We start from the raw sequence: 55332 nt of genomic DNA on the forward strand, positions 1-55332 counted from the left end.
CTCCGCCGGCCCCGAGCGAACGCCCCTCAGGTTCAATCAATTTCAACTGCTTACAGCCACCCGCGCACAGGTCTCATCAATTTACCCGTCGAACCAGTGGCGGCGGAGAAAATAGGCGCCGATCGCCAGCGCCATCACCACGCACATCGCGACCACGCCGTCGAACGCCCAGGGCTCATGGGCATAGGGGATGCCGTCGACATTCATCCCGAGCAGGCCGGTCAGGAACGTCAGCGGCAGGAAGATCATCGCCACGATCGCGATCACCAGCGAGCGCTGGTCGAGCAGTTCGCCGCGCAGATCGGTCAGCGTCTCGTGCGTCAGCGCGGCGCGTTCGCGGATGCTTTCCAGCTCCTCCGCCATCCGCGCGGCACGGTCGCCGGCGGCCGCCAGGTGCAGCCGGTCGTCCTCGCGCAGCCAGTCGCCGGGTAGCGCCGCCAGCTTCTCGATCGCGGCGCGCTGCGGCGTGAGAAAGCGGCGATAGCCGATCGCCTGCACCCGCACCTTGTTGACCATCCGCCGCAGTTCGAAGGCGCGGTGGCCCGAAATCTGCTCCTCGCAATCGTCCAGCGAGTCGCCGAGTTCGGCCACCATCGGGTCCAGTTCCTCGGTAATCGCCAGCGCGATCGCTGCGATCAGGTCGCCGGGATCGAGGATGCGGCCTGCCTCCACCTGCTCGCGCACGGTCTTCAGCGCGTTGAGCGGCTTGCGCGTGACGGAGAAGACGCAGCCGCCCAGCGCGTACATGCGGATCGACGCCAGCGGGTCGGATGCCGTCATCGCTTCCGACGACAGCCCGCGCAGGTTGATCACGGCGCCTTCGCCGACGGCGTCGCAGCGCGGCCGCGTCTCGGTCGCGGTCAGCGAATCGATGACATAGGGCGACAGCTTCGCCTCGCCGCCCAGCCATAGCTGGGCGCGCTCGTCATTGGTGGTCAGGTGGATCCAGGTGAGGCCGCCCTGCGCATCGAGCGCCGCGCGCATCGTCGGCTGCTCGACCTTGCCGTCCTTCACGACATAGGCGAAGCCGCTCATGCGCGCATTTCCAGCCATAGCGAAAGGCCGGGGCCTGGATCGGCCGGCGGCGTGGCACAGGGGATTCGCGCGGCATCGGCGCGGGCACGGTTGAGGATCGCTTCGGGCACGTCCTCCAGATGGAAGACCCGGTCCGCCTGTGCAAGCAGCCGTGCCTGGCGGAGCGTGAGTTCTTCGGGATCGGGGGAGGCAATGCGCAGCGCCACCAGCGCGCTCGTCGGGGCATCGCCTGGCGCCAGCCAGCCCGCAACATCGCCGCCGCCCGCCAGTAGATCGAGCGGCCCGCCTTCGCCCAGTGCTTCGGCGAGTGCCCGCCGCCGGGCGGCAGGGTCCGGCCAGCGCGCCTTCATCGCCGCCCGTGCCGCACCCAGCGCATGGGCCAGCGTGCCCAGCCCCTGTGGCAGCAAGGCCTCCAGCCGCTGGCGCAGCGCCGCGGCCAGACCGGCCGACACGCCACCGGTGCCGATCGCCACCAGTACCGGGTCGCGGTCCACGATGGCGGGCAGGGTGAAATCGCACAGATCAGGGCGATCGACGCAATTGACCAGCACGCCGCGCGCCCGAAGCCGCGCCACCACCGCTTCGGGCGCTTCGGTAGCGACGATCGCGAGCGCGGCCTCCGCCGCTTCGCCAACCACCATGGCGCCAGCGCGGTCGAGCAGCCGGCGTTTCGCCGCAGCCGGCTCGCCTTCGCCGACCAGGATAACCGGCCGCCCCGCCAGCCGGACGAACAGCGGCAGGGCGGTCAGGCTCATTGCAGCCAGTCCGGCACTTGCTCGGCGGCCATGATCTCTTCGGCGCGGATACGCCCGGCGACCACGGCATAGCGGTCGCCCGACACCAGCACCTCGGGCACGAGCGGGCGGCTGTTGTAAGTGCTCGCCATGGTCGCGCCATAGGCGCCGGCCGTTTCCAGCACGGCGAGGTCGCCGGATGCGACCTTGTCGATCTCGCGCGCCTTCACGAACACGTCGGTGCTTTCGCACACCGGCCCGGCGACATTGGCGGTGAAGCGCTCGCCGCTCGGCTTCACTGCGGCAAAGCCGTGATAGGCATCGTACAGCGCCACCCGGGCAAGGTCGTTCATCGCCGCATCGACGATCACCCAGGGATGGGTGACGCCCGGCTTGACCCACAGCACTTCGGTGACGAGCACGCCGGCATTGCCGGAAATGGTGCGGCCCGGCTCGAACATCAGCTCGACGTTCCAGCCCTGCGTCACCCGCGCGACTATCGCCGCATAGGCTTCGGGCGTCGGCGGCACTTCGCCCGGGCGATAGGCGACGCCCAGCCCGCCGCCCAGATCGACATGCGTGATGGTGTGGCCGGCGGCCCGCAGCTCGGCCAGCAGCTTGCCGACGCGCTCGAACGCCGCCTCCAGCGGGGCGAGGCCGAGCAGCTGGCTGCCGATATGCACCGCAATGCCGTGCAGGTTCAGCCCCGGCAGCTTGCCCAGCCGGTCGAAGATCGCCGGTGCCTCGCCGATCGGAAGGCCGAACTTGTTCTCGGCCTTGCCGGTCGAGATCTTCTCATGCGTGCCGGCGTCGACATCGGGATTGACGCGCAGTGCGGCGCGGGCGGAAAGGCCGCGCTCGGCCGCCAGCGCGGCGAGCACCACGCCTTCTTCCTCCAGCTCGAGGTTGAACTGGCCGATCCCGGCCTCCAGCCCCTTCACCAGCTCGGCGCGCGTCTTGCCGACGCCGGAAAAGACGATGTCCTTCGCCGCCACGCCGGCGGCCAGCGCACGCGCCATTTCGCCGCCGGAGACGACATCGGCGCCATAGCCTTCATTGGCGAGCAGCTTGAGCACCGCCAGGTTCGGATTGGCCTTGATCGCAAAGGCCAGATGCACCCGGCCCAGCGGCTTCAGCGCATCGCGAAAGGCGCGGGCATTGGCCCGGAACCGCTCGGCGGAATAGACATAGACGGGCGTGCCCACTTCGGCAGCGATGCGGGCAAGCGGAATAGCTTCGACGTGCAATTGGCCGTCGATCATCGAAAAATCGGTCATGAACCTCGGTGCGGCCCTGGGCCGTCAGATCAGTTGGGAGGTAGGTCGAACTCGTCGCTCCGCCGCGCTTCCGAACTCTGGATCAGATCGTCGCTGCGGGCGGGGCGGGTTTGCGCCGGCGCTTTGAGAAGGGCGGAAGGCGAGGGCGTCGCCGCGGCGCCATAGGGCGCAACCGGCAACGAGGCCCCCGGCGCGGGGGCAAGGCCCTCGCGCGCGCCGCAGCCGCACAGTCCGAGCGCAAGGCCCGTGGCGAACAGCAGTCGCTTCCTCATGCTTCCTCCTCGCGGCCCTTGCGAGCCGCCGCTATGGCCGCGCGAACCCGCGCGGGCGCCGTGCCGCCGAAGCTGGTGCGGCTGTTCACCGACGCATCGACGCTGAGCACGTCATATACGCGATCATCGATGCGCGCGTCGATTTCCTTTAGCGCATCGATCGATAGCTGATCGAGCCGCACGCCGTCGGCCTCCGCCCGCGCCACCGCGCGGCCGGTGATGTGGTGCGCCTCGCGGAACGGGATGCCGCCTTCGCGCACCAGCCAGTCGGCCAGGTCGGTGGCGGTCGAATAGCCTGCCTCGGCGGCGGCGCGCATCCGCTCGAGCCGGAAGGTGGCGCTTTCGACCATGCCGGTCATCGCCGCGATGCTCAGGCCGAGCAGGTCGTGCGCCTCGAACACCGGCGGCTTGTCGTCCTGCATGTCCTTCGAATAGGCGAGCGGCAGCCCCTTCATCGTCATCATCAGGCTGAACAGCGCGCCGCTGATCCGCCCGGCATGGCCACGCACCAGCTCGGCCGCGTCGGGATTGCGCTTCTGCGGCATGATCGAGCTGCCGGTCGACCACTGGTCGGACAGCGCGACGAAGCCGAAGGGCTGGCTGGCCCAGATCACGAACTCTTCCGCCAGCCGGCTGAGGTGCAGGCTGCACTGCGCGGCGGCGGTCAGATAATCGAGCGCGAAGTCGCGGTCCGATACCGAATCGAGCGAGTTGCGCGTCGGCCCGTCAAAGCCCAGCGCCTTCGCGGTCGCCTCGCGGTCGAGGTTGAACCCCGTCCCTGCCAGCGCCGCCGAGCCGAGCGGGCAGAGGTTCATCCGCGCCCGCGCATCCTTCAGCCGCGAGCGATCGCGCGCGAACATCTCGAAATAGGCCATCAGGTGATGGCCCAAAGTCACCGGCTGCGCGACCTGAAGGTGGGTGAAGCCCGGCATCACGCTGTCGGCATGCTGCTCGGCCCGCGCCAGCAGCGCATCCTGCAGTGCGCCCAGTGCCGCATCGGCCTGGTCGATCGCGTCGCGCACCCACAGGCGGAAATCGGTCGCCACCTGGTCGTTGCGCGAGCGCGCAGTGTGCAGCCGACCGGCGACCGGCCCGATCTTCTCGGCCAGCCGGCTTTCGGACAGCATGTGAATGTCTTCGAGCGCCAGATCCTCGGGCACGCCGTTCGCGGCAAAGTCCTCGGCGACCTGGTCGAGTCCCGCCCCGATCGTCGCGGCATCTTCCGCGCCAACAATGCCCTGCTGCCCCAGCATCGCGACATGCGCCTTCGATCCGCGCAGATCCTGGCGCCACATCCGCTTGTCGAAGGGAATAGAGGCGTTTATCTCCCGCATCACCGCGGACGGGCCTTCGGCAAAGCGCCCACCCCACATGCTATTGGAGCTATGCTTGCGCTCGGTGATCGGTCTTCTCCTTCTGGGCGCCCTTGCAGTTGCGGGGTGCGATAAGCAATCCCAGCCGCCACAGCAAGCGAACGCAAGCGCGGCGCCGGCGATCCCGGCTGCCGGAGCGCCCGATCGCAGCCACAAGGGCGAAGCGGCGCCCACGCTGGCGTTCACCGACATGGCGGGCAAGAAGACGACGCTGGCCGATTTTCGTGGCAAGCCGGTGCTGGTCAATCTGTGGGCGACCTGGTGTGCGCCGTGCATCAAGGAAATGCCGACGCTCGACGCGCTCGCGGCAAAGGCTGGCGACCGCCTGACCGTGATTCCGCTCAGCCAGGACCAGAAGGGCAAGGCCGTGGTCGCGCCCTTCTTCGCCCAGCATGGCTACAAGGCGCTGAAGCCCTGGCTTGATACCGATTCCACATTCTCGCTCCAGCTCGGCGTGAACCTGCCGACGACGATCCTGTTCGATTCGGCCGGCAAGGAAGTGTGGCGCCTTTCGGGTGAGTTTGACTGGGCCGGGGACAAGGCCGCCGCGCTGATCGCCGAAGCGAAATAGCCGCGCCGGACTACGCCATTCCTGCCAGCACCTCGCGCAGCCAGGCCTCGGTTGCGCCCGGATGCGTCACCGGCAGCATATGGCCGCCTTCGATCAGGGTAAGCTGTGCGCCGGGAATCTGCGCGGCCGTGCGCTCGCCATGGACGGCGGGATCGAGCACGGCATCCTGCCGGCCATAGAGAATCGCCACCGGCAGCGTGATTTCGCCATAGTGCGGCACCATCGCCGCGACGGCGGCACGGGCCATGCCCAGTTCGAAGCTGCCCATTTCATAGGATTTGGATCGGGCCGCGAGCGCGCCGCCGCCGGCCGTGGCGAAATCTGCCGGCACCGGATCGGGGGCGAACACGGCGGCGGCATTGCTGCGGCCCCGCGCTACCGCCATCGGCACGGCAATGGTCCAGGCGATCGGCCGGCGCAGCGGTAGCGGTGCCATCAGCCCGGCGAACACCGCCGGCGGGCGATCGACCGGCTGGGTCAAGGGCGCGATCAGCGCCAGCGCACCGGGCAGGTCCGGCCGCTCTAACGCCATCGCCAGGGCCAGCGCGCCGCCCATCGAATGCCCGACAACCAGCGGCTTTTCGAGCCCGAGCTGCTCGATCAGCGCCGCGATCATCCGTGCCTGCCCGGCAAGGTCGGGGCGAGCACCGGTCAGATGCGAATGCCCCCAGCCCGGCCGGTCGACCAGAACCACGCGATGGTCGCGCGCCAGATGCGCCGCCAGCGAATGGCTGAAGTTGCGCACCTGGCCCATCAGCCCGTGGATCATCACGATGGGCGGCGTGTCGGGGGGCGGCGTGTCGGGTGTTTCCTCCGGCCCCAGCTCGACAAAGTGCAGCCGCGCGCCTTCGACATCGGCAAAGCGGCCGTCGGGCGGCACCATCTCCTCGGCCTTGCGCCCCACCCAGGCCGACCAGCCGGCGAGCCCGAGAACGCCTATCCCCGCAAGTCCGAACGGTATCAGCATCCGAATATCTCCTCCCCCATCGAACGCCTCCCGGCATGTTTCGATGCCTAGCGGATATAGCCGTTCTTGCGCAGAAAGTCCTTCAGGTCCGGCACGAACGGCGCCTTGTTCCACGTCGAATGCGGATCATAATGCGCCAGCATATCCTTCCATGCCCGCCCGAACTGGCCGACACGGGCCGCATCGGCGACATAGCCGGCGCAGGCGCCGTTGCGTTCGACATCCGGCGAGGCGGGCGCCGTGCACGCCGCCCGCGCTTCCGCCATCTTCATTTCGAATAGCGGGCGCAGGCCCGGCATTGCCGATACGTCGATGCTCTTGCCGTCCCGGATGTTCAGCACCAGCGGCGGCGGCATGCTGCCGGCATAGCTGGAGAAGCGATAGAGAAACGTGTCATCGGTCAGCACGAAATCGGCGATCCCGTCGCCGGAGATGTCGATCGGGAATTCGTCGATCGTCGCATCGAACAGGCCGGTCGTCTTGCCGTTGCCGATCGGTCGCCGCAGCCGCACCACCTGATAATGGTCTCCCGTGGGCACGGCGACATCGATCACGCTGCAGCAATGTGCGCCCCCGGTGAAGGTCTCCAGCAGGACCGCCGGCTGCTTCACCCGCTCGTCGACGCGGCCGATGCCGAAGCGATAGCTGATGCCCGGCAGGCCGCGAAGGGTAACCGGCTGCATCCCCGGCTGGGTGATGGTGACGACGGCGACCCGGTCCTGCGGGCTCGGCGCATCGGACGGCGCGATCGTCAGGCGCAGACTGTCATAGGTGTAGGTGACGCTGCCCTTGTCGGGTTGCCAGTCGAGCAGACTGCGCCAGGGCAGCGACGGCAGGCTGGGCTGGGCAGGCTGGGAGGAAGCAGGCGAGACGAAGGACAGCGCTGCAGCGAGCGCCGTTACAAGCAACGATACGCGCATGAGGACAGAGGCTCCGATTCGAGGAACGCCGCCAATATATCGGGCTCCCAACCCTCCGTCTATCGACGGATATGCACAGTTCGTCGCAATTTCATCCCGCGACGGACTCCTCGCCTTCCTCGCGTTCCTGCGCCTGCCGCGCCCACATTTCGGCATAGACGCCGCCTTCGCGCAGCAGCTCGGCATGGGTGCCCTGCTCGACGACGCGGCCCGCCTCCAGCACCACGATGCGGTCGGCATGGACCACGGTCGACAGGCGATGCGCGATGACGATGGTGGTGCGGCCCTGCTCGATCGCTTCCAGCGTCGCCTGAATGTCGGCCTCGGTGCGGCTGTCGAGCGCGCTGGTGGCTTCGTCGAGGATCAGGATCGGCGGGTTCTTCACCAGCGTGCGGGCGATCGCGACGCGCTGCTTCTCGCCGCCCGACAGCTTCAGCCCCCGCTCGCCGACGCGGGTGTTCAGCCCCTGGGGCAGTGCCTGGATGAAGCCGGCGATGGCCGCACCGCGCGCGGCATCGGCGATTTCCTCCGGCGTCGCACCTTCGCGGCCATAGGCGATGTTGTAGCCGATCGTTTCGTTGAACAGCACCGTATCCTGGGGCACGATGCCGATCGCGGCGCGCAGGCTCGCCTGGGTCACGCCGCGTATGTCCTGCCCGTCGATGGTGATGCGGCCGCCGGTCACGTCGTAGAAGCGGTACATCAGCCGGGCGAGCGTCGACTTGCCCGCACCCGACGGCCCGACCACCGCGACCGTGGCGCCCGCGGGAATATCGAGATCGATGCCCTTCAGGATCTGCCGGTCGGGATCATAGCCGAACTGCACGCCCTCGAACCGGACATGGCCGCGCGCGATCGCCAGCGGCGGCGCGTCGGCTGCGTCCTTCACTTCGGCATTGGTGTCGAGCAGGTCGAACATCGCCCCCATGTCGATCACGCCCTGCCGGATCGTGCGATAGACCCAGCCGAGCATGTCTAGCGGGCGGAACAACTGGCTGAGCAGGGTAGAGACCAGCACCACGGCGCCCGGCGTGAATTGGCCCGTCGACCAGCCGAACACCACCAGCGCCATGCCGGCTGCCAGCATCAGATTGGTGATCATCGCCTGGCCGATATTGAGCCAGGCGAGCGAATTCTCGCTGGTGACGGCCGCGTTCATATAGGCGGTCATTGCCTTGTCGTAGCGCGCGCTCTCCCGGGCTTCGGCGTTGAAATATTTGACCGTTTCGAAGTTGAGCAGCGAATCGACCGCGTGCGCGACCGCGCCGGTATCAAGGTCGTTCATCTGTTCGCGCAGCTTTGATCGCCAGTCGGTCACCCAGCGGGTGAAGGCGATATAGACGATCACCATCGCCAGCGTGCCGCCCACCAGCCAGCCGCCGAACTTCGTGCCGAAAATGCTCAGCACGATGGCCAGCTCAAGGATGGTCGGCGCAATGTTGAACAGCAGGAAATAGAGCATCGTGTCGATGCTCTTGGTGCCTCGTTCGACCACCTTGGTGACGGCGCCGGTGCGCCGCTCCAGATGGAAGCGCAGGCTCAGCTGGTGGAGGTGGCGGAACACGTCGGAGGCGAGCCGGCGGGTCGCATCCTGCCCCACCCGCTCGAACACGGCGTTGCGGACGTTTTCGAACAGCACCGTTCCCAGCCGGGCGGCGGCGTAGCCGGTGGTCATCGCCACGACCAGCCACACGCCGCTGCGCGGGCCGGATGCCATCGCGTCCACCGCCCCCTGCAGGCCGAACGCGCCATAGATCTGCACCAGCTTGGATACGAGCACGAGCAGCAGCGCGAGCACGATACGTACCCGCAACCCCGGCGCATGGCGCGGCCAGAGATAGGGAAGGAAGCGGCGCATGGTGGCGAGCATCGGGCGCTCGGCCGCAGCAGACGGGGTTTCGGGAGGCATGGTCCCCATCTGGGGCGCAGGCGGCCGCGATGCAACGCCCGATGCGTGTCAGCGTGGGCGAGTCCACAGCCCCGGCGGACGCGGGCCGGGCTGGCGCCGGGCAGCGGCCAGCGCGGCGGCGAATATCGCGTGGAGCTTTTCGCCCGCCGAGGTCGTAACCCGCGTGTCCCAGGCGGTGGCCCCGCGCGCGGCGACCTTGCGGCCGATCCCGCCATAAATATCCGCCGCCGCCAGCACGGCCCAGGCGGAGCGATAGGACAAGGACGCCGCCGCGCCGCGCGCGCTTTCCTCATATCCCTGCGCGCGGTCGGTCAGCCGGCGTGCCAGCACTGCGAGCGCGGCGCGGTCGGCAAGCGGTGCTTCGGCGGTAAGCCTCAGTTCGGCGAGCCAGTCGGCGGGCAGGTAGCAGCGCCCGGCCTCGGCATCCTCGCCCAGATCGCGGGCGATGTTGGCGAGCTGGAACGCCAGTCCCAGATCGCACGCGCGGTCGAGCACGGCCTCGTCCTCGGGCGCGACGCCCATCACCACTGCCATCATGCAGCCGACCACGCCGGCGACATGGTAGCAATAGCGCAGCAGATCATCCTCGCTCTGCGGCCGCCAGCCGGCAGCGTCGAGCGCGAACCCCTCGATCAGATCCCAGGCAAAGCGGTGCGGCATCGCCGTTTCCTGCACAACGATGCGCAGCGCATCGAACGCCGCCTCGCCCACCCACGCACCGTCGAGCGCGGCCGCCGTGCGCTCGCGGATCACCGCCAGCCGCGCCTGCGGATCGGCGACGCGGGTCATGCCATGGCCATGGTCCTGCCCGTCGGCCAGGTCGTCGCAGCGCCGGCACCAGGCATAGAGCAGCCAGGCGCGCTCGCGTGTCGCCCGGTCGAACAATTTGCTCGCCGCCGCAAAGCTGCGCGAGCCGCGCGCAATCGACTCGCCGGCCGTGGCGACGATCGCATCGCGACCCGGAAAGCGCATCCTAGAGCTGCTCGCGTCGCAGCTGGACGATCGAGACGGTCGGCTGCGCGGCCGCCATTTTGGCGAGCAACCCGTCGATCGTATTGTCGACGATCAGCAGATCCTGATGCTGCGGCCGGACAAAGCCCACCATGCCCATATGCTGCCAGAATTCGACCAGCTTGTCATAATAGCCGGCGACGTTGAGCAGGCCGATCGGATCGCTGTGATAGCCGAGCTGTGCCCAGCTCATCGCCTCCCACAATTCGTCCATCGTGCCGGTGCCGCCGGGCAGGTTGACGAAGCCGTCGGCCAGTTCGGTGAAACGCGCCTTGCGCTCGTGCATCGTCTCGACGACTTCCAGGCTGGTCAGCCCGCGATGCGCCACTTCGGCGTTCACGAGGAGGGTTGGGATCACGCCGATCACTTCGCCGCCGGCCGCCAGCGCCGCATCGGCCACCGCGCCCATCAGCCCCAGCCGGCCGCCGCCATAGACCAGGCCGATGCCGCGCTCGGCAAGCGTACGGCCCAAGGCCCGGGCGCTTTCGATATAGACCGGATCGGCCGGGCTGGCCGAACCGCAATAGACGGCGATACGCTTCATGGGATGCTCCTGATGGCGCGGCCTGTTAGCGTGTTTTGCCGGGAATGGTGAGGGGCTTTACGCGCCAATCTCCCCCAGCATCAGTTCGGCCGTCGCCTTGGCGCTGCCGACCACGCCGGGAATGCCCGCGCCGGGATGTGTGCCGGCGCCGACGAAATAGAGGTTGGAAATCGCATCGTCGCGATTGTGCACGCGGAACCAGGCGCTCTGCGTCAGGATCGGTTCCAGGCTGAAGCCGGAGCCGAGATGCGCGTGCAGGTCGTCGCGGAAGTCGGTCGGCGCGTAATGGAACTTGGTGACGATCCGCTCCGCCAGGTCGGGGATCAGCCGGCGTTGCACTTCGGCGAGGATGCGCTGCTCGAGCATCGGCCCCACCTCGCGCCAGTCGGCCGGGAATTTGCCCAGATGCGGCACCGGCGCCAGCGCATAGAAGGTCGAATGGCCTTCGGGCGCCATGCTCGCATCCGATGCGCTCGGATGGTGGAGGTAGAGCGAGAAATCCTCGCTCAACACCCCGTGCGTGTAGATGTCGTCGAGCAGCCCTTTGTAGCGCGGCCCGAACAAAATCATGTGGTGCGGAATGTCGGGGAAGGTGCCGCGCAGCCCGAAATGGACGACAAACAGCGACGGCGAATAGCGCTTGTTGAGCAGGCGCGCCGAGGTGCGCCGGGCGCTTCGCGAGCCGCGCAACAGGTCGCGATAGCTGTGGACGATATCGGCATTGCTCGCCACGGCATCGACTTCGAGTTCAAATCCGCTCGCGGTGCGCAGGCCCGTCACCCGGTCGCCCAGCGTCAGGATCTCGTCGACCGGATCGCCCAGCCGTACCACGCCGCCCAGCCGCTCGAAATGGCGGACCATGCCGGCGACCAGCCGGTTGGTGCCGCCTTCGGCCCACCATACGCCGCCGTCGCGCTCCAGCTTGTGGATCAGCGCATAGATGCTGCTGGTCGCCATCGGATTGCCGCCCACCAGCAGCGTGTGGAACGACAGCGCCTCGCGCAGCTTCTCGTTTTTCACGAAGCTGGAGACCATCGAATAGACCGACCGCCACGCCTGATGCTGCATCAGGGCCGGCGCCGCCTTCAGCATCGATTTGAAGTCGAGGAACGCCTTGGCACCCAGCTTCACATAGCCTTCGCGATAGACGCTTTCGGAATAGCTGAGGAAGCGGCGATAGCCGGCAATGTCGTGCGCATCGAGCTTGGCGATCTCGCCCGCCAGCACGCCGTCTTCGTTGGTATAGTCGAACGTCGTGCCGTCGGGCCAGTGCAGCCGGTAGAAGGGCAGCACCGGCTTCAGCGTCACGTCTTCGGAAATGTCATGGCCCGACAGGCGCCACAGCTCGCCCAGCGCCGCAGGGTCGGTGATGACGGTGGGGCCGCCATCGAAGGTGAATCCGTCGCGCTCCCAATAATAGGCCCGGCCGCCCGGCCGGTCGCGCGCTTCGATCAGCGTGGTGTCGATGCCCGCCGATTGCAGGCGGATGGCCAGCGCCAGCCCGCCAAAGCCGGCGCCGATGACGGCAGCGCGCTTCATTATCGACCCCCGATCGCGGCAAGCGCGCGGCCGATCGGCACCGGCGGCTTGCCGGTGAGCACGCGGGCGCGGTCCATCCAGGTCGATTGGCCGGCATAGAAGCGCTGGATCAACCCTGCGTCCAGCCGATAGAAACGTTCCAGCACGCGATAGCGCTCCCCCGGTTCGGCCGCTTTGAACAGCATCGCGGCCAGCATGCGATAGAAGCCGCGCTTGCGCCATAGCGTGCGCGCATGGCCATACAGCATTTGGTGCAGCCCCGCGCCGGAAAGGTCGCGCGTCTCCGCCACCAGTGCGGCCGTGCGCACCGCATCGGGAAAGCTGTAGCCGGTCATCGGGTGGAACAGCCCCGCCTTCATGCCCGCCTTGGCGACCCCGGCACCGCCCGCGTTCCAATAGGCGGCGATGTCGCCGCCCATCGCGACCGGCAGGCTGCCGGCTTCCTCGCGCATGACCTGGTCGACCTCCCAGCCCTGCGCGGCGACATAGGCTTCGATGCGGTCGCCGGTGGCGTCCAGGTCGATCTCCGGCGTGTCGCTGTAATAGGTATCCTCGACGAACATCCGGGTCGCGGCAAAGGGCAGGCAATAGACGAAGCGATAGCCGTCGATCTGTTCGACGGTCGCGTCCATGATGACCGGCCGGTCGATGCCGTGGATATCGGCCAGCGCCAGCTCTGCGCCGTGGAATTTCTGCCAGCCGAGTTGCAGCGCGCTGGTATCGCCCATGCCGCGGCAGTCGATCACGCCTTCGGCCTCGACCAGATCGCCGTCCGCCAGCGCGACGGCGGTGGGCGTCACGTCGGCGGCCCGACGGCCCAGCAGCAGCGCGCGCGGGCCGAGCGCGGCGCGCACCACCTGGTCGAGCCGGTCGGATTCGACGGAATAATAAGGCGCCCGCAGCGTCCGGTGGAGCTCGGGAAAGGCGACATCATAGTTGCGCCAGCCATGGCTGATCAGCGGCGCGGCCAGCCAGCGATGCTGTGGCGCGACGTCGCTGCCGAAGAAGGACCAGAGGTGATTGCCGCCGATCGTGCCCGATCCCTCGATCAGGCGGATGTCACAATTGGGCTTTTTCTGACGGAGCGCGAGGGCGATGAGCCCGCCTGCTAGGCCGCCGCCGACAATGGCGACGTCGCAACTGATGGTGGACGGCATCGCGGCGGCCTAGCCCATGCGCGCCGCCGGGGGAACCCCAAGCTTGGTCTGCAGCGGTGAAGCGGGGCCAGGCGTGGCCGGAAAGACCGGCCACGCCGCGCACCTCAGAAGTCCAGCTTTGCCGAAACCGAAACGGTGCGGCCGTTGATCGAGCGCGCCCAGCCGATGCCATTGGCCGGCACTTCGCTCTGGTTCACTTCAAAGAAGCCCATGGTATTGAACAGGTTGCTGGCGTTCAGCATCAGCGTCACGCGATCGACCGGCCGCACCAGTGCAAAGGCGTTGACGACGGTGAAGCCCGGCATCTTCAGCAGATTGCTGTCCTGGGCATAGCTGTCGGTGATGGTCACCACATTGGCGCCGACCGTCACCACGCGCAGGTCGATCTGCGGCGTCGCTTCCAGCGTCCAGGCGGGCTGGTGGCGCGGCTGCTTGCCGGTCAGTGTCGGGTCCAGCTTGTCCTCGGTGATCTTCGCCTTGGTATAGGTCGCGCCGGCGGTGATGCTGAACGGCCCGCGACGGAAGCTGCCTTCCATTTCCAAGCCATAGGCGCGGTAGCGGCGAATGGTCTGGTTGGCCGACCCGTTCAGGACATTATGGTCCTCCGCATGGGCCAGGAACGCCGTGACATTGAGCGTCGCGCCCGATTTGCGGAACTTGAAGCCGCCTTCCAGCTGGCGGACATCGTCATATTTGTCGTCGCCATTGGCCACATCGCCGGTCGTCGTGCTCACCGCCGGGGTGAACAGGATCTTGTCGGCATTGGCCCGCGCACCGCGGCTGTAGCGGGCAAACAGCGAGAAGGGCTCGGCGACGCGATAATTGATGCCGCTCGAATAGCTGAGATAGCCGTAATTATAGTCGACCGGCGCTGGCGCATCGAGCGGCAGATAGGCAACCCGCTTCTCCGGCGCGGAAATCACGCCGTCGCCATTGATGTCATAGCTGATGATGCCGTTGCGGCCACCGCCCAGATCTGCGCCATAGAGCTTGCCGCGCACCCGCCCGCGATCATAGCGCAGGCTGCCGCCGATCGCGAGCTTGCCGATATGGTAGTTTGCCGAGCCATAGGGCGCGACAATGTCGTACGATACATCGAAGATGCGGCGGAATTTGCTGCCGTTGCGGCTGAAGGTGTAATAGCCGCCCAGCGTCTGGGCCACGCCGCCGGCGCTGCGTATATCCACCATCGCCGTGCCGGCATCGCCTGCGACATCGGTGTCGATGCCGGCGTGGAGCCACTGGGTGTAAAGCTTCTGATTGGCCTTGTAGAGGCCGGCGGTAAGCGTCAGGTCGCCGCCGCCCGTCTTGATCACGCGGGTTGCGCGGAAGTCGTTGGTGAAATTGTCGAGCGATCGCGCCCGCGTTTCGGCCATGTAGGAAAAGGCAAGCAGCCCATTGCCGTTGGCATTGGCCGGCACCGGCTGGCCGGCATTGGGGCCGGTTGCATAGGTCGCCACTGCGCCCGTCCCGGCCTGCGAGGCGGCCAGCGCCGCCACGGTATTCACCGCAGAGGGGAAGACGCGCAGGAAGTCACCTGAATTGGCCGAATAGCGGGCCTTGTCGCTGATCGTGAAGCCGGCGACGTCGAACTGGGCCTCGAATCCAACCGACTTGCTGACCGGGTGCATCCCGCGTGCGAGCGGAAAGCGCTGCAGCTTGTTGTCGCCGTCCAGCGTCACCACCGGGCCGATATTGGGCGACAGAGTCGAATCCTTGCGGACGTCGAACCCGGCATAGTTGCTATAGACCGGATTGTCGTTGGTGCCGGTGATGCGGACGAAATAGGGTGCGAAGGTCGGCGAACGGTCGTCGAGCCACTTGCCGCTTACCCGGACATAACCGTTCGAGAATTGCCGGGTGACGTTGAAGCGCAGCTGGCCGCCCTTGTAGCCCGTGAATCCGATGTCGCGCGGGCCTTCGCCCGAACGGTAATAGCCGCCGACATGAAAGCGCCAGCCGCCGCCCAGGCGGTTGCCATAATCGAAATCGACGCGCTTCTCGCCATAATCGAGGCCGGTGCTGAATTGCACCGCGCCGCCCGGCGTGTCGCCGGTCTTGGAAATCAGGTTGATGACGCCGCCGGGTGCATTCGACGAGAAGGTCGATCCCGATCCGCCGCGAATCGATTCGATCGCCGCGACGTTGAAGTCGGCGCGCATATAGACATCGGCAGCAATGTTGAAGAAATCGCCGAATTCCAGGACGGGCAACCCGTCTTCCTGCATCTGCATATATTTGGAACCGCCCGCCGCCAGCGGCAGGCCGCGCACGGTGTAGTTCGCATTGCCCTCGCCGATGCCGCTTTCGACGCGCAGGCCCGGCATGGTGCGCAGCACGTCGCCCAGCGGACGCGGACCCAGTTCCTGAAACTCGCTGGCCTTGAGCGCGCTGGTCGAGGTCGCACTGTCGAGCCGGTCGCGACCCTTGGCTACGCCGGTCGAAAAGACTTCCTTTTCGGGTGCAGGCTGCGCACTGCGTGGCTTGGCGCTCGATGAGTCGCTATCTGCAGACTGTGCCAGCGCAGGCTGCGCAGCGATACCCGCGGTGCAGGCGAGTAAAAGGTACCGGAAGGTCACGAGACAACTCCTGCCGAGACTGGTTTTTATCCAGATTATTATAGATTGCAGGCAGGGGTGGCGGGGTATGGACTATTACTTACGCTGAAGCTGCGCTTGGTGCGTAATAGCTTTCTTCATAATTCAGGATGACCGCTGATTATATTGCGATGCGTCTTCGGCGTGCTTGACTGTGGCGGTTTGTCTGTCAGCCGCGCGTAATCAGGCGGCTTTCGTCGCGCTCGATCACCGGTACTTCCCAGGGGTGGGCTGACAGGATCGCGGCAATGGCGGTATCGGTTGCCGCAGCGCCGGCTTCCGCGGGAATGTGCAGGGTCAGGATCACCGTTGGCGACATCGTCTCGCACGCGGCGCTGCCCAGTGTCGGGCGCGCGTCGGGACCGGGGGTGAACATCTCCCAGCCCGGCGACAGTTCGACGACACCGCGATAGGCGCCGAAATCGCCGACCGGATTGTCGGCGCGGACGATTGCCAGCATCGCCGCCAGCACCGGATCGCCGGCCGGGGCGGGTTCGCCCGCAGCCAGTCGCGCGAGCGTCGATGCGCTGACCGGGCAATGGACGCGCAGCCGCGTTACGCTTCGTTCGCCATGCCCTGCCATATCCGCCCCCAACTTCCCTGGAATCTTGCGTATCGAATTGCGGACAGGATGGGGAAAGACTAGCCCGATGTCGATGACCGCCGCTTTCGCCCTAACTGCCTCCGCGATCGCCATGACGCTGATCGTGGGCGTGCGCTATCTCGCCGCTTCGGCGGGGTTCGCGCTGGCGACGCGGTTGCGCCATCCCGGTCTCTATGCCGGGCTGGACCGCCAGATTCGCATGGAGATCGGCTGGAGCCTGGCCTCGGCGGCGATCTATGGCATTCCCGCCGGAATCGTCGCCTGGGGCTGGCAGAATCTGGGCTGGACACGGATCTACGCCGACATCCATGCCTGGCCGCTCTGGTACTGGCCGCTCTCGGTGCTGCTCTACCTGCTCGCGCACGACACCTGGTTCTACTGGACGCATCGCTGGATGCACATTCCTGCGCTGTTCCGTCGCTATCACGCGGTCCACCATGCCAGCCGCCCGCCGACCGCCTGGGCAGCGATGAGCTTCCATTGGGGCGAGGCGCTGTCCGGCGCACTGGTGATTCCGCTGCTGATCTTCGTAATTCCGATTCATGTCGCCGCACTTGGCTTGGTGCTGACCGTGATGACGGTTATGGGAGTGACCAACCATATGGGCTGGGAAATCTTTCCAGCCTGGGTTTGGCGGGGGCCATTGGGAGCGTGGGTGATTACGGCCAGTCATCACCAGCGCCATCATGAGCGATATGGGTGCAATTATGGGCTTTATTTCCGCTTCTGGGATCGGCTTTGCGGGACCGACCAGGGGCTGGGCAGTTTCGATCGCCGGCCGGTGCGCGGCCGGGGCAGTGTTGCTCACGCTGCTGCCGGGAGCGATGCCGCTCGCCAGCCTGGAGATTGATTTCACCCAGATGCGCTCGGCCAAAGGGCTGCTGCAGATCTGCATCGCGCCGGCGGCCGAGGAATTTCCGGATTGCCGCAAGGGGCGCGGCGCGATCAAGCGCTCGATTCCGGCATCCGAGGGGCGGCTGCGGATCGGCGATCTGGCGCCCGGCGACTATGCGGTGGCGGTGATCCACGACGCCAACGGCAATGGCAAGCTCGACACCTTCATGGGCATTCCCCGCGAAGGCTTCGGCTTCTCGCGCAACCCGACGATCGGCTTCGGCCCGCCGCGCTTCTCGGCGGCGCGGTTCGCGGTGCCGCCGGCGGGCGAGCGACAGGAAGTGCGCATTCGCTACCTGCTCTAGAGGAACTGCCACCGGCGGCCAGCGTTGCCCGGGATATTCCTTTCCCGGAGACCTGAATGTCCTTTGTTCGCACCTGTTTGGCCGGCGCATTTGCGTTCGCGCCGTTGCTTGCCATGCCCGCTTATGCCCAGCAATCTGCCGATGCGCCCGATCTCGATCTCGATCGCGATTCGGTGTCGGTCGGGATCGGCGCGGCGGTGGTGCCCAGCTATGACGGGTCGGACCACAGCGTTGTCACCGGCGTGCCGGCGGTGCGCGGCCATGTCTCCGGCATTAACTTCACGCTGCTCGGCAGCCGCGCGTCGGCGGACCTGATCCCCACATCGGGTGGGCCCGGCTGGGACTTTCAGCTGGGGCCGGTCGCCAATCTCAACCTCAACCGCACTGCCCGGATCGACAATGTGCGCGTGCGCGCGCTGGGGAAGATCAAGGCGGCGGCGGAGCTGGGCGGCTATGTCGGCATCGGCAAGCAGGGGGTGCTCACCAGCGATTATGACAAGCTGAGCGTCAGCGTTTCCTATGTCCATGACGTCGGCACGGTTCACAAAAGCTATATGATCACCCCTGCGATCGAATATGGCACGCCGCTCAGCCGCAAGGCCTATGTCGGCCTCAACCTGTCGGCCGATTATGTCGGCGACGGCTATGCCAACACCTATTTCAGCGTGACGCCTTCGGGCAGCGCTGCCAGCGGCCTGCCGGTCTATCGCGCGGGCAAGGGGTGGAAGGACTGGAGCATTGCCGGCTACACTGCCGTGTCGCTCACCGGCGATCTGACGCGTGGCCTGTCGGCCGTGGCGGGCGTGGGGTATAGCCGGCTGCTCAACGATGCCGCGGAATCGCCGATCGTGCGGATCGCCGGCTCGCGTAACCAGTTCTATGGGGCAGTTGGGCTCGCCTATACCTTCTGAGGCCTATAGCTTCTGAGGATTGCCCCTTCGCCTGCTTGCGCCTACACAGGCGCTTTCCCCGGGGGACCGCTGACACGGCGGTTGAGAGGGGGGCCGCAGCCCCCGACCCGCTGAACCTGATCCGGTTGATACCGGCGTAGGGAGGGAGCGGTCTTTACCCAAGGCTCGTTCTCCCCTGCGCAAGCGCAAGGAATGGACGAACCATGGCCGACATCCCCGCCAAGACCGAAATCGGCGTTACTACCGGCCCGATCCGGGGCAGCCGCAAGATTCATGTCGGCAAGCACCGCGTGGCGATGCGCGAAATCCAGCTCGAGCCGTCCTCGGGCGAGCCGCCGGTGCGCGTCTACGACACGTCCGGCCCCTATACCGACCCGCAAGCGCATATCGACATCATGGCCGGCCTGCCGGCGCTGCGCCGCGACTGGATTCTGGGGCGCGGCGATGTCGAGGCCTATGACGCGCGGCAGGTGAAGCCGGAAGACAATGGCCTGAAGGGGCCGGATCGCTCGGCCGGCGTGCCGCAGTTCCCCAATGTGGTGAAGCGCCCGTTGCGCGCCAAGCCGGGCATGAACGTCTCCCAGATGCACTATGCCAAGCGCGGCATCATCACGCCCGAGATGGAATATGTCGCCGAGCGCGAAAATCTCGGCCGCGAGCGGCTGGCGGAATATGTCCGCGACGGGCAGGACTGGGGCGCCTCGATCCCCGATTACGTGACGCCGGAATTCGTCCGCGACGAAGTGGCGCGGGGCCGGGCGATCATCCCGAACAATATCAACCACCCGGAAAGTGAGCCGATGGCGATCGGCCGCAACTTCCTCGTCAAGATCAACGCCAATATCGGCAATTCGGCGGTCGCCAGCGACGTGGCTGCGGAAGTCGACAAGATGGTCTGGGCGATCCGCTGGGGCGCGGACACGGTGATGGACCTCTCCACCGGCCGCAACATCCACGACACGCGCGAATGGATCCTGCGCAACTCGCCGGTGCCGATCGGCACGGTGCCGATCTATCAGGCGCTGGAAAAGGTCGGCGGCATTGCCGAGGAACTGACCTGGGAAATCTTCCGCGACACGCTGATCGAGCAGGCCGAGCAGGGCGTCGACTATTTCACCATCCATGCCGGTGTCCGGCTGCCCTATATCCCGATGACTGCCAAGCGCGTCACCGGTATCGTCAGCCGCGGCGGCTCGATCATGGCGAAATGGTGCCTCGCGCATCACCGTGAATCGTTCCTCTACGAGCGGTTCGACGAGATCACCGAGATCATGAAGGCGTATGACATCGCCTATTCGCTGGGCGATGGTCTCCGCCCCGGCTCGATCGCCGATGCGAACGATGAGGCGCAGTTCGCCGAGCTCTACACGCTGGGCGAGCTGACCAAGCGCGCCTGGGAGCAGGATGTGCAGGTGATGATCGAAGGCCCCGGCCATGTGCCGATGCACAAGATCAAGCAGAACATGGACAAGCAGCTCGAGGCGTGCGGCGAGGCGCCCTTCTACACGCTCGGGCCGCTGACCACCGACATCGCGCCGGGCTATGACCACATCACCAGCGGCATCGGCGCGGCGATGATCGGCTGGTACGGCACGGCGATGCTCTGCTACGTCACGCCGAAGGAGCATCTGGGCCTGCCCGACCGCGACGACGTGAAGGTCGGCGTCGTCACCTACAAGCTGGCGGCGCATGCGGCGGACCTCGCCAAGGGCCACCCGGCGGCCAAGGTGCGCGACGACGCGCTGAGCCGCGCGCGCTTCGAGTTCCGCTGGCGCGACCAGTTCAACCTGTCGCTCGATCCCGACACCGCCGAGCAGTATCACGACCAGACGCTGCCGGCCGAGGGCGCCAAGACCGCGCATTTCTGCTCGATGTGCGGCCCGAAATTCTGCTCGATGAAGATCACGCAGGAAGTCCGCGACTTCGCCGCAAAGCAGAATGCGTCGGCCGATACCTTCCTGGCGGCGACGCCGGCGGCACCGGCTGAGGCGGAGGCAGGCATGGCGGAGATGAGCAAGGTGTTCCGCGAAACCGGCAGCGAGCTGTATATGGGTGCCGGCGGCCGCGAGCACGATTGAAGATCGACGGCCGGGCGCGCGTGCGCTCGCCCGGCTACCGATAAATCGCCCGGCGATGGCCGACGCGGACGACGAGGATGACCAGGCGCGCATCCTCGATTCGCGCGATTACACGGTAGTCGCCGATCCGCCAGCGCCAATAGCCGCTGTGATCGCCGGTCAGAGGTGCGCCGATCGACCGGGGATCTTCCAAGGTTGCGATCCGCTCCTCCAGAGTGCGGAGTATGCGTCCGGCTTCTTGCCTGCCGAGCTTGCGCAATTCCTTTGCCGCCTCCGGCGCGAACTCAATCGTCCAGGCCAAGCTCGGCCTTCAGGTCCGCAAGCGGGATCGCGTCTTCGGAACGGAAGTCCTTCATCCGCTCCTCGGCGAGGTAAAAGTCCTCAAGGTCGTCGAGATGGGCGAGAATCGCTTCTCGGGCGTAGAAGGTTTTGGTCCGCCCCGTCCGCGCCGCCAGCGCTTCCAGTCGCTTTTCCGTATCTGCGTCGATCCGCACCGCGAGCATGGCAATCTCCTTGCTATACAAATATAGCAGGAGTAGGCTTGAGACTCAATAATGATAGCGGCAGCTCAGCACTTCCAGCGCCTGCGCCTCGCCTGAACCGCTGACCCGATACACCAGCCGGTGCTCGCCGCTGATCCGGCGCGACCACCAGCCGGAGAGATTGCGCCGCAGCGGCTCCGGCTTCCCGGTGCCGGTAAACGGATGGCGTCGGCATTCCTCGATCAACGCGTTGATGCGCTCCGCGATCTTCGGGTCTTCGCGCTGCCAATCGACATACTCCGCCCAGGCATCGCGGTCGAATGCTACCTTCACGGCTGGATCAGCTCGTGCTCCTCGCCTTCACCGGCATCGAACCGTGCGATCCGCTCCATCAGCCGCCGCGCATTTTCCGGCGAGGACAGCAGGTGCATCGTCTCCAGCATGCCTTCCCATTCGCTTTCGGAGACCAGCACCACGCCTTCCCCCTTGGGGCGGACGATCTGAATCGGCGCCTTGTCGGCGACGACACGGTCGAGCACGGCCTTAAGATTGGCGCGGGTTTCCGAGACGGTCAGGGTCTGCATGGCGAATCTTGTACGTCATTTTGTACAAAATTTCAATCTCACCCAATCGCCGGCAACGCCCAGTCGATCGGCTTCTGGCCGATACTTTCCAGAAACGCGTTGGCCTTGCTGAAATGCCGGCAGCCGAAGAACCCCGAATGCGCCGATAGCGGCGAGGGGTGGGGGGCCTTCAGCACCAGATGCCGGCCGCCCTTGTCGATCGAGTCGACGAACGCCGCCTTTTTCTGCGCATGGCTGCCCCACAGCAGGAACACCACCGGCTCGGCGCGGGCGTTGACCAGCCGGATGACCGCGTCGGTAAACCGCTCCCAGCCGCGGCCCTGGTGCGCCGCCGCGCGGCCCATCTCCACCGTCAGCACGGCGTTGAGCAACAGCACGCCCTGTTCCGCCCAATGCTCCAGAAAGCCGTGCTGCGCGCGCGGAATGCCGAGGTCCGCCTCCATTTCCTTGTAGATATTGACGAGGCTCGGGGGCACGCGCACGCCGGGGCGGACCGAGAAGCACAGGCCATGCGCCTGGCCCTCGCCGTGATAGGGATCTTGCCCCAGGATCACGACGCGCACCTGCTCCAAGGGCGTCAGGTCGAGCGCGCGGAACCATTCGCTGCCCGCCGGGAAGATGCGCTTCCCCGCCGCCTTTTCGGCGCGCAGATAGTCGCGAAGCGCCGCCATATAGGGCTGGGCGAATTCCTGTTCGAGCGGTGCGAGCCAGCTCGGGTGCAGCTTGATCGTCGACATCGCCTCTGCTCTCCGGTGCGTCGTCGCGCCTGTCAATCGTGCCCGATTCTGCGCAGCGTCTCGGGATCGCGCGCGCCGCCATAGAAGGCGTCGAGACAGGCGGCGAAGACGCTGTCGGCATCGTCCGCTGCCGCTTCGAACAGCGTCATCGACGAGCGGAGCTTGATGGCGTCGATTGCGCCCAAAATCTCGTCGGCCGAACGCCGGCCCGCATGCTCGAGCATGGCGGCGGTGGTTTCCTGCAGCCGTGGTCCCAGCAGCGGGTGGCGGAGATAGGCCCGCGCCTCGCCGAGGTCGGCGATCGCGTAATGCTGCGACATCGCGCTGTGACCGAGCCCGGCAATCTGCGGAAAGACATACCAGATCCAGTGGCTCGTCTTGCGGCCGCGCTGCAGTGCCGCGAGCGCCCGGGCAAAATCGCGGTCCTGCGCTTCAACGAACCGGTCGAGCGAGGGCATGTGCGACTCTCCTTGCGTCAGGCCCGGACGACGGTGACCAGATAGTTGAGCGCTTCCTGCTCGCTCACCACGAAGCCGCGCGCGGGCGACAGGCTCAGCCCCTTGCGGTCGATCACCTTCAGTCCCGCCTCGCTCAGCAGCGCTTCCAGCTCCTCGGGCGTCAGGAAACGGCTCCAGTCGTGCGTGCCCTTGGGGATCGCGCCGGTGCCTTCGGCCAGCGTGATCATCGCGAGGCGCGACAGCGGCGTGCGGTTGGGGGTCGACAGGATCATCAGCCCGCCCTCGGCCAGCGCGCCGGCGAGGCCGCGCACGAACGCCGCCGGGTCGCTGACATGCTCGATCACTTCCATCGAGGTGACCAGGTCGAACTGCCGTCCGGACAGATCCTCGATACCCCCGGCGACATAGTCGATCGCCAGCCCCGACTGCGCGGCATGGGCGGCGGCCGCGCCGATATTTTCGGGTGCGGCGTCGAGCCCCGTCACCGCTGCCCCCAGCCGCGCCAGCGGTTCGCAGAGCAGTCCGGCGCCGCAGCCGACATCGATCGCGGTCTTGCCGGCCAGCGGCGTGAAACCGCTCGAGTCGCCGCCCCAATGCGCGTCCACGGCAGCGCGGATATACCCCAGCCGCGCAGGATTCAGTCTGTGCAGCATGGCGGAGGAGCCCTTCGGATTCCACCAATCGGCCGCCAGACGACCGAAATGTTCAGCTTCACGGGGGTCAATCGTAGCTTTTGTTGCGTTCGGCATCCGCCGCTCCTATCAGGCTCGCCCATCTCTCCCAAGGGCAGGAAACAAGCAACCAGCCATGGCGCGTATCGTAATGAAGTTCGGCGGCACTTCGATGGCCGGTATCGAGCGTATCCGCAGCGTTGCCGCGCGCGTCAAACGCGAATGGGAAGCGGGCAATCAGGTCGCCGTGGTCGTCTCGGCGATGGCGGGTGAGACCGACCGGCTGGTCGGTTTCTGCCGCGAGGCCAGCTCGCTCTATGATCCCAAGGAATATGACGTCGTCGTCTCCGCCGGCGAACAGATTACCAGCGGCCTGCTGGCGATCGCGCTGCAGGCGATCGGCGTGCCGGCGCGTTCGTGGCTCGGCTGGCAGTTGCCGATCGATACCTCGGATGCCTTCGCCAAGGCACGGATCGGCGAGATCGGCACCGATGCGCTGCTCGCCAGCATGAATGCGGGCGAAGTCGCGGTGGTGCCGGGCTTTCAGGGCGTGCACGAAGGCCGGGTGACGACGCTCGGCCGCGGCGGCTCGGACACTTCGGCGGTGGCCGTCGCGGCGGCGGTGAAGGCCGATCGCTGCGACATCTACACCGATGTCGACGGGGTCTATACCACCGATCCGCGCATCGTGCCCCGCGCGCGCAAGCTGAAGCGCGTGACCTATGAGGAAATGCTCGAACTCGCCAGCGTCGGCGCCAAGGTGCTTCAGACCCGCTCGGTCGGCCTGGCGATGAAGGAAGGGGTTCGGGTGCAGGTGCTGTCGTCGTTCACAGGCGACGATGCGCCGATGGCAGATACATTGCCCGGGACGATGATCGTGGGCGAAGAGGAGATTCAGGACGTGGAACGCCAGCTCATCACCGGCATCGCGCACGACAAGAACGAGGCCAAGATCACCCTTACCGCGGTGCCGGACAAGCCCGGCGCGGTGGCATCGATCTTCACCCCGCTTGCCGATGCCAGCATCAATGTCGACATGATCATCCAGAACATCGCGCACCAGAGCGCCGGCAGCACCAGTGCGACCGACGTGACCTTCACGGTGCCGGCGGCCGATCTGGCCCGCTCGCTGGAGATCCTGGCGCAGGCGAAGGACTCGATCGGCTTCCGCGACATCAGCCACGACACCCGCATTGCCAAGGTCTCGGTGGTCGGCGTCGGCATGCGCAGCCATGCCGGCGTGGCGGCGACGATGTTCCAGACGCTGGGCGCGCGCGGCATCAACATCCAGGCGATCACCACGTCGGAGATCAAGGTCTCGGTGCTGATCGAAGAGGATTACACCGAACTCGCGGTGCGCGTGCTGCACACCGCCTATGGCCTCGACGCGGACGACGTCGCCGCCTGATCGACGGGTGCCGGCGGGACGCGAGCCTCTTGCTTCGGCGCCACTGCCGGGGCTAGGCGGGCGCCCATGAACGCATCTTCCTCGATCGGCGCCGAGCGCCTGGCCCGCCGCATGGCGCGCGGTTGCGAATTTCTGGGCAGCGAAGTCGCCATTCTGGGTGGCGCGATGTCCTGGGTGTCCGAGCGCAACCTGGTCGCCGCGATTTCGAACGCGGGCGGTTTCGGCGTCATCGCCTGCGGCGCGATGAGCCCGGAACTGCTCGACGCCGAAATCGCGGCGACCAAGGCGCTGACGAGCAAGCCGTTCGGCGTCAACCTCATCACCATGCACCCGCAGCTGTTCGAGCTGATCGAGGTGTGCGGGCGTCACGGCGTCGGCCATGTCGTGCTGGCGGGCGGCCTGCCGCCGGCGGGGTCGCTCGATGCCATCAAGGGGCATGGCGCCAAGCTCATCTGCTTCGCCCCTGCGCTCAGCCTCGCCAAGAAGCTGATCCGCTCGGGCGTCGACGCGCTGGTCGTGGAGGGCATGGAGGCCGGCGGCCATATCGGCCCGGTCTCGACCAGCGTGCTGGCGCAGGAAATCCTGCCCGAAGTGGCGAGCCAGGTGCCCGTGTTCGTCGCCGGCGGCATCGGCCGCGGCGAGGCGATTGCCGGCTATCTCGACATGGGTGCGGCCGGCGTCCAGCTCGGCACGCGTTTCGCCGCTGCGACCGAGAGCATCGCCCATCCCAATTTCAAGAAGGCGTTCATCCGCGCCTCCGCCCGCGACGCCATCGCCAGCGTCCAGATCGACCCGCGCCTGCCGGTGATTCCGGTGCGTGCGCTCAAAAATGCCGGCGCCGAAGCCTTCACCGCCAAGCAGCGCGAAGTCGCGCAGGCGCTCGATGAAGGCACGATCGCCATGGCCGAGGCGCAGCTCCAGATCGAGCATTACTGGGCCGGCGCGCTTCGCCGCGCGGTGATTGAAGGCGATGTCGAGCATGGCAGCGTGATGGCCGGCCAGTCGGTCGGCATGGTGACGAAGGAAGAGCCGGTCGCGACGATCATCGAAACCCTGATGGCGGAAGCCGCGCACGCGCTGGAGAAGCGCGCGGCGTGAGTCCTCACCCTCCCGATTGCGGGAGGGCGATGGTGTTTGATTCCCGGAGGAGGCGAGCCGACGCGCGGACGCTCTCTGCCCCGCTATCCCCAGGCGGAATAGAAGCGTAGAACTATCCGCTGGAGGACTCGGGGATGCCGAACAATAGGGTCACGCGCCTGCGCGCGGCGCCTTTAATCCTGGCACTGTCGATTTCGGGGGTCGGCACGACGGCTGCGATGGCGCAGCCCGGCGGTGTGGATCGCTCGGTAACGGTCCAGGAAATCGAGCAGCATATCGCCGATACCTATGTCAACCAAGCGATGCGCCCTACGATCCTCGCCCGCCTTGAGCAGGCCAGGCTCAGGCATCGGTACGACGTTGCCGACCCCGATATGTTTGTCACCCGGATCAATGAGGATCTGGAGGCAGTGTCGCATGACGGGCATCTGTATCTGGCGAACGATCGCGACCAATATGTCGCCATGATTGCGCCGCCCGAACGCGGCGACGGCTTGGAACAATATCGCCGCGCGCTCGCCATCCGGGATCACAGCGGGATCACGAATCTGGCGATTCTTCCGGGCAATATCCGATACATGAAGCTCGAGCACTTTCAATGGATTCCGGGGATTACCCCCACGGCTTATGACGATGCGGCGCGGTTCCTGCGTGACGGTGATGCGATCATCATCGACCTTCGCAGCAATGGCGGGGGTAACAGCGATGCTGCGGATTATTTTGCGAAATCCTTCGTGGCGCCGGACCCGGAACGTCCGAGCGCGCCGGCATCCCGCAACCGCGATCCTGCATGGAAGGGCAAGCCGCTTTATCTTTTGGTCGACGCGGGGGTGGCATCTGCCGCCGAGGCCGTCGCCTATAACGCCCAGCAGGAGAAAACGGCAATTATCGTTGGAACGACGACCTATGGCGCGGCCAATAACAACAAGAAATTTCCTGTCGCGCCGCAATTCGTGCTGAGCGTGTCTTATAACCGGCCGGTCAATCCGATCAGCGGCACCAACTGGGAAGGTGTTGGTGTACGGCCGGACATTGCAGTTGCGGGAGACAAGGCGCTGGAGGCGGCGCAGGTCGCGGCGCTCGACCATCTTGCATCCGTACCGGGCGTAACCGGCGAAGCGCTGGCCGACTATCGCTGGGCCAGGGTCGCCGTCGACGCGCGTCTTCATCCGGTTACGATCTCCCGCCCGGCTGGCCGCCCTTGCCGGAACCTTCGGTACGATCGAAATCAGGTCTTCGGTCGAAGGGCTCCGCTTCTACCGGAGCGATCGACCCAAACGGCCGCAAGGGGGCGTCATGCGGCCGCTGGACGACAAGGGCCTGTTCGCGATCGACGGCTATGACGATCTGCGCGCGAAGATCGGCCCAAACGATATCGTGCTCATGCACGGCGCCGAGGCTGCGCGCGAGGTTTTTGCCCGGACGGCAAAGGCGCCCCCGGCGGGCCCAGGAGGATCCTGACTGCGACGAAGGAAGACCAGACGGCGCACGCGCCCGAGAAGCGCGCCGCAAACTTCGTTCCCTTTCCCGTTACGTCCCGCTTGGCGGTGCCACGCACAATCTGATAGCGCTGTCGCATGGCCCTCACCGCAGCCGCCTCCGCCCGGGAAATCCTGACCCGCCTTCACGATCTGATGGCGAAGCGGCTGCCGGCGCAATCGAAGCTCAACGCCGTCGTCAACATCATCGGCGAGGCGCTGCACAGCGAAGTCTGCTCGATCTACCTGCTGCGCGAAGGCGCGCTGGAGCTGTTTGCCACGCGCGGGCTGAAGCAGGAGGCGGTGCACGTCACCAAGCTGGGGCTGGGCGAGGGGCTGGTCGGCACCATCGCCGCCAATGTCGAGACGCTCAACCTCGACGAGGCGACCAGCCACCCCGCCTTCGTCCATAATCCGGAAACGGGGGAAGAGAGCTTCCACAGCTTTGCCGGCGTACCGATCATCCGGCGCGAACGGGCGGTGGGCGTGCTGGCGGTGCAGCATGTCGAACCGCGCAAATATGCCGATGTCGAGATCGAGGCGCTGCAGACCGTGGCGATGGTGCTCTCCGAGCTGATCGCCAATGCCGAACTGATCGACGCCTCCACGGCCGCCACGACCCGGCTGCACCCGACCACCGCCGGCAACACGCGCGGCTTCCCGCTCGTCGAGGGCATGGCGCAAGGCGTGGCGGTGTTCCACCAGCCGCGCATCGTGATCGAGCACACGGTTGCCGAAGACATCGAGGCCGAGCGCCACCGCGTCTATGCCGCGTTCGACAAGATGCGCGAGCAGATCGACCGCATGGCCAGCCAGGCCGAATTCGGCGGCGGCGGCGAGCATGACGAGATCCTCCAGACCTACAAGATGTTCGCCTATGACGAAGGCTGGAGCCGGCGCATCAACGAGGCGATCGATTCAGGTCTGACGGCCGAGGCGGCGATCGAGCGCGTCCAGCAGCGCACTCGCCAGCGCATGCGCGAAATCGACGATCCGCTGCTGCGCGACCGGATGCACGATCTGGAGGATCTGGCGAACCGGCTGCTGCGCATCGTCTCGGGCCAGCTCGGCACTGCGGCGCAGCTGGGCCTGCGCCAGGATTCGATCCTGATCGCGCGCAACCTCGGCCCGGCCGAGCTGCTCGAATATGACCGGCGCCGGCTGAAGGGCGTGGTGCTGGAAGAAGGATCGCTGACCGCGCACGTCACCATCGTCGCGCGCGCCATGGGTGTGCCGGTCCTGGGCCGGGTGCGCGACGTGCGCCGGCTGGTGGCCGAAGGCGATTTGCTGCTGCTCGATGTCGGTGAGGAAAGCCTGCTGATCCGCCCGACCGTAGCGATGCAGGAAGCGTTCGAGGCGAAGCTGGCGCTCAGCCAGAAGCGCCGTGCCGCCTTTGCCCGGCTGAAGGGCGAAGCCCCGGTAACGAAGGACGGGCACCGGGTGACGGTGATGGTCAATGCCGGACTGCGCGACGACATCGCGGCGCTCGACCTGACCGGTGCCGACGGCATCGGCCTGTTCCGCACCGAATTCCAGTTCCTCGTCTCTGCCACCCTGCCCCAGCGCGAGGCGCAGCGGCGGCTGTACCATGACGTGCTCGACATTGCCGGAGACCGGCCGGTCACGTTCCGCACCGTCGACATCGGCGGCGACAAGGCGCTGCCGTATCTGAACCATGACGAGGATGGTGAAGAGGAAAATCCGGCGATGGGCTGGCGCGCGCTGCGGCTCGCGCTCGATCGCGACGGGCTGATGAAGGCGCAGGCCCGTGCGCTGATCGAGGCGGCGGCGGGCAAGACGCTCAACGTGATGTTCCCGATGGTGTCCGAACCCTGGGAGTTCGAGGAGGCCCGGGCGCTGTTCGAGGCGCAGCGCGCCTGGCTGGCGGCACGCGGGCGCAAGCTGCCGATCGAGATACGCTATGGCGCGATGCTCGAAGTGCCGGCGCTTGCCGAAGTGCTCGACTTGCTGCTGCCGCGGCTCGATTTCCTGTCGATCGGCACCAATGATCTTACGCAGTTCCTGTTTGCCGCCGATCGCGCGCATCCCAAGCTGGCGCTGCGCTATGACTGGCTGAGCCCGGCGATCCTGCGCTTCATTCAGCGCGTCACCATCCAGGCGCGGGCCGCGGGGGTGCCGGTGACGGTGTGCGGTGAAATGGGCGGGCGGCCGCTGGAGGCGATGGCGCTGATCGGTCTTGGGATCGACCGGCTTTCGATCACCCCGGCGGCGGTGGGACCGATCAAGGCGATGGTGCGTTCGCTCGATCGCGGCGCGGTGACGGCGGCGGTCGAGGGGCTGCTCGCCGATCCGCGCGGGCCGCTGCGCGAGGCGCTGGCACGCTGGGCGGCGACACATAACGTCGAACTGGCCTGATCGGGCGGCGGAATGTTTGCAGGGCGGCGTTGACAGGCGACGCCCAACAGGGGACATCCCCGACGAGCAAGGCGGGCGGCACCCAGGCAACCCCGTTCGCCGGAGGACCGAATGGAAGGCGAGACGCCCGAAGATCCCACGCTGTTCCCCGCCCGTCCCGGTGAAAAGCTGCGCGCCGCGCGTGAGGCCCAGAAACTGGACCTCGCCGAAATTGCGGCGCGCACGCGGATACCCCAGCGGCACCTGGAGGCAGTGGAAAGCGGCAGCTATGCGGGCCTGCCTTCCACCACCTATGCCTTGGGCTTTGCCAAGGCCTATGCCCGTACCGTCGGGTTGGACGAAGTCGCGATCGCGCGCGAGGTCCGCGCCGAACTGGGCAGCTATGAGCGGGTCAGCACGCCGGCGCCCGAATATCCGCTCGACGAGCCGGCGCGGGTCGCGCCCCGCGGGCTGATGTGGTTCGGCGTCATCGTCGCCATCCTGATCGTGGCGGGCGTCGGCCTGTGGTACGGCACCGACCTGTTCCGCGACCGCTTCGGCAACAGCGACGGGCTGGTGCAGGCCGAGCCGAGCCCCACGCCCAGCGCGGCGCCGGCGCCCAGCCCGAGCCCTACCGTGCCGACGATCGAGCATGTCACGCTGGTTGCGCTCGATTCCGTGTGGATCCGCGTGACCGACGCCACTGGCAAGAAGCTGTTCGAGAAGGAACTGGCGCAGGGCGAGCGCTATGAAGTGCCCGACGATGCCGATCATCCGCATGTCCGCACCGGCCGGCCGGAAAAGCTGCAGGTGCTGGTGAACGGTTCGGAAGTGCCGCCGCTCGGCACCGGCGAGAAGGCGATCGATGTCGAAGTGAGCGCGGCGGCGCTGCGCAGCCGCGGCCAGCCTGGGCCTGCCGCCGCCGGCACGCCGGCGGCCGCCGACGCCCCGGCTCCGCGCCAGCGCCGGCTGGGCCCGCGCGCGTCCGACAGCATCGATCGCGGCGGCGCGGCCGTGCCCGAGGCTGCCGGCGGCAACAGCAGCAATCCCTGAGGGGCCGTTCGGGATTCGCCGCCATTCTATCGGCGGCAAATGCCAGGCAGACCTACCCGTTTAAGTGCTTAGACGGGCCTGAGGGGTGGCGTTCCGGCGGATCGCTCCGCTATAGCGTCATGTGGGGGATGGATTTTGAACGACACCGGGGTTTCTTGACGATGCGCATCCTTCTTGCAGCGGCGCTGGCAACGGCGGCTTTGGGTTTTCAGGGCGTTGCCCAGGCGCAGTCCCAGGGCGACGGCAATCTCGCCCCGCGCGTTGACCGGCTGGAACGCGAGATGCGCGCCGTGCAGCGCAAGGTGTTCCCGAACGGCGCCGGCCAGCTGGTCGAACCGCAGATCACGCCGCAGCCCGATGCGAGCGCGCCTGGCACGCCGGCCAGTTCGCCGCTGACCGATCTTACCCTGCGCGTCAGCGCGTTGGAGGGGCAGATCCAGACGATCACCGCGCAGGCCGAGCAGAACCAGTATCGCGTTCGCCAGCTTCAGTCGGCGTTCGACGCCTATAAGCTTTCCACCGAGGCGCGGCTGAAGACGCTGGAGGCGCAGTCTGCCGCGAACGCGGCGCCGCCGGCAGATGGTGCCGACGATGCCCCGGTCGGCACCGGGGCGATGCCGGCCGCCGGCAACACCCAGCCCGGCGCTTCAAAGGCCAATCCCGCCCGCGCCGAACGCCTGGCGGCAATACAGCGCCCCAACACCGGCGATGCGGCCGAGGACGGTTATACCTATGGCTTCCGTCTGTGGCAGGCGAAGCTCTATCCGGAAGCCCGCAAGGAACTGGAAGCGGTTGCCACCAAATATCCGAAGCAGCGCCGCGCCAGTTATGCCCGCAACCTGATCGGCCGTAGCTATCTGGAAGAAAATGCCCCCAGCCTCGCGGCCGTCGCCTTCTACGACAATTACAAGAAGGATCCGAACGGCGAGCGGGCGCCCGACAGCCTTTATTACCTCGCGCAGGCGCTGGTGAAGCTGAAGAAGCCGGCGAGCGAAGTCTGCAAGGTCTATGACGAGCTGAACCAGCTCTATGCCGACCAGCTTTCGACCGAAATGCGCGCCGGCGTCGCTCAGGGACGTGCCGACTCCAAGTGCAAGTGAGCCGCTGCTGACCGTCGCGCCCGATGCGCCGGCGGTTGCGCGGTTTTGCGACGATCTTATCGCCCTGACGGGGGTGGCGCCCGACGCTGCGCTTCGGCTGGGGATTGCGGTTTCGGGGGGCGGCGACAGTCTGGCGCTGCTTCTTCTCGCGCATGCTGCCTTTCCTGGCGCGGTGGCCGCCGCGACCGTCGATCACCGGCTGCGGTCCCAAGCGGCGGGGGAGGCGGCATGGGTCGCGTCGCTCTGCAAGCGGCTGGGCGTGCCGCACACGGTTCTGGCGCCGGACGGCGGGCCGCAGGGCAATCTCCAGCAATGGGCGCGCGAGGCCCGCTATGCGCTGCTCGCCGGATGGGCGGCGGGCGCTTCTCCGGCGATCGGCTGGATCGCAACCGCGCATCAGCAGGACGATGTCGCCGAAACCTTTCTGATGCGCGCGCGCCGCGGCGCGGGGGTGGCCGGCCTGGCGGCGATGGCGCCCCGGCGATCGCTTGACGAAGGCACGGTGCTGGTCCGCCCGCTGCTCGGCTGGTCGCGCGGCGACCTCGCGGCGATCGTCGCGGCGGCGGCCATCGATCCCGTCGAGGATCCGTCGAACCAGGCCGATCGCTTCGACCGCGCCCGCATCCGCAACTTGCTGGGCGCGAGCGACGAGCTGCCGGCGGTGCGGCTGGCGGCGGCGGCGCGCAACCTGCGCGATGCGGAAGCGGCGCTCGCCTGGGCGGCGGACCGCGAATGGGCAGCGCGGCACGCTATCGGCGAGCACGGCGTGGTCACGCTCGATGTCTCCGGGCTTCCCTATGAACTGCGGCGCCGGCTGGTGCTGCGCGCGCTGTCCGCGGTGGCCGGACCGGATGCGCTGCCTCCGGCTGCGGCAAGTAACGGACTTGACCGGCTGGTCGCCGCGCTCGACAGTGGCCGCGGGGCGACGCTGGCCGGAGTCGCGGTTCGGCCGGGCAAGCGCTGGCGCTTTCGCCCGGCGCCGCCGCGACGATCACACTGATCGACGTTGTTCCATTGTCATTGGCTTCCCCACGCCTATCTTAGGGCGTGGAAAGGTACTGGGCACACGATGAGCGATAACGGCAAGCAGCAGGGTCCGGACAATGGCGGCAACAGCCCCTGGATGAAGAACCTGCTGATCTGGGTTGGCATTCTTGCTGCGTTGGCGTTGTTCGTCACGTTCTTCGACAGCCGCAACACGCAACCCGTTGGCAACACGATCCCCTATTCGACCTTCCTGGACAAGGTTCAGGCAGGCGATGTGAAGGAAGTGAACATTGCCGTCGGAACGGGCGCGATTACCGGCACCACCGGCGAAGGCAAGTTCCGCACGAACAATCCCGGCGATCCCAAGCTGGTCGATACGCTGCGTGCCAAGGGCGTGATCATCAATGCCCGGCCGGAGGAACAGGCATCGGTCTGGGTGATCCTGCTCTATCAGTCGCTGCCGTTCCTGCTGTTCCTCGGCATCGCCTTTTTCGTGCTGCGCCAGATGCAGAAGAATTCGGGCTCGGGTGCGATGGGCTTCGGCAAGAGCCGCGCTCGCCTGCTGACCCAGAAGGAAGGCAAGGTCACGTTTGACGATGTTGCCGGCGTCGATGAAGCGCGCGAGGAAGTGCAGGAAATCGTCGACTTCCTGAAGGATCCGTCGAAATTCGCCCGGCTGGGCGGCAAGATCCCGAAGGGTGCGCTGCTGGTCGGCTCGCCCGGTACCGGCAAGACGCTGCTCGCCCGCGCAATTGCCGGCGAGGCGGGCGTGCCCTTCTTCACCATCTCCGGTTCGGACTTTGTCGAAATGTTCGTCGGCGTCGGCGCCAGCCGCGTGCGCGACATGTTCGAACAGGCGAAGAAGTCGGCGCCGTGCATCGTCTTCATCGACGAAATCGACGCGGTCGGTCGTTCGCGCGGCGCGGGTCTGGGCAACCAGAATGACGAGCGCGAACAGACGCTCAACCAGCTGCTCGTCGAGATGGACGGATTCGAGGCGAACGAAGGCATCATCATCATCGCCGCGACCAACCGCCCCGACGTGCTCGACCCCGCGCTGCTGCGCCCGGGCCGCTTCGACCGTCAGGTCGTGGTGCCGCTGCCCGACATCGAAGGCCGCGTGAAGATCCTGCAGGTCCATATGAAGAAGGTGCCGCTGGCGCCCGATGTGGATGCGCGCGTGATCGCCCGCGGCACGCCGGGTTTCTCGGGCGCGGATCTCGCCAACCTCGTCAACGAAGCGGCGCTGCTGGCGGCGCGGCGTGGCAAGCGGCTGGTGGCGAGCAGCGAGTTCGACGAAGCGCGCGACAAGGTGCTGATGGGCCCCGAGCGCCGCTCGATGGTGATGAACGACGACGAAAAGCGGATGACTGCCTATCACGAGGCGGGCCATGCGCTGGTGTTCCTGCACGAACCGGCGTCGGACCCGATCCACAAGGCGACGATCATCCCGCGCGGCCGCGCGCTGGGCATGGTGCAGCCGCTGCCGGAACGCGATTCGTACAGCTATCACCGCGACAAGATGCACGCGAACCTCGCAGTGGCGATGGGCGGCCGCGTCGCCGAGGAACTGATCTTCGGCTATGAAAAGGTCTCCTCGGGCGCCTCGGGCGACATCCAGTCGGCAACCCGGCTGGCGCGTGACATGGTGACGCGCTGGGGCATGTCCGACGCGGTCGGCCCGCTCGAGCTCAGCTATTCCGAGGACAGCTATCTCGGCCAGTCGGGCGTGCGGCGCGTGCCGATGTCGAACGAGACGGCGCAGCTGATTGACGACGAGATCAAGCGGCTGGTGGAAAGCGGTCTGGGCCGCGCCCGCGACGTGCTCACCACCCATATCGACAAGCTGCACCTGCTCGCCAACGCGCTGCTCGAGTTCGAGACGCTGACCGGCGAGGAGATCAAGCGGCTGGTGTCGACCGGCGAAGTGGGCCGCGAGGACAATGCCGGCACCCAGACGCAGGTCGCACCGGGCGGCACCTCCATCCCCAAGACGCGCCGGCCCAAGGGCCCGTTCGGCAATCCGGCGCCGCAGGGGGCCTGATACCGCTTGGTCCGCAACCGGACGCGATGGTTTGAAACGCTCCCGGATGGTCACATCCGGGAGCGTTTTCGCGTTCGGTCCCGCCTCGCCGCGGTGATCGCCGGTGCCCTGATGCTGGCGGCCGCGCCCGCATCGGCGATGACGGTCGCCGAATTCCTCGCGCGCGCCCATGCGTTGCGGGCACAGGGGCCGCTGGCGCCGCTGTCACCCGATATGGTGCTGCTCCGCCGGGAAGTTTTGCGGATCGCCGCGGCCTATCGTGCGGATCTGGCTGCCGCCCGCGCCGCCGGCCGAACCCCGCACAGCTGCCCGCCGCACGATCCCTATTTCGGCATGACGGCCAGCCAGCTGATTGCCGAGCTGGAACGCATCCCTGCCGCCCGGCGCGGTATCAGTTTGAAAACGGCGCTTTACGCGATGATGCGCCGGCGCTTCCCGTGCCGGGTGCGCCTCACCCCATCATTCCCATCAGCGCCAGAATCGCGAGGAACAGCGTCGCGATAATCGAAATGAAGCAGAGCAGCACCGCGGTCCGCAGGATCGCCGATCGCCAGCGCAGCCCATAGGCCTGTTTCAGCTGCCGGCAGATATGCACCGGCGGCACGACCAGCGCGACGACCCCGATCACATCGCTGGAAACACCCACCGCCCCGGCTAGCGTCAGCACGATCAGGAACAGCGACATCGCCGCGATCGAATAGGTCACGAACACGGCATGGTCGTACATCTTGTACTGCCGCTTCCAGAAGAACAGCAGCCAGACGAACGGCAGCGACAGCACGATCAGCAACCAGGAAAATTTGTAGATGCTCGACTGCAGCTTGTAGAGCATCAGCGACGGGTTCTGCTGCCACTTCTCGATGCCATGGTCGAGCGTGTGCCACCCGGTATGCCCGTCGAACTCGCTGGTCACCTCGACATTGTTGAGGCCGCCCAGCGCCTTTTTGAGCGTCGCAAGGTCCGCATCCGCCTTGGCGATGTCCTGCGTATATTCGTCGCGGTCGGGATCGTCCGCCGCCAGCTTGTCGCGCTTGGCAACGGCGCGGGCGCGCGCCTCTTCGCTATGCTTGATCGATTGCTCGATCGCGGCCTTTGGCCGGGCGTTCACATTGCCCAGATCGGTCGGCGTCGAAATGCCGAGGATCTGGAAGATCGCGAACATGGCGAAGACCGAGAAGAGGAACATCGCCATCGGCGACACGAACCGCGCCCGCTCGCCGGCGACGTAGCGCCGGGTCAGGTCGCCCGGCCGCCAGGCAAGCAGCGGCAAGGTGCGCCACATCTTGCCTTCGAAATGGGCGACGCCGTGCAGCAGTTCGTGCCCGATCGCGCCCAATGAGCGATGGACATGGCCCGGTTGTCCGCATTCGTGGCAATGCGGGCCGATCAAGGCGGTCCCGCAATTGAGGCAGATCGTGCCATGGGATTCGCCATGCGCCTCGCCCGCACGCGGCTCGATCGTGCGGCCGAGCAGGCCCCCCATCACCAGTTCGCCGGCTGCGTCTATTTCCCCCATGGCGCGCAAGGCTATCAGCTTTGGGTCATCCGTGCTAGCGACCGGCGCATGGCAGACATAGACACGCTGGACACACAGATGCTGATCGCCGATCTGGGCCGCCGCGCCCGCGCGGCCGCTTCGGTGCTGGCGGCGATGCCGAGTCCTGCCAAGGCGCAGGCGCTTCGCGCTGCTGCTGCTGCCATCCGGGCGGCACGACCTGCCATTCTCGCCGCCAATGCCGAGGATATGGCAGCGGGCCGGGCCAATGGCCTGTCCGATGCGATGCTCGACCGGCTGCTGCTCGACGACAAGCGCATCGAGGGCATGGCTGCCGGTGTCGAGGCGGTGGCGGGGCTCGACGATCCGGTCGGCCGGGTGATCGACGAAAGCACGCGGCCCAACGGGCTTGTGCTGCGCCGGGTCCGCGTGCCGATCGGGGTAATCGGCATTATCTATGAAAGCCGGCCCAATGTGACCGCCGACGCCGGCGCGCTCTGCCTGATGTCGGGCAACGCGGCGATCCTGCGCGGCGGGTCGGAGGCGATCCGCAGCAATCGTGCGATCCATGCCGCGCTCGCCGCCGGGCTCGCCCAGGGCGGCGCGCCCGCCGATGCGATCCAGCTGGTGCCCGTCACCGATCGCGCCGCCGTGGGGGCGATGCTGACCGCCGAGGGCCTGATCGACATGGTCGTGCCGCGCGGTGGCAAGGGTCTGGTGGCGCGGGTGCAGGCGGAGGCGCGGGTGCCGGTGCTCGCCCATCTCGACGGGATCAACCACAGCTATATCGACCGCGCGGCCGATCCGGCGATGGCGTGCACGCTCGCGGTCAACGCCAAGATGCGGCGCACCGGCATTTGCGGCGCAACGGAGACGCTGCTGATCGACCGCGGCTTTGCCGACCCCCGCCCGATCCTGTCGGCGCTGATCGAGGCCGGTTGCGAACTGCGCGGCGATGCGGCGGTGCAGGCGCTTGATGCGCGCGTGATGCCGGCGACCGACGAAGACTGGGATACCGAGTATCTCGACGCGATCCTGTCGGTGAAGCTCGTCGATGGCGTCGAGGGTGCCATCGCGCATATTGCGGCGCACAGCTCGCACCACACCGACGCGATTGTGACCGAGGATGCCGACACTGCGGCGTGCTTCCTGAACGGCGTCGACAGCGCGATCGTGATGTGGAACGCCTCCACCCAGTTCGCCGATGGCGGTGAATTCGGGCTGGGCGCGGAAATCGGCATCTCGACCGGCCGCCTTCACGCGCGCGGCCCGGTGGCGCTGGAGGGGCTCACCACCTATAAATGGCTGGTGCTTGGGACGGGCCAGGCGCGGCCTTGAAGCACTGAAGCGCGAAGCGTAGACTCGTGTCATGAACAAGCCTGCCAAAATCACCACCGAACTCGACGCCGCGACGCTGGCGATGGTGGAGCAGGTGGCTGCCTGGCAGGGTCGTAGCGTCGCGGCATTTGCTGCCGAGGCAATCCAGCGCGTTGCGGAGACGGAAGTGGATTACCGCGCTTTCGTTCAGGAGGGCATCGACGCAGCGGACCGCGGCGATGTCGTACCGCACGCGCGGGTGATGGCGGAACTCGATGCGATGATCGGGCGGCATCGGCAGCGATGCCAGAATTAGTCTGGACCACGCCGGCAGTCAGCGACCTTCAGGCAATCGACCTCTGGCTTTCGGAGCATCGGACCCCGGAGCTGGCGGAGCGTCGCCTTGGGAAGCTTCGCGAGCGTGCCGAGTCCTTGACCCGATTTCCGCATTTGGGCCGTCCGGCGGGTATGGGTGCGGGTATACGCATTCTCCATGTGCATGAAACGCCGTACGTGCTCCTCTATCGACTGAAAGACGAGAGGCTAGAGATCCTGCGTATCCGCCACGAACGCGAAGACTGGCTCGTCGCTCGTTGAAACGCATCGGTCTTCTCGGCGGGTCGTTCAATCCGGCGCATCGCGGGCATCGGCGGCTGTCGCTCCATGCGCTGCGTGCGCTCGACCTCGACGAAGTGTGGTGGATGGTCTCGCCGGGCAATCCGCTGAAAGACAAGGCCGGCATGGCGCCGTTCAAGGCGCGGATCGCATCGGCGCGGGCGATGGCCCGGCATGCGCCGATTCGGGTGACCGCCGTCGAGAAGCGCCTCAAGACCCGCTACACGGCCGATACGCTCACCAAATTGCCCCGCCTCTATCCCAATCATCGCTTCATCTGGCTGATGGGCGCCGACAATCTGGCGCAGTTTCACCGCTGGGAGCGGTGGCGCCATATCGCGCGACAGGTTCCGATTGCGGTTGTGGCCCGTCCGGGTTATGATCGCCCTGCCCATGCAAGTCCTGCAATGGGTTGGCTGCGGCGCGCTGTGCGGCCCGCAGGCCAGGCGAAACATTGGACGCGATGGAGATTGCCGGCACTTGTGCTGTTGCGCTTCCGCCCCGATCCGACTTCGGCAACGCGCCTTCGGGCTGCCGATCCTGCCTGGCACCGGCGATTCCTCGGCACTCTTCGGGATACGGAGATGAAGGGTCCGACGCCGTCTCCATCACTTGGCACAGACAGTCGCTAGACTAGGAGCAACCTTGGCCACATCCCCCAATATGCTGCGTTCGCCCGATGCCGATGGCGTCGCAGCGCTGCATAGGCTCGTGCTCACCTCGCTGGAGGACGATCAGGCGGTGGAAACCGTTTCGATCCCGCTCGCCGGCAAGAGCAGCATCGCCGATTACATGGTGATCGCATCGGGTCGTTCGACCCGGCAGGTCGCCTCGATGGCGATGAAGCTGGCCGACAAGATCAAGGCCGACCAGGGCCGCACGCCGCGCGTCGAGGGCCTGCCCACGGCCGACTGGGTGCTGATCGATGCGGGTGACGTGATTGTCCACCTGTTCCGCCCCGAGGTCCGCAGCTTCTATAATCTGGAGCGGATGTGGTCGTTCGGCGAAGCGGGTCAGGCCTGATCCGCTGAACTGCCGCCGCGCCGGACGCCCTTCATGCTGCTGCACATCGTCGCGCGCGGCCGGATCGGGCGCAGCCCGGAGGCAGAGCTGGTCGACCGCTATCTGAAGCGGCTCACCTGGCCGGTGCGCGTCACCGAAATGCCCGACACCGGCGGCAAGATGCCGGCTGTCGCCCCCGGCACCCGCATCGTGATGCTCGACGAACTGGGCGAGAACCTGCCCTCGCGCCTGCTGGCCCAGCGGATCGGCACCTGGCGTGACGACGGGGTGCGCGAATTGCGCTTCCTGATCGGCGCCGCCGACGGCTTCGACGATGCCGACCGCGCCCAGGCGGACCTGCTGCTGTCGTTCGGCAAGGCTACCTGGCCGCACATGCTGGCGCGCGCGATGCTTGCCGAGCAACTATGGCGGGCGGCGTCGATCCTTGCCAACCATCCCTATCACCGTGAAGGCTGATCCATGGGACCGGCACGCAGCCTGATCCTGCTGGGTGCGCTCGCCGGAATCGTGCTGGTCGCCGCGCTGGGCCGTGCCGCGCCGGATCCGGCAGCGGCGCAGGGCCAGCGCCTGCTCGCCGCGACCGCCGATGCCAAGGCTGCCGAGGCGCGCGCCCGTGCGCTGGAGCGAGCCGCTGCGCAGGAGCGCGATCAGGCCGCCCGCGCGCGCGGTGAGGAAGCTGCTGCCGCCGAGCGGATCAAGGCGGCCGAAGCCGATCTTGCCGCCGCACAGGCGCGGATTGCGATTCTCGATCGGCTGGTCGCGCGTCAGCGGACGCTGCTGGCGGAAAAGCAGGGGCCGGTGCTGCGCCTGCTGGCGGCATTGCAGGCCATGGCGCGGCGGCCGCCGATGCTGGCGCTGGCCCAGCCCGGCTCGACCGAGGACATGGTGCATGTCCGCGCGGTGCTGGCGACGGTGTTGCCCGCCGTCCAGGTGCGCAGCGCGGGCGTGCGTGCCGATCTCGACAAGTCGCGCGGGCTGCGCGACGCCGCCGCGCGGGCGGTGGCGGAACTGCAGGCAAGCCGTACCCGGCTCGAACGTCAGCGGCTGGCGGCGCTCGATCTGGAGGCGCAGCACCGCCTGCGTTCGGTGGCGCTTGGCCGCAGCGCGCTTGCGGAATCGGACAAGGCACTGGCGCTTGGGGAACAGGCGCGCGACCTTGCCGGGCAGATGGAGCTGCGGGAAACCGCCGCGCAGGTGCAGGCGGACCTGATCGGGCTGCCCGGTCCGCTTCCGCGCCCGGGTACGGCCGTCGCCCCGGCGCTGCCGGCCTCACCCTATCGCCTGCCCGTCGCGGGCCGGCTGGTCACCGGTTTCGGCGCGTTGTCCGATGCCGGGGTGCGCGCGCGCGGACTCAGCTTCGCCGTCGCTCCGGCAGCACCCGTTACGGCACCGGCGGCGGGCACGATCGCCTATGCCGGGCCCTTCCGCGACTATGGTGGCGTGGTGATCGTCGACCATGGCAAAGGCTGGACCAGCCTGGTGTCGGGGTTGGGCACGGTCGCGGTGCATGTCGGCGAGCGGGTCGGGCAGGGGGCCGCGCTCGGCAAGGCGTCAGCGAACGGCGATCCGCGTATCACCGTGGAGCTGCGCCGCCGTGGCCAGCCCATGGACCTGACCCAAATGCTCGACTGACAGCTAGTGCAAAAGCCGTTATCGTCTGGCAGACAAGCTTGCATGCCTTTCCGGAAAGTTCCTTGATGCTGCGTCCGTTTCTTCAGGTTACCGCCGCCGTTGGCGCGCTCGCACTCATTCCCATCACGTCCGGCGCCATGGCCGGGGTCGACACCAGCAGCTACCGCGAGCTCGACACGTTCATGGAAGTCTACAACCAGGTGAAGGCGAATTACGTCGACAAGGTCGACGACAAGACGCTGGTCAAGGGCGCCATCCAGGGGATGCTCGCGGCGCTCGATCCGCATTCGAGCTATGCCGACGGGCTGGATTTCGACAATCTGAAGATCCAGACCGAAGGCAATTATGGCGGGCTGGGCCTGACCGTGACGCAGGAAGACGGCGCGGTGAAGGTGATTGCGCCTGCCGACGACACGCCCGCGGCGCGCGCGGGTATCAAGCCTGGCGACTTCATCACCCATCTCGACGGCAAGTTCATCGTCGGCGGCAGCCTTGACGAGGCGATCGAGCAGATGCGCGGCCAGCCGGGCACCAAGATCACGCTGACGGTGGTGCGCCCGGGTGCGCCCAAGCCGCTGCAATTCACCCTGACCCGGGAGATCATCGTCCAGAAGCCGGTGAAGTGGGACGTGAAGGACGGTGTCGGCATCATCCGCATCACCACCTTCACGGCGCATACCGGCGGCGACACGGCGCTGGCGATCCAGTCGATCGACAAGAAGCTGGGCCACAAGCCGCTCGGCTATATCGTCGACCTGCGAAACAATGGCGGCGGCCTGCTGACCGAGGCCATCGGCGTGTCCGACGTGTTCCTGAACCATGGTGAGATCGTCTCGCAGCGCGGGCGCGAGAAGACCGATATCGAGCGCTATTATGCCGAGAGCATGTTCCCGGGCGATCTCGCCAAGGGCTTGCCGGTGGTGGTGCTGGTCGATTCGGGCACGGCCTCAGCTTCCGAAATCGTTGCCGGTGCGTTGCAGGACCAGCACCGCGCACTGGTGATGGGCGTGCGCAGCTTCGGCAAGGGATCGGTGCAGACGATCCTGCCGATGGGGCCGCGCGCGGCGCTGCGGCTTACCACCGCACGCTATTACACACCGTCGGGCCATTCGGTGCAGGAAGGCGGGATCAAGCCCGATATCATGGTACCGCAACTTTCCGATCCCGATTACAAGACGCGCCCGGAATTGCGCGAAGCCGATCTGCGCCGGCACCTGATCAACCAGGAAAAGGTCGATGACGGCACGCTGGAACAGGACAGCAAGACCGATCCGCGCTTCTCGGCGACTGCTGACGAGCTGAAGAAGAAGGGCATCGACGACTTCCAGCTCTATTACGCGCTGCAGACGATCGGCCGGCTTGGGCCGAAGACCGGTGTGGCGAGCAAGGGCAAGTGACGATGCCGCGTAACGGAACCGGGCTCGCCCGCTGGATCGCGCTGCTGCTGCCGGCGGCGCTGCTCGGCGGTGCGATCGGATCGCAGCTGTTCGGGCTGGTGCCGTGCGAGATGTGCATGTGGCAGCGCTGGCCGCACCTCGCCGCGATCGTGGTGGCGCTGCTGGCGTTCGTCGTGCGGGCGCCGCTGCCGTCACGGTTGCTCGTGCTGCTGGCGGCGGTGCTGATCGCGGTCAGCGGGGGCATCGGCATTTATCATGCCGGTGTCGAATATCACTGGTGGCAGGGCGTCACGGCCTGCACCGCCACGTCCGCGCAGGGCTCGCCGATGGACGTGCTGAACGCCGCGCTGCGCCGCCCGCTCATTCGCTGCGACGTTCCGCAATGGACGCTGTTCGGTATTTCGCTGGCAGGCTTTAATGCCCTCTTTTCGCTGGCCGGTGCCGCCACCATCTTCGTGCTGGCAGCAGGAAAGCCGGTACGATGAGCTGGAAGCCGGGCGATCGACGCGAAGACACCGCCACCATGGTCCGGGTGGATCAGGCGGGCGAATATGGCGCGACGCGCATTTACGCCGGACAATTGGCGGTGATGGGCGATCGCACGACGGCGGCGCGTACGATCAACGGCATGGCCAATCAGGAAGAGCGACACCGCGCCTTTTTCGACGCGATGATCGCCCGCCGCGGCGTGCGCCCGACTTTGCTCCAGCCCTTCTGGAATGTCGCCGGCTTTGCGCTGGGCGCTGCAACCGCAGCCATGGGGCCGCAGGCGGCCATGGCCTGCACCGCCGCGATCGAAACCGAGATTGACCTGCATTACCGCCAGCAGCTCGATCAGCTCGGCAGCGACGATCCCGAGCTCGGCGAGGCGGTCGCGCGGTTTCGCGATGAAGAGATCGAGCATCGCGACACTGCGATTGCCGCGGGTGCGGAGAGCGTGCCGGCCTATCCGTTGCTTTCGGGGCTGATCCGCGCGGGCTGCCGCGCGGCGATTGCTCTGTCGAAGCGGATATGACAGTCGGGGTTCAGATATGCGCGGGTATGACAGAATGCGGGCTGCGAGGAGAAATGCCATGCTGAACAGGATTGCGTTCGCCGCCGCGGCCGTTGCGGCGCCGCTGCTGATGCCGGCAGTTGCTCATGCGCAAAATGCCGCGCAGAACGGCGTGCTGGTCATCTATGGCAACGACAAGTGCCCGACCAACAAGAATGGCGAGGAAATCGTCGTCTGCCAGCGCCTCGACGAGGCCGAGCGTTTCCGCATCCCGAAGAATCTGCGCGAAGACAGCAGCGCGCCCCAGAAGCGGGAGAGCTGGGCCGTACGGTCTGAGGATGCGCTGAACAGCGGCGCCTTCGGCATAGGCAGTTGCTCGACGGTGGGTGCGGGCGGCCAGTCCGGCTGCCTTGCGCGGGAGATTACCCGCGCCCGCGCCGAGCGTCGCATGCAGAAAGAAGCCGAGACCAATATTCCGCTACCCTGAGGCGGTCTGACGCGCCGGGCGGGTGATCCAGTCCGGCGCCGCTCTCGCGACCATGTCGGCGATCAACCACAGCATCGCGACCGTGCGGACGCTGGCGGCGATCATCACATCGTGCGGCGTGGCATAGGGCCAGGCGCCGTCCATGCCGGCGAACAGCCAGAATTCGGCGAAATAGGCGCAGACATCGCCGATCACGAACAGCATCAGCGGGGCGAAGCGCGGCGCCGTCATCACCAGCAGCGGATAGAGCCAAAGGTCGAACTGGGGTGAAAGGACCTTGTTGGTCAGCATGAACCAGGCAAGTACCGGCGTGAACAGCACCCATGGCCGCGCGCCATGCTTGCGCCAGCCGATTCCGATAATCGCCGCTGCGCCGGCCAGAAACGCGATGCCGACATAGAGGTTGAGCTGCGCGACCGTCGGCACCCAGATATTCTGATAGACCAGCACGCCCCAGATCGATGCCGCGGTCGGCGTGCGGCTCTGCGAGAAGCGGTAGAATTCCGACCAGTTCTCCGGTGCCGCCAGCGCGACCGGCAGGTTCACCGCCGACCATGCGCCGATGGCGGCGCCCGTACAAGCCGCAGCCCGGCCGATCCGCGCGCGCCAGGACTGGCCCGGCGCGAACAGCGCCGCCAGACCGATCAGCGGCAGCATCAGCACCGGGAACAGCTTGGCGGCAGTACCCAGGGCGGCAAGGGCTGCCGCCAGCACCAGCCGGTTTCGTCGGGCCGCCAGCATCGCCGCTACGGCGAGCGCGCAGGCGGCCAGATCCCAGTTATGGCCCACATACAAGACCAGCGGTGGCGCCGCCGACCACAGCCATAGCCGCGCACGGTCCATCCCCGCGCGCCAGAACATCGCCAGGATCAGCCCGGCGAGCGCTGCATTCGCGGCCGTCACCACGCTCAGGAACAGGGGCGCATTGGCGGCGCCCCCCGCCAGCCGGGTTATCGCGCCTTCGATCCATATCTGCGCGCCGGTCAGCACGGGATATTCCATCGGCGTCTGGAAATAGGGGATCAGGCCCCGGTCGACATGGCGCGCCTGCCAGAAGGGCATCGCATCACTGTAGCAGCCGGTGGTGTACTGGATCGACGCCACCCAGCCGTTTGCCGTGCAATGCGCCTTGAATATCCAGCCGAGCAGGCATGTGATCGCCAGCCCGATTGCAGGTGCCAGCCATTGTCTGTCGGCCCGAGCCGCCATCCCCGCTCCCCTTTCAGCGCCTGCTTAGCCAGCGCGCCGGCCGGCGTCCATCGCGGCGAGCGGCTGCGAACGACTCGCGGCAGCAACTCCGTGCCGCGCCGCCGGTTGGAGCCGGAGAACCAAGGGAGTGCCCATAATGGCCAAAGCGTCTCGCATCTTCGCCGACCTGACCGCCGACCACGACCGTCAGCGTGAACTGATTCAGCGCATCGACGGCACCTCGGGCGACAGCGCTGAACGGCGCGAGCTGTTCGAACAATTGCGGCTTGAGCTTCAGTCGCACGCCGCGGCGGAGGAGGAGACGCTGTACGCCACGATGCTCGCCGACCCCGAACTGCGCGAAGATGCGCGCCATTCGGTGTCCGAACACAAGGAAGTCGACGATCTGCTGGGCGAGCTGGTGGACATCGAAATGGCATCTTCGGCCTGGCTGACAAAGTTCCGGACGATGCGCGACCGCTATCTCCACCATATCGATGAGGAGGAGGAAGAGATGTTCCCTGCCGCCGAGGCGCAGCTTTCCGCGGCGGACGAAGAGCGATTGGGCAAGGTGTTCGAACGGCGCAAGTCCGAGGAGCGCGCCCGCGCCGAGGCGCATTTGCCGGGCGATGATCGCGCGTGACCGGCCGCGCGGCACTGACCGGGTTCAGTCCTCCGCCAGCGCAGCCAGCCGCTCGTCGGCCTCGCGCACGCCTGGATTGTCCGAAAGCCCGTAGTGCGTGCGGAACAGATCCTCCAGCGCCGCATAGCGGGCACGCGCATCCTGCCAGTGCCGGATTGCGTCCGAACGATCCCCAAGCGCCTCGGCGTTGCAGGCGATGCTGCGCGTGGCATTGGCCAGTTCCAGCGGTGGCGTATCGGCAGCGCTCAGATACTGCGCCATCATTTCCGTATAGAGCGGCGCCGCGGCGGCGGGGTCGCCCTGTTCGCGCAGCATGTCGGCAAGGTGCCGGATCAGGTGCGGCAGCGCCTCCGGGGGCGCTGCGCTGCGGGCGATAGCGAGCGATTCGGTTTGCAACTGCACCGCCTCTTGCAGAGCGCCCTGATCACGGGCGATCTGCGCCTGCCGGCTGAGCGCGTGTGCGAGTCGCGGCATGTCTTCGGCCTCGCGAAAAATCGCGCTGGCGCGGGCGAATGCCGTCGCGGCGTCGTCGAGCCGTTTCTCACGACGCGCAATTTCGCCGGCGGCGAGAGCCGTTTCGCCTGCATGGGACATGACTGCATAATAACATTGTTCCGACCTGGCGGGGAGTCGATATGCACGCAGGCCTGCGCAGCCGCCGCTAGCGGCCCGTGCCAATCCCCCGCGCAAGCATATCCGCGACAAGCTGGGCAATGGCTTCCGGCGGCGTCGCTTCGTCCCAAACGCTGTAGCGCAGACCCAGAAACACGTTCATGCCCATGATTGCCCAGGCATGGACTTCGCTTACCTCGTCGCGCAGCTCGCCCCGCTCCGCACCCGCCCGTAACCGCGCCGCGATCCGCTCGGCGGTGCTGGCATAATGCTGGCGGAAGCTGGCGGGGTCGACGAACTCCGCTTCGTCGATGATTCGATAAATCTCTTTATGCGCCCGGGCGAAGCGGATGAACGCGAGCAGCGCGGCGCGCTCGGCATCGATCTGGTCGCGCGCGTCGCGCAGCGCGGGCGCGACATGTTCGCGCACCTGGTCGCTCATGTCGCGCACCAGCGCGCGGAACACATCGTCCTTCGAATCGAAATAGGTGTAGAAACTGCCCAGCGCCACGCCTGCGCGCCGCGTGATCCCGCTGATTGACCCCTCGTGAAATCCCTTCTCGCCGAATTCCGCCGCCGCCGCATCGAGGATCGCACGCAGCGTTCGACGCCCGCGTTCGGTGCGCGGCGTCTTGCCTTCGCTGGCGGCGTCACCCGTGTCGAGCGGTGCCACGGTACCGGCTGCACCCGTCCCGTCCGCCTGCATCCTTCCTCCCTTTCATTCCAAGTTGAAACCCGGTTCAGGTTTCAGTATAGCGAAGTGCAACGGCTTACAACCCGCACCAATGACGGGTTGCTGCAGGGGAGGATCATTAGCATGACGCGCCGGAATTCCGTTCGTCTTGTCGCGCTGGCCAGCGCCGCATTCATCACCACCGCACCCGCCTTTGCCCAACAGGCGCCGGACAGCGCCGCCCCGGCGGCGGCCGAGGCAACGCCGCAGGACGGCGAGATCGTCGTCACCGCCCGCCGCCGCCAGGAAAATCTGATCGACGTGCCGATTTCGCTGTCGGTCGTCTCCGGCGACACGCTTGCGGCCAAGGGCGCGCCCGACATTACCGCGCTGCAGGACATGACGCCCAACCTGACGCTGCAGGTGGCGCGCGGCTCCAATTCGACGATGATCGCGTTCAGCCGCGGCGTCGGCCAGCAGGATCCGCTCTGGGGGTTCGAGCCGGGCGTCGCGCTCTATATCGACGATGTCTATGTCGCTCGGCCACAAAACGCGATCCTCGACATTTTCGACGTGCAGCGGGTCGAGGTGCTGCGCGGGCCGCAGGGCACGCTCTATGGCCGCAACACGATCGGCGGCGCGATCAAATATGTGACCAAGCGGCTGGGGGATGAATTCCACGCCACGGCGCGCGTCGCCTATGGCAGCTACAATCAGGTCGATCTGGTCGGCACCGTCACCGTGCCGCTGACCCCGACGCTGTCGGTCGGCGGTTCGGTCGCGCGTTACTGGCGCGATGGCTATGGCCACAACCTCAACACCGGCGTCGACCAGTATAACAAGGATGTCGTCGCCGGCCGCGCTTCGGCCGAATATGCGCCGCGCGACGGGCTGTTCTTCCGCATCGCCGCCGATCGCACCGTCGATCATTCCAATCCGCGCCATGGCCACCGGCTGTTCGGCAATGGCGGGCTCGCCGCCTATCAGCCGGTGGGCTCGGTCTATGACACGACGGCAGGCGCCGGCGACAAGAACCGGGTGATGAGCCAGGGCGTGTCGGCCACCGCCGAAATCGGCTTGTCGGAAGGGCTCACCTTCAAATCGATCAGCGCCTGGCGCAACGGCAATACTGATACGATCATCGATTTCGACAACACGCCCGCGCCCACGCTCGACGTGCCGGCCTATTATCAGGACCGGCAATTCACCCAGGAACTGCAACTGCTCTACACCGGACGGCGGCTGCAGGGCGTGGCGGGCCTCTATTATCTCAACTCCCGGGCATCGGGTGCGTTCGACACGGTCGTCGGGCTGGCCAACCTGACCATCCTCACCTCGGGCACCGTCGATACCAAGAGCTATGCCGCGTTCGGCGATGTCACCTACGGCATCACCGATGCGCTGAAACTGTCGGTCGGCCTGCGCTACACCAAGGACGACAAGACCGGCAGCGTCTATCGCCAGAACTTCACCGGCATCCGCAGCCCGCGTTTCGGCAATTCGGCGGCGGTTCCGGGGCTGCTGCGCACCAACTATACCAACAGCCGCAGTTTCGAGCAGGCAACGCCGCGCATCTCGCTCAGCTATGAACCGCGCCAGGACCTGAACCTCTATGCCAGCTGGGGCAAGGGCTTCAAATCGGGCGGCTTCGACATGCGCGGCGACGCGATCCTGACGCCCACCACCGTCAATGGCTATCAGCCCGAAAAGATCGATTCGTACGAAGTCGGCATGAAGGGTGCGTTCCTCGACCGCCGCTTCTTCCTCAACCTTGCCGGCTATTATTCCAACTATCGCGATCAGCAGGTGACGATCCAGGCACCGGCAGCGGGCGGCGGTATCGCCAGCTTTGTCGACAATGCCGGCAAGGCCGAAATTTACGGCTTCGAGGCGGAGGCGCGGATGGTGCCGTCACGCCATTTCTCGTCCAGCCTGGTGGTTGGCTACACCCATGCCGAATACAAGAAGTTCCTGACCTATATCGCCGGCGGCACCACGCCGGTCGACGTGTCGAACCAGCGCGTGTTCCAGAACACGCCGCGCTGGACGGTGAATGCATCGGCGACCTGGTCGGAGGATCTGGCAGGCGGTACGATTGCGTTCACGCCGTCGGTTTCGCTGCGCAGCGACATCTCGATGTTCGAATATGCCTCGCCGCTCGATCAGGATGGCTATGCGCTGGTCGAGGCGAGCCTGAACTGGACCTCGGCCAGCGGCCGTTACCGCATCGGGGTTGCTGGGCGTAACCTGACCGACGAGCGCTACCGGGTGGGCGGCTACTACTTCCCCGGCGCGCTCTACGGCAACTCGATCATCGGTTATTATGGTCCGCCCCGGACCGTGACCGGATCGTTCGAATTGCGGTTCTGAGGATAATGGGTTCCCCTCCCGCTTGCGGGAGGGGTTAGGGGAGGGGCTGAAACCGTTCAGCGCTTCCGCTAGGTCATTCCCTCCCCCTACCCCTCCCGCTTGCGGGAGGGGAGCGCACTGTGGAAAGCGACACCATGGCCAAGCCCGCATCCCCCAGCCGCACCGCCACCCCGCGTGGTCTCGTGCTCGCGATGCTGTTGCTGGTCTATATCTTCAACTTCCTCGACCGGCAGATCCTGTCGATCCTCGCCCAGCCGGTGAAGGCCGATCTGGGGCTGGACGACGGGCAATTGGGTATGCTCGGCGGCTTCGCCTTCGCGCTGCTCTATTCGACGCTGGCCATTCCGCTGGCGATGCTGGCGGACCGGACCAGCCGTAGCTGGGTGATCGCCGTGTCGCTGGGGGTGTGGAGTGCCTTCACTGCGTTGTGCGGAACGGCGCACAGCTTCGCGACCATGTTCCTCTACCGGCTGGGTGTCGGGGTGGGGGAGGCCGGCGGCGTCGCGCCCAGCTACGCGCTGATCGGCGATGCCTATCCGGCCGAGCGCCGCGCCCGGGCGCTTTCGATCTATTCGCTGGGCATTCCGCTGGGCTCTGCCGGCGGCGCGCTGCTTGGCGGCTATATCGCGCAGCATGTCGAATGGCGCACGGCCTTCCTGACGGTGGGGCTGCTCGGCATTGCGATCATGCTGCCGTTCAAGTGGATCGTGCGCGATCCGCCGCGCACACGCAGGGGGGCCGGGCAGGCGCCGCTCTGGCATGTATTCGGCATCTTGGCGGCCAAGCCAAGTTTCTGGCTGCTGGCGTTCGGCGCGGCGGCGGGGTCGATGTGCGGCTATGGCGTCGCCTTCTGGCTGCCGAGCATGATCATCCGCAGTTACCAGTTCAATCTGGCGCAGGTCGGCCAGTTCTTCGGCGCGCTCCTGCTGACCGGCGGGGTTGCCGGCATCCTGATCGGCGGCTGGCTCGGCGACCGTCTGGGTGCCACCGACCGCAAATGGTATGCGCTGGCGCCGGCGCTCAGCTATGTCGCCGGCGTGCCGCTGTTCGTTGCGGGCGTGCTGGCGCATAGCTGGCAGGCGAGTTTCGCCCTGTTCCTGGTCCCGCAGGCGCTGGTCTATGTCTGGCTGGGGCCGGTGCTGACCGCCGTACAGCATCTGGTGCCACCGCAGATGCGCGCGACCGCATCGGCCTCGTTCCTGCTCATCAACAATCTGATCGGATTGGGGCTGGGGAGCTGGTCGATCGGGCTGCTGTCCAAGGGGCTTGCGCCTGCCTATGGCGCGGCGGACGGGTTGCGCTATGCCATTGCGGCGGCGCTGTCGCTCTATCTGGTGGCGGGCGCGCTGATGGCGCTGGCCAGCCGCTGGGTGGCGCGCGATTGGGTAGATTGAGCACCCGATTCCCGCTGGTGCCTTCGCCATCCTATAGTAACCATATGCGTTACACCCCGACCGACCTCGCCAAAGCCGAGAAGAATGTGGTGCTTGCCGAGCGCCACATTGCCGCCCAGCAGGAAGTAATCGCGATGATGCGCGCCGCCGGCACCTCGACCGAGGGCGCCGAGGAACTGCTCGCCAAGTTCGAGAGCGACCTGGGCCGCGCCCGTCGCGTTCGCGAATGGATCGCGACCACGCTGAAGGACGCGCGCCAGGCAGCGTAGGGGGACATCATCCTCACCCTTCCCTCTCCCATTGGGAGAGGGAGGGAGGCGCGAAGCGCCGGAAGGGTGAGGGTGGCTTATGTTCAGCGCTCGCGTGTCGCGGCGAAGGTCACCTTGTTGTACCGTTCGGCGATATAGCCGACTTCCCAGGCCGACTTGGCGAGGAACACAGGATTGCCGTCCCGGTCCTTGGCCAGCGCGCCGCGGTTGAGGTCCAGGAATTCCTTCAGCGCCGCGGGATCGTCCGACGAAATCCAGCGCGCCGTGTCATAGGGCGAGGGCTCCAGCATCGCGCCGACCTTGTACTCGGCATCGAGCCGGCTGAGCAGCACGTCGAGCTGGAGCTGGCCGACCACGCCGATGATCCAGTTCGACCCGATTTCCGGGTAGAAGACCTGGATCACGCCTTCTTCGGAGAGATCGTCGAGCGCCTTGCGGAGCTGCTTGGTCTTGGTTGGATCCTTCAGCGCCACGCGGCGCAGGATTTCGGGCGCGAAGTTCGGCAGGCCGGTGAAGCGCACCCCGGCGCGTTCCGATAGCGTATCGCCCACCCGCAGCGTGCCGTGGTTGGGAATGCCGATGATGTCGCCGGGAAAGGCCTCGTCAGCCAGTTCGCGCTCGCGGGCGAAGAACAGGATCGGCGAGTGGATCGCGATCGGCTTGCCGTGGCCGGTCGGCGTCAGCTTCATGCCGCGCTTGAACGTGCCCGACACCAGCCGCATGAACGCGATACGGTCGCGGTGGTTGGGGTCCATGTTCGCCTGGACCTTGAACACGAAGCCGGTGACTTCGTCGCGGCTCGGCTCGATCGGCGCGGGCTCCGCGGGCAGTGCGTGCGGCGGCGGGGCGAATTCGGCGATTGCGGCGATCAGCGAGTCGACGCCGAATTCCTTCAGCGCCGATCCGAAATAGACCGGCGTCATATCGCCGTTACGATAGGCTTCGGCGTCGAACTCGGGATAGCCGGCCAGCGCCAGCTCGACATCCTCGCGCAGCTTGGCGAGATTGTCGGCCGAGACGATCGCGTCGAGCTGCGGGTCGTCGATGCCGCTGGTCTGGATCACTTTGCCGTGGAACTCGCGGCTGTCGCCCTCGGGCAGCAGCAGGCGGTTGGTGGCGAGGTCGAAAATCCCCTCGAACGTGCCGCCCATGCCGACCGGCCAGGTCATCGGGACCACGTCGAGCTGGAGCAGTTCCGCCACTTCGTCGAGCGTTGCGAACACTTCGCGCCCCTCGCGGTCGACCTTGTTGACGAAGGTGATGATCGGCACGTTGCGCAGGCGGCAGACCTCGAACAGCTTCCGGGTCTGGCTTTCGATGCCCTTGGCGACGTCGATCACCATCACCGCCGAGTCCACCGCGGTCAGCGTGCGGTAGGTGTCTTCGCTGAAGTCCTCGTGGCCCGGCGTGTCGAGCAGGTTGAAGGTGATGCCGTCGCGCTCGAACGTCATCACCGAGCTGGTGACGGAAATGCCGCGCTGCTGCTCGATCTTCATCCAGTCGGAGCGGGCACGGCGGGCGGCGCCGCGCGCCTTCACCTCGCCGGCAAGGTGGATCGCGCCGCCGAACAGCAGCAGCTTTTCGGTCAGCGTGGTCTTGCCCGCGTCCGGGTGCGAGATGATGGCAAAGGTACGGCGATCGGAGGGGGACATGGGCAACTTCGAACGGAGGGGAATAATCGCGACGCCTTAGTCTGCGTGCGGCGCGATATCCAGCAAGGAGTAATCGCGGGCGGAAGGGCGGTCCGCAAAGCTTCTCCGCAATGTGCCGCCTTCAATCGAGCAACGTGACGTCCATCGCAAAATGCCGCGTCTCGCCTGGTGCGATTCGCTGGATGCCGGGCTTGTCCCAGATTTCGCCGGTAAAGCCTGTCGGATCGGCAATGCCCCACCAGGGCTCGATGCAGACAAAGCGCGCGCCGGGCTTGGTCCAGATGCCGAGTACCCCGGTGTCGGGGAAGCGCACCCGCAGCTGCGGCCCCTCCGCCGCGCCATAGAATAGTTCGCGGCTGGTCAGGTCGTCCCAGATCAGCGCGTCGTTCGCAAACAGCGCATCGGCCAGCGCCAGCGTGTCGCCGGCAACCGGGCTCGCCCGGCGGTCGGGCGCGATGCCGCCCTCGGCCAGATAGCGCAGCCCCTGCGGCTCGGGCGCCGCGAAGCGGATGCGATGGTCCTCACGCGCCGCCCCATAGGGCAGCGGCCAGGCAAAGGCGGGATGGAAGCCGAAGCTCGCCGGCATGTCGCGGTCGTCGCGATTGGTGAGGGCAATCTCGATCCACAGCGTCGCACCCTCGACGCGGTAAGTCGCATCGAGTGCGAAGGCGAAGGGATAGACCGCGCGCGTCTCGGCATCGTCCTCCAGCCGGAACGACACGCGGTCTGCGGCTTGATCGACCAGCGCAAACCCGCGCCGCCGGGCAAAGCCATGCTGCGGCAGGCCATATTCCCGCCCGTCCAGCCGATAGCGGTCCCCCGCCAGGCGCCCGACGATCGGGAACAGCAATGGCGACCGACCCGCCCAGAAGGCCGGATCGGCATCGGTCATCAGCTCTTGCCCCTTGGCATCGCGCAGTGACGACAGTTCGGCACCATGCGGGTTGATCGCCGCGCGCAGCCGGTCCGATCCGATCTCGACCCAGTCCGCCATGGCTCAGGCCTCGCGATGCACCGCGAAGGGGCCGAACGCCTGGTTCACCGGCATCAGCTCGAGCGTGTTGATGTTGAGGTGCGGCGGCAGCGTCGCCACCCACAGCATCGTCTCGGCAATATCCTCGGCGGTCATCGGGTTCACGCCGGCATAGAGCTTGTCCGATGCTTCCTGGCTGCCGGTGCGGACCAGCGTGAATTCCGTCTCCACCATGCCCGGCTCGATCGAAGTCACGCGCACCCCGGTGCCGAGCAGGTCGGCGCGCAGGTTCAGGCTGAACTGGCGGACGAACGCCTTGGTCGCGCCGTACACATTGCCGCCGGGATAGGGATAGGTCGCCGCCACCGACGACAGGTTGATGATGCCGCCCTTCCGCGCCACCAGCCCAGGCAGCAGCTTGCGGGTGATCGACACCAACGCCGTGATGTTCGTGTCGATCATCGTCTGCCAGTTGTCGAGCGATGCCTGGTGCGCCGGCTCAAGACCCAGCGCGAGGCCGGCATTGTTGATCAGCAGGTCGATCTCGGCAAAGGGTGCGGGCAGGCCGTCCAGCGCCGCATCCCGTGCCTCTGCATCGCGCACGTCGAACGCCAGCGTATGCACGCGCTCGCTGGCCAGCTTTTCCAGCCGGTCGGCGCGGCGGCCCGTCGCGACGACATGCCAGCCGGCTTCCGCAAAGGCATGGACGGCAGCTTCGCCGATCCCCGAAGTAGCGCCGGTGACGAGAACGGTAGGCATGGGCGGGTCTCCTGATCTGCGCCGCGCGCTATGCGGGCTTCGCGACCGGGAGGCAACGCGCAGAATGGGGAAATTCCCCCCGCTTCGGGTTCGGGGTGGATTTTGGGGCAGGCAGCGCAGAGGGGGGGACGACACCCCCCTCTGCACACCTTTCCGCTCAGCTGCGCAGCGTCGCCCCGAGCTTCGCCGCTGCCGCGACGACCTTGTCGGCCACGGCCTTCAGGTCAGCATCGGTGAAGCTCTTCTCGCCGGGTTGCAGCGTGACTTCGATGGCAAGGCTCTTCTGCCCCTCCGGCACGCCCTGGCCGGTGAAGATGTCGAACAGCCGCGCATCGACGATCGTGCCCTTGTCCGCACCCTTCACGGTACGAACAAGGTCACCCGCCGCCAGCGCCGCCGGCACCAGGAAGGCGAAGTCGCGCGTCACCGCCTGCAAGGCCGGCGGCGTGAAGGCGGGCCGCATGAAGCCGCTGGCCTTCTTCGCGGGCAGCGCGTCGAGATGGATTTCCACCGCGGCCACCGCACCGTCGAGGTCGAACGCCTTGAGCACGCTCGGGTGCACCATGCCGAAGTTGGCAAGGACGTTCTTCGGCCCCAGCCGCAGCGTCGCCGACTGGCCGGGGTGGTAGGCGGCACCCGCCTCGCCCATCACCTGCAAATTGGCGACCGGCGCACCGGCAGCCTCG

Annotated in this window: 59 protein-coding genes and 1 riboswitch (1 of these 60 only partly in view); of the genes, 30 read left to right on the forward strand and 29 right to left on the reverse strand. The window is 66.8% G+C overall.

Annotation, left to right across the window (positions count from 1 at the left end; all coding sequences use genetic code 11):
- Positions 1-81: 81 nt before the first annotated feature.
- From ACT53K_RS09425 to argH, 5 genes are read right to left on the reverse strand one after another with little or no spacing between them, the layout of a single operon-like run.
- Complete coding sequence (locus ACT53K_RS09425) at positions 82-1035, reverse strand: zinc transporter ZntB (protein ID WP_476228366.1); 954 nt, start codon at positions 1033-1035, stop codon at positions 82-84.
- Positions 1032-1790, reverse strand: coding sequence for a precorrin-2 dehydrogenase/sirohydrochlorin ferrochelatase family protein (locus tag ACT53K_RS09430; RefSeq protein ID WP_476228367.1), 759 nt, complete (start codon positions 1788-1790; stop codon positions 1032-1034). Before ACT53K_RS09430 ends, ACT53K_RS09425 begins: the two co-directional genes overlap by 4 nt.
- A complete protein-coding gene (lysA, locus tag ACT53K_RS09435; RefSeq protein ID WP_476228368.1) occupies positions 1787-3046 on the reverse strand; it encodes a diaminopimelate decarboxylase in 1260 nt (419 codons plus the stop codon). The genes ACT53K_RS09430 and lysA overlap by 4 nt, the downstream gene beginning before the upstream one ends.
- 29 nt (positions 3047-3075) lie before the next feature.
- The gene (locus ACT53K_RS09440; RefSeq protein ID WP_476228369.1) at positions 3076-3318 is read right to left on the reverse strand and encodes a hypothetical protein; all 243 of its coding nucleotides are present in this window, start codon (positions 3316-3318) and stop codon (positions 3076-3078) included.
- A complete protein-coding gene (gene argH / locus ACT53K_RS09445) occupies positions 3315-4691 on the reverse strand; it encodes an argininosuccinate lyase (RefSeq protein WP_476228370.1) in 1377 nt (458 codons plus the stop codon). The genes ACT53K_RS09440 and argH overlap by 4 nt, the downstream gene beginning before the upstream one ends.
- Here argH and ACT53K_RS09450 point away from each other — a divergent pair.
- On the forward strand, positions 4690-5262 hold the full coding sequence (locus ACT53K_RS09450) for a TlpA family protein disulfide reductase (protein WP_476228371.1): 573 nt from the start codon (positions 4690-4692) through the stop codon (positions 5260-5262). The two genes, argH and ACT53K_RS09450, sit on opposite strands and share 2 nt — an antisense overlap.
- A gap of 10 nt (positions 5263-5272) precedes the next feature.
- Here the strand turns inward: ACT53K_RS09450 and ACT53K_RS09455 are convergent, their stop codons facing one another.
- The 9 genes from ACT53K_RS09455 to ACT53K_RS09495 all read right to left on the reverse strand — a co-directional run bounded on the left by ACT53K_RS09455 (position 5273) and on the right by ACT53K_RS09495 (position 16489).
- Positions 5273-6229: an alpha/beta fold hydrolase gene (locus tag ACT53K_RS09455; RefSeq protein WP_476228372.1), complete on the reverse strand. Its 957-nt coding sequence runs from the start codon at positions 6227-6229 to the stop codon at positions 5273-5275.
- Positions 6230-6276: 47 nt separating this feature from the next.
- Positions 6277-7149 carry a hypothetical protein gene (locus tag ACT53K_RS09460; protein ID WP_476228373.1) on the reverse strand — a complete coding sequence of 291 codons (873 nt, stop codon included), beginning with the start codon at positions 7147-7149 and terminating at the stop codon, positions 6277-6279.
- Positions 7150-7240: 91 nt separating this feature from the next.
- A complete protein-coding gene (locus tag ACT53K_RS09465; RefSeq protein ID WP_476228374.1) occupies positions 7241-9058 on the reverse strand; it encodes an ABCB family ABC transporter ATP-binding protein/permease in 1818 nt (605 codons plus the stop codon).
- A gap of 48 nt (positions 9059-9106) precedes the next feature.
- Complete coding sequence (locus ACT53K_RS09470) at positions 9107-10030, reverse strand: phytoene/squalene synthase family protein (RefSeq protein ID WP_476228376.1); 924 nt, start codon at positions 10028-10030, stop codon at positions 9107-9109.
- 1 nt (position 10031) lies between these two features.
- On the reverse strand, positions 10032-10613 hold the full coding sequence (locus ACT53K_RS09475) for an LOG family protein (protein ID WP_476228377.1): 582 nt from the start codon (positions 10611-10613) through the stop codon (positions 10032-10034).
- Between the two features lie 57 nt (positions 10614-10670).
- Entirely contained in the window at positions 10671-12152 is a 1482-nt protein-coding gene (locus ACT53K_RS09480; RefSeq protein ID WP_476228378.1) for a phytoene desaturase, read from the reverse strand.
- Positions 12152-13309: a lycopene beta-cyclase CrtY gene (gene crtY, locus ACT53K_RS09485; RefSeq protein ID WP_476228379.1), complete on the reverse strand. Its 1158-nt coding sequence runs from the start codon at positions 13307-13309 to the stop codon at positions 12152-12154. The genes ACT53K_RS09480 and crtY overlap by 1 nt, the downstream gene beginning before the upstream one ends.
- Positions 13310-13413: 104 nt before the next feature.
- Complete coding sequence (locus ACT53K_RS09490; RefSeq protein ID WP_476228380.1) at positions 13414-15888, reverse strand: TonB-dependent receptor domain-containing protein; 2475 nt, start codon at positions 15886-15888, stop codon at positions 13414-13416.
- Positions 15889-16075: 187 nt separating this feature from the next.
- The gene (locus ACT53K_RS09495) at positions 16076-16489 is read right to left on the reverse strand and encodes a hypothetical protein (RefSeq protein WP_476228381.1); all 414 of its coding nucleotides are present in this window, start codon (positions 16487-16489) and stop codon (positions 16076-16078) included.
- Positions 16490-16562: 73 nt separating this feature from the next.
- Here ACT53K_RS09495 and ACT53K_RS09500 point away from each other — a divergent pair, with 73 nt between their 5' ends.
- The 4 genes from ACT53K_RS09500 (at position 16563) to thiC (ending at position 20698) form a co-directional block, all read left to right on the forward strand.
- The gene (locus ACT53K_RS09500) at positions 16563-17360 is read left to right on the forward strand and encodes a sterol desaturase family protein (protein ID WP_476228735.1); all 798 of its coding nucleotides are present in this window, start codon (positions 16563-16565) and stop codon (positions 17358-17360) included.
- Positions 17335-17709: a DUF2141 domain-containing protein gene (locus tag ACT53K_RS09505; protein ID WP_476228382.1), complete on the forward strand. Its 375-nt coding sequence runs from the start codon at positions 17335-17337 to the stop codon at positions 17707-17709. The genes ACT53K_RS09500 and ACT53K_RS09505 overlap by 26 nt, the downstream gene beginning before the upstream one ends.
- A 56-nt stretch (positions 17710-17765) precedes the next feature.
- A complete protein-coding gene (locus tag ACT53K_RS09510; protein ID WP_476228383.1) occupies positions 17766-18620 on the forward strand; it encodes a MipA/OmpV family protein in 855 nt (284 codons plus the stop codon).
- 49 nt (positions 18621-18669) lie between these two features.
- A riboswitch (TPP riboswitch) is annotated at positions 18670-18780 on the forward strand.
- Positions 18781-18823: 43 nt separating this feature from the next.
- Positions 18824-20698: a phosphomethylpyrimidine synthase ThiC gene (gene thiC / locus ACT53K_RS09515; RefSeq protein ID WP_476228384.1), complete on the forward strand. Its 1875-nt coding sequence runs from the start codon at positions 18824-18826 to the stop codon at positions 20696-20698.
- Positions 20699-20732: 34 nt separating this feature from the next.
- Here the strand turns inward: thiC and ACT53K_RS09520 are convergent, their stop codons facing one another.
- From ACT53K_RS09520 to ubiG, 7 genes are read right to left on the reverse strand one after another with little or no spacing between them, the layout of a single operon-like run.
- Entirely contained in the window at positions 20733-20999 is a 267-nt protein-coding gene (locus ACT53K_RS09520) for a type II toxin-antitoxin system RelE family toxin (RefSeq protein WP_476228385.1), read from the reverse strand.
- Positions 20983-21201 carry a type II toxin-antitoxin system RelB family antitoxin gene (gene relB, locus ACT53K_RS09525; protein WP_476228386.1) on the reverse strand — a complete coding sequence of 73 codons (219 nt, stop codon included), beginning with the start codon at positions 21199-21201 and terminating at the stop codon, positions 20983-20985. The genes ACT53K_RS09520 and relB overlap by 17 nt, the downstream gene beginning before the upstream one ends.
- A gap of 45 nt (positions 21202-21246) precedes the next feature.
- Positions 21247-21513: a Txe/YoeB family addiction module toxin gene (locus tag ACT53K_RS09530; RefSeq protein ID WP_476228387.1), complete on the reverse strand. Its 267-nt coding sequence runs from the start codon at positions 21511-21513 to the stop codon at positions 21247-21249.
- The gene (locus ACT53K_RS09535) at positions 21510-21764 is read right to left on the reverse strand and encodes a type II toxin-antitoxin system Phd/YefM family antitoxin (protein WP_354310969.1); all 255 of its coding nucleotides are present in this window, start codon (positions 21762-21764) and stop codon (positions 21510-21512) included. Before ACT53K_RS09535 ends, ACT53K_RS09530 begins: the two co-directional genes overlap by 4 nt.
- 38 nt (positions 21765-21802) lie before the next feature.
- Positions 21803-22501: a uracil-DNA glycosylase gene (ung, locus tag ACT53K_RS09540; protein ID WP_476228388.1), complete on the reverse strand. Its 699-nt coding sequence runs from the start codon at positions 22499-22501 to the stop codon at positions 21803-21805.
- A gap of 32 nt (positions 22502-22533) precedes the next feature.
- Complete coding sequence (locus ACT53K_RS09545) at positions 22534-22959, reverse strand: DUF1810 domain-containing protein (RefSeq protein WP_476228389.1); 426 nt, start codon at positions 22957-22959, stop codon at positions 22534-22536.
- A 17-nt stretch (positions 22960-22976) separates the two neighbouring features.
- Entirely contained in the window at positions 22977-23708 is a 732-nt protein-coding gene (gene ubiG / locus ACT53K_RS09550; RefSeq protein WP_476228390.1) for a bifunctional 2-polyprenyl-6-hydroxyphenol methylase/3-demethylubiquinol 3-O-methyltransferase UbiG, read from the reverse strand.
- A gap of 58 nt (positions 23709-23766) precedes the next feature.
- Between ubiG and ACT53K_RS09555 the strand changes: the two genes are divergently transcribed.
- The 10 genes from ACT53K_RS09555 (at position 23767) to ACT53K_RS09600 (ending at position 35657) form a co-directional block, all read left to right on the forward strand.
- Entirely contained in the window at positions 23767-25038 is a 1272-nt protein-coding gene (locus ACT53K_RS09555) for an aspartate kinase (RefSeq protein WP_476228391.1), read from the forward strand.
- Positions 25039-25104: 66 nt separating this feature from the next.
- Positions 25105-26136: an NAD(P)H-dependent flavin oxidoreductase gene (locus ACT53K_RS09560; RefSeq protein WP_476228392.1), complete on the forward strand. Its 1032-nt coding sequence runs from the start codon at positions 25105-25107 to the stop codon at positions 26134-26136.
- 218 nt (positions 26137-26354) lie between these two features.
- Complete coding sequence (locus ACT53K_RS09565; protein WP_476228393.1) at positions 26355-27479, forward strand: S41 family peptidase; 1125 nt, start codon at positions 26355-26357, stop codon at positions 27477-27479.
- Entirely contained in the window at positions 27433-27597 is a 165-nt protein-coding gene (locus ACT53K_RS09570) for a hypothetical protein (protein ID WP_476228394.1), read from the forward strand. Before ACT53K_RS09565 ends, ACT53K_RS09570 begins: the two co-directional genes overlap by 47 nt.
- A 116-nt stretch (positions 27598-27713) precedes the next feature.
- Positions 27714-29990 (forward strand): phosphoenolpyruvate--protein phosphotransferase, encoded by a 2277-nt coding sequence (gene ptsP, locus ACT53K_RS09575; protein WP_476228395.1) that lies wholly within the window; start codon positions 27714-27716, stop codon positions 29988-29990.
- 111 nt (positions 29991-30101) lie between these two features.
- On the forward strand, positions 30102-31022 hold the full coding sequence (locus ACT53K_RS09580) for a helix-turn-helix domain-containing protein (RefSeq protein ID WP_476228396.1): 921 nt from the start codon (positions 30102-30104) through the stop codon (positions 31020-31022).
- Positions 31023-31183: 161 nt separating this feature from the next.
- Positions 31184-32122, forward strand: a complete 939-nt coding sequence (locus ACT53K_RS09585) for a tetratricopeptide repeat protein (protein ID WP_476228397.1) — start codon at positions 31184-31186, stop codon at positions 32120-32122.
- Positions 32100-33122, forward strand: a complete 1023-nt coding sequence (tilS, locus tag ACT53K_RS09590) for a tRNA lysidine(34) synthetase TilS (RefSeq protein WP_476228398.1) — start codon at positions 32100-32102, stop codon at positions 33120-33122. The genes ACT53K_RS09585 and tilS overlap by 23 nt, the downstream gene beginning before the upstream one ends.
- A 69-nt stretch (positions 33123-33191) precedes the next feature.
- Positions 33192-35153 (forward strand): ATP-dependent zinc metalloprotease FtsH, encoded by a 1962-nt coding sequence (ftsH, locus tag ACT53K_RS09595; RefSeq protein WP_476228399.1) that lies wholly within the window; start codon positions 33192-33194, stop codon positions 35151-35153.
- Between the two features lie 6 nt (positions 35154-35159).
- Complete coding sequence (locus ACT53K_RS09600; protein WP_476228400.1) at positions 35160-35657, forward strand: hypothetical protein; 498 nt, start codon at positions 35160-35162, stop codon at positions 35655-35657.
- Here ACT53K_RS09600 and ACT53K_RS09605 read toward each other — a convergent pair.
- Positions 35605-36669: a DUF3667 domain-containing protein gene (locus tag ACT53K_RS09605; protein ID WP_476228736.1), complete on the reverse strand. Its 1065-nt coding sequence runs from the start codon at positions 36667-36669 to the stop codon at positions 35605-35607. The two genes, ACT53K_RS09600 and ACT53K_RS09605, sit on opposite strands and share 53 nt — an antisense overlap.
- Before the next feature lie 48 nt (positions 36670-36717).
- On the opposite strand from ACT53K_RS09605, the gene ACT53K_RS09610 reads away from it, so the two are divergent.
- From ACT53K_RS09610 to ACT53K_RS09660, 11 genes are all read left to right on the forward strand, one after another.
- A complete protein-coding gene (locus ACT53K_RS09610; RefSeq protein ID WP_476228401.1) occupies positions 36718-37986 on the forward strand; it encodes a glutamate-5-semialdehyde dehydrogenase in 1269 nt (422 codons plus the stop codon).
- 31 nt (positions 37987-38017) lie between these two features.
- Complete coding sequence (locus tag ACT53K_RS09615) at positions 38018-38281, forward strand: CopG family ribbon-helix-helix protein (protein WP_476228402.1); 264 nt, start codon at positions 38018-38020, stop codon at positions 38279-38281.
- Positions 38269-38562 (forward strand): type II toxin-antitoxin system RelE/ParE family toxin, encoded by a 294-nt coding sequence (locus ACT53K_RS09620; protein WP_476228403.1) that lies wholly within the window; start codon positions 38269-38271, stop codon positions 38560-38562. The genes ACT53K_RS09615 and ACT53K_RS09620 overlap by 13 nt, the downstream gene beginning before the upstream one ends.
- Positions 38559-39212, forward strand: a complete 654-nt coding sequence (locus ACT53K_RS09625) for a nicotinate-nucleotide adenylyltransferase (protein ID WP_476228404.1) — start codon at positions 38559-38561, stop codon at positions 39210-39212. Before ACT53K_RS09620 ends, ACT53K_RS09625 begins: the two co-directional genes overlap by 4 nt.
- A 31-nt stretch (positions 39213-39243) precedes the next feature.
- The gene (gene rsfS, locus ACT53K_RS09630; protein ID WP_476228737.1) at positions 39244-39603 is read left to right on the forward strand and encodes a ribosome silencing factor; all 360 of its coding nucleotides are present in this window, start codon (positions 39244-39246) and stop codon (positions 39601-39603) included.
- A 33-nt stretch (positions 39604-39636) separates the two neighbouring features.
- The gene (locus ACT53K_RS09635) at positions 39637-40059 is read left to right on the forward strand and encodes a 23S rRNA (pseudouridine(1915)-N(3))-methyltransferase RlmH (RefSeq protein WP_476228405.1); all 423 of its coding nucleotides are present in this window, start codon (positions 39637-39639) and stop codon (positions 40057-40059) included.
- 3 nt (positions 40060-40062) lie between these two features.
- A complete protein-coding gene (locus ACT53K_RS09640) occupies positions 40063-41235 on the forward strand; it encodes a murein hydrolase activator EnvC family protein (protein ID WP_476228406.1) in 1173 nt (390 codons plus the stop codon).
- 65 nt (positions 41236-41300) lie between these two features.
- On the forward strand, positions 41301-42632 hold the full coding sequence (locus ACT53K_RS09645; RefSeq protein ID WP_476228407.1) for a S41 family peptidase: 1332 nt from the start codon (positions 41301-41303) through the stop codon (positions 42630-42632).
- A gap of 2 nt (positions 42633-42634) precedes the next feature.
- Entirely contained in the window at positions 42635-43117 is a 483-nt protein-coding gene (locus tag ACT53K_RS09650) for a disulfide bond formation protein B (protein ID WP_476228408.1), read from the forward strand.
- Complete coding sequence (locus ACT53K_RS09655) at positions 43114-43647, forward strand: demethoxyubiquinone hydroxylase family protein (RefSeq protein ID WP_476228409.1); 534 nt, start codon at positions 43114-43116, stop codon at positions 43645-43647. Before ACT53K_RS09650 ends, ACT53K_RS09655 begins: the two co-directional genes overlap by 4 nt.
- Positions 43648-43705: 58 nt before the next feature.
- On the forward strand, positions 43706-44113 hold the full coding sequence (locus ACT53K_RS09660; RefSeq protein WP_476228410.1) for a hypothetical protein: 408 nt from the start codon (positions 43706-43708) through the stop codon (positions 44111-44113).
- Here the strand turns inward: ACT53K_RS09660 and ACT53K_RS09665 are convergent.
- Positions 44105-45322: a hypothetical protein gene (locus ACT53K_RS09665; RefSeq protein WP_476228412.1), complete on the reverse strand. Its 1218-nt coding sequence runs from the start codon at positions 45320-45322 to the stop codon at positions 44105-44107. The two genes, ACT53K_RS09660 and ACT53K_RS09665, sit on opposite strands and share 9 nt — an antisense overlap.
- Before the next feature lie 136 nt (positions 45323-45458).
- Here ACT53K_RS09665 and ACT53K_RS09670 point away from each other — a divergent pair, with 136 nt between their 5' ends.
- The gene (locus tag ACT53K_RS09670; RefSeq protein ID WP_476228413.1) at positions 45459-45944 is read left to right on the forward strand and encodes a hemerythrin domain-containing protein; all 486 of its coding nucleotides are present in this window, start codon (positions 45459-45461) and stop codon (positions 45942-45944) included.
- A 24-nt stretch (positions 45945-45968) separates the two neighbouring features.
- On the opposite strand, the gene ACT53K_RS09675 is transcribed toward ACT53K_RS09670, so the two are convergent.
- Both ACT53K_RS09675 and ACT53K_RS09680 read right to left on the reverse strand, forming a co-directional pair.
- Positions 45969-46538, reverse strand: coding sequence for a tetratricopeptide repeat protein (locus tag ACT53K_RS09675; RefSeq protein ID WP_476228414.1), 570 nt, complete (start codon positions 46536-46538; stop codon positions 45969-45971).
- 67 nt (positions 46539-46605) lie between these two features.
- A complete protein-coding gene (locus ACT53K_RS09680) occupies positions 46606-47262 on the reverse strand; it encodes a TetR/AcrR family transcriptional regulator (protein ID WP_476228415.1) in 657 nt (218 codons plus the stop codon).
- A 111-nt stretch (positions 47263-47373) separates the two neighbouring features.
- Here ACT53K_RS09680 and ACT53K_RS09685 point away from each other — a divergent pair, with 111 nt between their 5' ends.
- The 3 genes from ACT53K_RS09685 to ACT53K_RS09695 all read left to right on the forward strand — a co-directional run bounded on the left by ACT53K_RS09685 (position 47374) and on the right by ACT53K_RS09695 (position 51262).
- Positions 47374-49599, forward strand: a complete 2226-nt coding sequence (locus ACT53K_RS09685; protein ID WP_476228416.1) for a TonB-dependent receptor — start codon at positions 47374-47376, stop codon at positions 49597-49599.
- A gap of 134 nt (positions 49600-49733) precedes the next feature.
- On the forward strand, positions 49734-50993 hold the full coding sequence (locus ACT53K_RS09690; protein WP_476228417.1) for a spinster family MFS transporter: 1260 nt from the start codon (positions 49734-49736) through the stop codon (positions 50991-50993).
- A gap of 44 nt (positions 50994-51037) precedes the next feature.
- On the forward strand, positions 51038-51262 hold the full coding sequence (locus ACT53K_RS09695) for a hypothetical protein (RefSeq protein WP_476228418.1): 225 nt from the start codon (positions 51038-51040) through the stop codon (positions 51260-51262).
- Positions 51263-51345: 83 nt separating this feature from the next.
- Here ACT53K_RS09695 and ACT53K_RS09700 read toward each other — a convergent pair whose 3' ends face one another.
- The 4 genes from ACT53K_RS09700 to pheT all read right to left on the reverse strand — a co-directional run.
- Positions 51346-52914, reverse strand: coding sequence for a peptide chain release factor 3 (locus ACT53K_RS09700; RefSeq protein WP_476228419.1), 1569 nt, complete (start codon positions 52912-52914; stop codon positions 51346-51348).
- A 121-nt stretch (positions 52915-53035) separates the two neighbouring features.
- Complete coding sequence (locus ACT53K_RS09705; RefSeq protein WP_476228420.1) at positions 53036-53908, reverse strand: aldose 1-epimerase family protein; 873 nt, start codon at positions 53906-53908, stop codon at positions 53036-53038.
- A 3-nt stretch (positions 53909-53911) separates the two neighbouring features.
- Complete coding sequence (locus ACT53K_RS09710; protein WP_476228421.1) at positions 53912-54646, reverse strand: SDR family oxidoreductase; 735 nt, start codon at positions 54644-54646, stop codon at positions 53912-53914.
- 157 nt (positions 54647-54803) lie between these two features.
- On the reverse strand, positions 54804-55332 hold the 3' end of the coding sequence (gene pheT / locus ACT53K_RS09715; RefSeq protein WP_476228422.1) for a phenylalanine--tRNA ligase subunit beta. It continues 1895 nt past the right edge of the window; the window shows 529 of its 2424 coding nt (coding positions 1896-2424); its start codon lies off the right edge, out of view — the gene reads right to left on this strand; it ends in the stop codon at positions 54804-54806.

The sequence above is a fragment of the Sphingomonas sp. DMC8 genome (assembly GCF_056314185.1).

Coding starts and splice junctions, on each gene's coding strand:
- ACT53K_RS09605 (WP_476228736.1), bottom strand. CDS start 36,669: ATGGGGGAAATAGACGCAGCCGGCGAACTGGTGATGGGGGGCCTGCTC.
- ACT53K_RS09685 (WP_476228416.1), top strand. CDS start 47,374: ATGACGCGCCGGAATTCCGTTCGTCTTGTCGCGCTGGCCAGCGCCGCA.
- ACT53K_RS09450 (WP_476228371.1), top strand. CDS start 4,690: ATGCTATTGGAGCTATGCTTGCGCTCGGTGATCGGTCTTCTCCTTCTG.
- ACT53K_RS09585 (WP_476228397.1), top strand. CDS start 31,184: ATGCGCATCCTTCTTGCAGCGGCGCTGGCAACGGCGGCTTTGGGTTTT.
- ACT53K_RS09655 (WP_476228409.1), top strand. CDS start 43,114: ATGAGCTGGAAGCCGGGCGATCGACGCGAAGACACCGCCACCATGGTC.
- ACT53K_RS09430 (WP_476228367.1), bottom strand. CDS start 1,790: ATGAGCCTGACCGCCCTGCCGCTGTTCGTCCGGCTGGCGGGGCGGCCG.
- ACT53K_RS09690 (WP_476228417.1), top strand. CDS start 49,734: ATGGCCAAGCCCGCATCCCCCAGCCGCACCGCCACCCCGCGTGGTCTC.
- ACT53K_RS09705 (WP_476228420.1), bottom strand. CDS start 53,908: ATGGCGGACTGGGTCGAGATCGGATCGGACCGGCTGCGCGCGGCGATC.
- ACT53K_RS09640 (WP_476228406.1), top strand. CDS start 40,063: ATGGGACCGGCACGCAGCCTGATCCTGCTGGGTGCGCTCGCCGGAATC.
- ftsH (WP_476228399.1), top strand. CDS start 33,192: ATGAGCGATAACGGCAAGCAGCAGGGTCCGGACAATGGCGGCAACAGC.
- ACT53K_RS09620 (WP_476228403.1), top strand. CDS start 38,269: ATGCCAGAATTAGTCTGGACCACGCCGGCAGTCAGCGACCTTCAGGCA.
- ACT53K_RS09535 (WP_354310969.1), bottom strand. CDS start 21,764: ATGCAGACCCTGACCGTCTCGGAAACCCGCGCCAATCTTAAGGCCGTG.
- ACT53K_RS09615 (WP_476228402.1), top strand. CDS start 38,018: ATGAACAAGCCTGCCAAAATCACCACCGAACTCGACGCCGCGACGCTG.
- ACT53K_RS09695 (WP_476228418.1), top strand. CDS start 51,038: ATGCGTTACACCCCGACCGACCTCGCCAAAGCCGAGAAGAATGTGGTG.
- ACT53K_RS09710 (WP_476228421.1), bottom strand. CDS start 54,646: ATGCCTACCGTTCTCGTCACCGGCGCTACTTCGGGGATCGGCGAAGCT.
- ACT53K_RS09660 (WP_476228410.1), top strand. CDS start 43,706: ATGCTGAACAGGATTGCGTTCGCCGCCGCGGCCGTTGCGGCGCCGCTG.
- ung (WP_476228388.1), bottom strand. CDS start 22,501: ATGTCGACGATCAAGCTGCACCCGAGCTGGCTCGCACCGCTCGAACAG.
- ACT53K_RS09650 (WP_476228408.1), top strand. CDS start 42,635: ATGCCGCGTAACGGAACCGGGCTCGCCCGCTGGATCGCGCTGCTGCTG.
- ACT53K_RS09665 (WP_476228412.1), bottom strand. CDS start 45,322: ATGGCGGCTCGGGCCGACAGACAATGGCTGGCACCTGCAATCGGGCTG.
- ACT53K_RS09670 (WP_476228413.1), top strand. CDS start 45,459: ATGGCCAAAGCGTCTCGCATCTTCGCCGACCTGACCGCCGACCACGAC.
- ACT53K_RS09565 (WP_476228393.1), top strand. CDS start 26,355: ATGGCGCAGCCCGGCGGTGTGGATCGCTCGGTAACGGTCCAGGAAATC.
- ACT53K_RS09495 (WP_476228381.1), bottom strand. CDS start 16,489: ATGGCAGGGCATGGCGAACGAAGCGTAACGCGGCTGCGCGTCCATTGC.
- crtY (WP_476228379.1), bottom strand. CDS start 13,309: ATGCCGTCCACCATCAGTTGCGACGTCGCCATTGTCGGCGGCGGCCTA.
- ACT53K_RS09560 (WP_476228392.1), top strand. CDS start 25,105: ATGAACGCATCTTCCTCGATCGGCGCCGAGCGCCTGGCCCGCCGCATG.
- ACT53K_RS09470 (WP_476228376.1), bottom strand. CDS start 10,030: ATGCGCTTTCCGGGTCGCGATGCGATCGTCGCCACGGCCGGCGAGTCG.
- ACT53K_RS09510 (WP_476228383.1), top strand. CDS start 17,766: ATGTCCTTTGTTCGCACCTGTTTGGCCGGCGCATTTGCGTTCGCGCCG.
- ACT53K_RS09580 (WP_476228396.1), top strand. CDS start 30,102: ATGGAAGGCGAGACGCCCGAAGATCCCACGCTGTTCCCCGCCCGTCCC.
- ACT53K_RS09500 (WP_476228735.1), top strand. CDS start 16,563: ATGACCGCCGCTTTCGCCCTAACTGCCTCCGCGATCGCCATGACGCTG.
- ACT53K_RS09635 (WP_476228405.1), top strand. CDS start 39,637: ATGCTGCTGCACATCGTCGCGCGCGGCCGGATCGGGCGCAGCCCGGAG.
- ACT53K_RS09570 (WP_476228394.1), top strand. CDS start 27,433: ATGCGGCCGCTGGACGACAAGGGCCTGTTCGCGATCGACGGCTATGAC.
- ACT53K_RS09680 (WP_476228415.1), bottom strand. CDS start 47,262: ATGCAGGCGGACGGGACGGGTGCAGCCGGTACCGTGGCACCGCTCGAC.
- ACT53K_RS09465 (WP_476228374.1), bottom strand. CDS start 9,058: ATGCCTCCCGAAACCCCGTCTGCTGCGGCCGAGCGCCCGATGCTCGCC.
- ACT53K_RS09440 (WP_476228369.1), bottom strand. CDS start 3,318: ATGAGGAAGCGACTGCTGTTCGCCACGGGCCTTGCGCTCGGACTGTGC.
- ACT53K_RS09425 (WP_476228366.1), bottom strand. CDS start 1,035: ATGAGCGGCTTCGCCTATGTCGTGAAGGACGGCAAGGTCGAGCAGCCG.
- lysA (WP_476228368.1), bottom strand. CDS start 3,046: ATGACCGATTTTTCGATGATCGACGGCCAATTGCACGTCGAAGCTATT.
- ACT53K_RS09610 (WP_476228401.1), top strand. CDS start 36,718: ATGGCAGACATAGACACGCTGGACACACAGATGCTGATCGCCGATCTG.
- thiC (WP_476228384.1), top strand. CDS start 18,824: ATGGCCGACATCCCCGCCAAGACCGAAATCGGCGTTACTACCGGCCCG.
- ACT53K_RS09555 (WP_476228391.1), top strand. CDS start 23,767: ATGGCGCGTATCGTAATGAAGTTCGGCGGCACTTCGATGGCCGGTATC.
- rsfS (WP_476228737.1), top strand. CDS start 39,244: ATGCTGCGTTCGCCCGATGCCGATGGCGTCGCAGCGCTGCATAGGCTC.
- ACT53K_RS09505 (WP_476228382.1), top strand. CDS start 17,335: ATGCCGCTCGCCAGCCTGGAGATTGATTTCACCCAGATGCGCTCGGCC.
- ACT53K_RS09475 (WP_476228377.1), bottom strand. CDS start 10,613: ATGAAGCGTATCGCCGTCTATTGCGGTTCGGCCAGCCCGGCCGATCCG.
- relB (WP_476228386.1), bottom strand. CDS start 21,201: ATGCTCGCGGTGCGGATCGACGCAGATACGGAAAAGCGACTGGAAGCG.
- ACT53K_RS09545 (WP_476228389.1), bottom strand. CDS start 22,959: ATGCCCTCGCTCGACCGGTTCGTTGAAGCGCAGGACCGCGATTTTGCC.
- ubiG (WP_476228390.1), bottom strand. CDS start 23,708: ATGCCGAACGCAACAAAAGCTACGATTGACCCCCGTGAAGCTGAACAT.
- ACT53K_RS09460 (WP_476228373.1), bottom strand. CDS start 7,149: ATGCGCGTATCGTTGCTTGTAACGGCGCTCGCTGCAGCGCTGTCCTTC.
- argH (WP_476228370.1), bottom strand. CDS start 4,691: ATGTGGGGTGGGCGCTTTGCCGAAGGCCCGTCCGCGGTGATGCGGGAG.
- ACT53K_RS09455 (WP_476228372.1), bottom strand. CDS start 6,229: ATGCTGATACCGTTCGGACTTGCGGGGATAGGCGTTCTCGGGCTCGCC.
- ACT53K_RS09480 (WP_476228378.1), bottom strand. CDS start 12,152: ATGAAGCGCGCTGCCGTCATCGGCGCCGGCTTTGGCGGGCTGGCGCTG.
- ACT53K_RS09700 (WP_476228419.1), bottom strand. CDS start 52,914: ATGTCCCCCTCCGATCGCCGTACCTTTGCCATCATCTCGCACCCGGAC.
- ACT53K_RS09645 (WP_476228407.1), top strand. CDS start 41,301: ATGCTGCGTCCGTTTCTTCAGGTTACCGCCGCCGTTGGCGCGCTCGCA.
- ACT53K_RS09675 (WP_476228414.1), bottom strand. CDS start 46,538: ATGTCCCATGCAGGCGAAACGGCTCTCGCCGCCGGCGAAATTGCGCGT.
- ptsP (WP_476228395.1), top strand. CDS start 27,714: ATGGCCCTCACCGCAGCCGCCTCCGCCCGGGAAATCCTGACCCGCCTT.